The sequence below is a fragment of the Lysinibacillus sp. EB271-A1-10B genome (assembly GCF_058791335.1).
The window spans coordinates 1-56,000 of sequence record NZ_JBYTDL010000028.1; the positions used below are offsets into that span (position 1 = coordinate 1).

Annotated in this window: 53 protein-coding genes, 7 pseudogenes and 1 riboswitch; of the genes and pseudogenes, 43 read left to right on the forward strand and 17 right to left on the reverse strand. The window is 35.4% G+C overall.

The features are described from left to right. The first annotated feature begins 714 nt into the window (after positions 1-714). The gene (locus AC3WSK_RS23135; RefSeq protein ID WP_427482348.1) at positions 715-978 is read left to right on the forward strand and encodes a hypothetical protein; all 264 of its coding nucleotides are present in this window, start codon (positions 715-717) and stop codon (positions 976-978) included. 225 nt (positions 979-1,203) lie between these two features. Here the strand turns inward: AC3WSK_RS23135 and AC3WSK_RS23140 are convergent, their stop codons facing one another. Further along, entirely contained in the window at positions 1,204-1,359 is a 156-nt protein-coding gene (locus AC3WSK_RS23140) for a hypothetical protein (protein ID WP_427482350.1), read from the reverse strand. Positions 1,360-1,835: 476 nt separating this feature from the next. On the opposite strand from AC3WSK_RS23140, the gene AC3WSK_RS23145 reads away from it, so the two are divergent. The 3 genes and pseudogenes from AC3WSK_RS23145 (at position 1,836) to AC3WSK_RS23155 (ending at position 5,329) form a co-directional block, all read left to right on the forward strand. Continuing rightward, a complete protein-coding gene (locus AC3WSK_RS23145; protein WP_492414755.1) occupies positions 1,836-2,156 on the forward strand; it encodes a hypothetical protein in 321 nt (106 codons plus the stop codon). Between the two features lie 761 nt (positions 2,157-2,917). Next, positions 2,918-3,102: riboswitch (Lysine riboswitch) on the forward strand. A gap of 153 nt (positions 3,103-3,255) precedes the next feature. Then, on the forward strand, positions 3,256-3,972 hold the full coding sequence (locus AC3WSK_RS23150; protein ID WP_079561318.1) for a cysteine hydrolase family protein: 717 nt from the start codon (positions 3,256-3,258) through the stop codon (positions 3,970-3,972). 97 nt (positions 3,973-4,069) lie between these two features. Continuing rightward, positions 4,070-5,329: pseudogene (locus AC3WSK_RS23155) on the forward strand (APC family permease). Between the two features lie 360 nt (positions 5,330-5,689). On the opposite strand, the gene AC3WSK_RS23160 reads toward AC3WSK_RS23155, so the two are convergent. Further along, entirely contained in the window at positions 5,690-6,166 is a 477-nt protein-coding gene (locus tag AC3WSK_RS23160) for a GNAT family N-acetyltransferase (RefSeq protein ID WP_427482355.1), read from the reverse strand. A 149-nt stretch (positions 6,167-6,315) separates the two neighbouring features. Here AC3WSK_RS23160 and AC3WSK_RS23165 point away from each other — a divergent pair. The 7 genes and pseudogenes from AC3WSK_RS23165 (at position 6,316) to AC3WSK_RS23195 (ending at position 12,212) form a co-directional block, all read left to right on the forward strand. After that, a pseudogene (locus AC3WSK_RS23165) lies at positions 6,316-6,743 on the forward strand (GNAT family N-acetyltransferase). Between the two features lie 271 nt (positions 6,744-7,014). Further along, complete coding sequence (locus AC3WSK_RS23170) at positions 7,015-7,353, forward strand: magnetosome magnetite crystal formation protein family (protein WP_079561322.1); 339 nt, start codon at positions 7,015-7,017, stop codon at positions 7,351-7,353. A gap of 14 nt (positions 7,354-7,367) precedes the next feature. Beyond that, positions 7,368-8,132 (forward strand): MerR family transcriptional regulator, encoded by a 765-nt coding sequence (locus AC3WSK_RS23175; RefSeq protein WP_427482356.1) that lies wholly within the window; start codon positions 7,368-7,370, stop codon positions 8,130-8,132. Positions 8,133-8,562: 430 nt separating this feature from the next. Continuing rightward, positions 8,563-9,111 carry a hypothetical protein gene (locus AC3WSK_RS23180; protein ID WP_492414754.1) on the forward strand — a complete coding sequence of 183 codons (549 nt, stop codon included), beginning with the start codon at positions 8,563-8,565 and terminating at the stop codon, positions 9,109-9,111. A gap of 419 nt (positions 9,112-9,530) precedes the next feature. After that, the gene (locus AC3WSK_RS23185) at positions 9,531-10,592 is read left to right on the forward strand and encodes a suppressor of fused domain protein (protein ID WP_492414753.1); all 1,062 of its coding nucleotides are present in this window, start codon (positions 9,531-9,533) and stop codon (positions 10,590-10,592) included. A 209-nt stretch (positions 10,593-10,801) separates the two neighbouring features. Beyond that, complete coding sequence (locus tag AC3WSK_RS23190; RefSeq protein WP_492414752.1) at positions 10,802-11,650, forward strand: metallophosphoesterase family protein; 849 nt, start codon at positions 10,802-10,804, stop codon at positions 11,648-11,650. A 91-nt stretch (positions 11,651-11,741) separates the two neighbouring features. After that, a complete protein-coding gene (locus AC3WSK_RS23195; protein ID WP_492414751.1) occupies positions 11,742-12,212 on the forward strand; it encodes a DUF4259 domain-containing protein in 471 nt (156 codons plus the stop codon). Between the two features lie 246 nt (positions 12,213-12,458). On the opposite strand, the gene AC3WSK_RS23200 is transcribed toward AC3WSK_RS23195, so the two are convergent. Then, positions 12,459-13,610 (reverse strand): immunity 26/phosphotriesterase HocA family protein, encoded by a 1,152-nt coding sequence (locus tag AC3WSK_RS23200; RefSeq protein ID WP_492414750.1) that lies wholly within the window; start codon positions 13,608-13,610, stop codon positions 12,459-12,461. Between the two features lie 286 nt (positions 13,611-13,896). Here AC3WSK_RS23200 and AC3WSK_RS23205 point away from each other — a divergent pair, with 286 nt between their 5' ends. The 4 genes from AC3WSK_RS23205 to AC3WSK_RS23220 all read left to right on the forward strand — a co-directional run bounded on the left by AC3WSK_RS23205 (position 13,897) and on the right by AC3WSK_RS23220 (position 16,371). Beyond that, positions 13,897-14,331: a GNAT family N-acetyltransferase gene (locus AC3WSK_RS23205; RefSeq protein ID WP_079561328.1), complete on the forward strand. Its 435-nt coding sequence runs from the start codon at positions 13,897-13,899 to the stop codon at positions 14,329-14,331. Positions 14,332-14,341: 10 nt separating this feature from the next. Continuing rightward, entirely contained in the window at positions 14,342-14,821 is a 480-nt protein-coding gene (locus AC3WSK_RS23210; protein WP_079561329.1) for a nucleoside 2-deoxyribosyltransferase, read from the forward strand. Positions 14,822-14,833: 12 nt separating this feature from the next. After that, positions 14,834-15,151 carry a YbjQ family protein gene (locus AC3WSK_RS23215; RefSeq protein ID WP_079561330.1) on the forward strand — a complete coding sequence of 106 codons (318 nt, stop codon included), beginning with the start codon at positions 14,834-14,836 and terminating at the stop codon, positions 15,149-15,151. Positions 15,152-15,396: 245 nt separating this feature from the next. Continuing rightward, the gene (locus tag AC3WSK_RS23220) at positions 15,397-16,371 is read left to right on the forward strand and encodes a helix-turn-helix transcriptional regulator (protein WP_240518262.1); all 975 of its coding nucleotides are present in this window, start codon (positions 15,397-15,399) and stop codon (positions 16,369-16,371) included. A gap of 86 nt (positions 16,372-16,457) precedes the next feature. Here AC3WSK_RS23220 and AC3WSK_RS23225 read toward each other — a convergent pair whose 3' ends face one another. Then, the gene (locus tag AC3WSK_RS23225) at positions 16,458-16,886 is read right to left on the reverse strand and encodes a DUF5301 domain-containing protein (protein WP_079561331.1); all 429 of its coding nucleotides are present in this window, start codon (positions 16,884-16,886) and stop codon (positions 16,458-16,460) included. A gap of 93 nt (positions 16,887-16,979) precedes the next feature. On the opposite strand from AC3WSK_RS23225, the gene AC3WSK_RS23230 reads away from it, so the two are divergent. The 7 genes from AC3WSK_RS23230 to AC3WSK_RS23260 all read left to right on the forward strand — a co-directional run bounded on the left by AC3WSK_RS23230 (position 16,980) and on the right by AC3WSK_RS23260 (position 25,979). Beyond that, positions 16,980-18,668, forward strand: a complete 1,689-nt coding sequence (locus AC3WSK_RS23230) for an AAA family ATPase (protein WP_492414749.1) — start codon at positions 16,980-16,982, stop codon at positions 18,666-18,668. 301 nt (positions 18,669-18,969) lie between these two features. Then, a complete protein-coding gene (locus AC3WSK_RS23235; protein ID WP_079561333.1) occupies positions 18,970-19,503 on the forward strand; it encodes a TetR/AcrR family transcriptional regulator in 534 nt (177 codons plus the stop codon). 178 nt (positions 19,504-19,681) lie between these two features. Then, the gene (locus AC3WSK_RS23240; RefSeq protein WP_079561334.1) at positions 19,682-20,101 is read left to right on the forward strand and encodes a DUF3995 domain-containing protein; all 420 of its coding nucleotides are present in this window, start codon (positions 19,682-19,684) and stop codon (positions 20,099-20,101) included. A 227-nt stretch (positions 20,102-20,328) separates the two neighbouring features. Then, positions 20,329-22,587 (forward strand): MFS transporter, encoded by a 2,259-nt coding sequence (locus AC3WSK_RS23245; protein ID WP_492414746.1) that lies wholly within the window; start codon positions 20,329-20,331, stop codon positions 22,585-22,587. Next, positions 22,584-23,252 (forward strand): histidine phosphatase family protein, encoded by a 669-nt coding sequence (locus tag AC3WSK_RS23250; RefSeq protein WP_240518264.1) that lies wholly within the window; start codon positions 22,584-22,586, stop codon positions 23,250-23,252. Before AC3WSK_RS23245 ends, AC3WSK_RS23250 begins: the two co-directional genes overlap by 4 nt. Before the next feature lie 194 nt (positions 23,253-23,446). Beyond that, positions 23,447-24,283 carry a D-alanyl-D-alanine carboxypeptidase family protein gene (locus tag AC3WSK_RS23255; RefSeq protein ID WP_079561335.1) on the forward strand — a complete coding sequence of 279 codons (837 nt, stop codon included), beginning with the start codon at positions 23,447-23,449 and terminating at the stop codon, positions 24,281-24,283. Between the two features lie 430 nt (positions 24,284-24,713). Continuing rightward, positions 24,714-25,979, forward strand: a complete 1,266-nt coding sequence (locus AC3WSK_RS23260; protein WP_079561336.1) for a polysaccharide deacetylase family protein — start codon at positions 24,714-24,716, stop codon at positions 25,977-25,979. Between the two features lie 63 nt (positions 25,980-26,042). Here the strand turns inward: AC3WSK_RS23260 and gltS are convergent, their stop codons facing one another. Both gltS and hutG read right to left on the reverse strand, forming a co-directional pair. Continuing rightward, the gene (gltS, locus tag AC3WSK_RS23265) at positions 26,043-27,227 is read right to left on the reverse strand and encodes a sodium/glutamate symporter (RefSeq protein WP_079561337.1); all 1,185 of its coding nucleotides are present in this window, start codon (positions 27,225-27,227) and stop codon (positions 26,043-26,045) included. Then, complete coding sequence (gene hutG, locus AC3WSK_RS23270; RefSeq protein WP_079561338.1) at positions 27,227-28,189, reverse strand: formimidoylglutamase; 963 nt, start codon at positions 28,187-28,189, stop codon at positions 27,227-27,229. The genes gltS and hutG overlap by 1 nt, the downstream gene beginning before the upstream one ends. 140 nt (positions 28,190-28,329) lie before the next feature. Here hutG and AC3WSK_RS23275 point away from each other — a divergent pair, with 140 nt between their 5' ends. The 7 genes and pseudogenes from AC3WSK_RS23275 (at position 28,330) to AC3WSK_RS23305 (ending at position 33,785) form a co-directional block, all read left to right on the forward strand. After that, a complete protein-coding gene (locus AC3WSK_RS23275) occupies positions 28,330-29,217 on the forward strand; it encodes a LysR family transcriptional regulator (protein ID WP_079561339.1) in 888 nt (295 codons plus the stop codon). 326 nt (positions 29,218-29,543) lie between these two features. After that, the gene (locus tag AC3WSK_RS23280; RefSeq protein WP_492414743.1) at positions 29,544-30,779 is read left to right on the forward strand and encodes an acyl-CoA dehydrogenase family protein; all 1,236 of its coding nucleotides are present in this window, start codon (positions 29,544-29,546) and stop codon (positions 30,777-30,779) included. Then, on the forward strand, positions 30,776-31,552 hold the full coding sequence (locus AC3WSK_RS23285) for an SDR family oxidoreductase (RefSeq protein WP_079561341.1): 777 nt from the start codon (positions 30,776-30,778) through the stop codon (positions 31,550-31,552). Before AC3WSK_RS23280 ends, AC3WSK_RS23285 begins: the two co-directional genes overlap by 4 nt. Before the next feature lie 12 nt (positions 31,553-31,564). Beyond that, positions 31,565-32,608 carry a phosphotransferase family protein gene (locus tag AC3WSK_RS23290; protein WP_079561342.1) on the forward strand — a complete coding sequence of 348 codons (1,044 nt, stop codon included), beginning with the start codon at positions 31,565-31,567 and terminating at the stop codon, positions 32,606-32,608. A 364-nt stretch (positions 32,609-32,972) separates the two neighbouring features. Further along, positions 32,973-33,346, forward strand: a pseudogene (locus tag AC3WSK_RS23295) (DUF2975 domain-containing protein). Continuing rightward, positions 33,334-33,508 (forward strand): annotated as a pseudogene (locus AC3WSK_RS23300) (helix-turn-helix domain-containing protein). Before AC3WSK_RS23295 ends, AC3WSK_RS23300 begins: the two co-directional pseudogenes overlap by 13 nt. A gap of 55 nt (positions 33,509-33,563) precedes the next feature. After that, the gene (locus AC3WSK_RS23305; protein ID WP_079561343.1) at positions 33,564-33,785 is read left to right on the forward strand and encodes a DUF3955 domain-containing protein; all 222 of its coding nucleotides are present in this window, start codon (positions 33,564-33,566) and stop codon (positions 33,783-33,785) included. Positions 33,786-33,839: 54 nt separating this feature from the next. Here AC3WSK_RS23305 and AC3WSK_RS23310 read toward each other — a convergent pair whose 3' ends face one another. After that, positions 33,840-34,325, reverse strand: coding sequence for a tetratricopeptide repeat protein (locus tag AC3WSK_RS23310; protein ID WP_492414740.1), 486 nt, complete (start codon positions 34,323-34,325; stop codon positions 33,840-33,842). Between the two features lie 317 nt (positions 34,326-34,642). Here AC3WSK_RS23310 and AC3WSK_RS23315 point away from each other — a divergent pair, with 317 nt between their 5' ends. Next, positions 34,643-35,488 carry an alpha/beta hydrolase gene (locus AC3WSK_RS23315; RefSeq protein WP_427482377.1) on the forward strand — a complete coding sequence of 282 codons (846 nt, stop codon included), beginning with the start codon at positions 34,643-34,645 and terminating at the stop codon, positions 35,486-35,488. A gap of 106 nt (positions 35,489-35,594) precedes the next feature. On the opposite strand, the gene AC3WSK_RS23320 is transcribed toward AC3WSK_RS23315, so the two are convergent. Next, positions 35,595-36,044: a ribosomal maturation YjgA family protein gene (locus AC3WSK_RS23320; protein ID WP_492414738.1), complete on the reverse strand. Its 450-nt coding sequence runs from the start codon at positions 36,042-36,044 to the stop codon at positions 35,595-35,597. A 93-nt stretch (positions 36,045-36,137) separates the two neighbouring features. Further along, a pseudogene (locus AC3WSK_RS23325) lies at positions 36,138-36,709 on the reverse strand (GNAT family N-acetyltransferase). A gap of 248 nt (positions 36,710-36,957) precedes the next feature. Between AC3WSK_RS23325 and AC3WSK_RS23330 the strand changes: the two are divergent. Next, a complete protein-coding gene (locus tag AC3WSK_RS23330; protein ID WP_492414736.1) occupies positions 36,958-37,716 on the forward strand; it encodes a class I SAM-dependent methyltransferase in 759 nt (252 codons plus the stop codon). Between the two features lie 123 nt (positions 37,717-37,839). On the opposite strand, the gene AC3WSK_RS23335 is transcribed toward AC3WSK_RS23330, so the two are convergent. Further along, entirely contained in the window at positions 37,840-38,595 is a 756-nt protein-coding gene (locus tag AC3WSK_RS23335; protein ID WP_427482382.1) for a DUF1266 domain-containing protein, read from the reverse strand. Between the two features lie 403 nt (positions 38,596-38,998). On the opposite strand from AC3WSK_RS23335, the gene AC3WSK_RS23340 reads away from it, so the two are divergent. Beyond that, positions 38,999-39,844, forward strand: coding sequence for an MBL fold metallo-hydrolase (locus AC3WSK_RS23340; protein ID WP_492414733.1), 846 nt, complete (start codon positions 38,999-39,001; stop codon positions 39,842-39,844). Positions 39,845-40,027: 183 nt separating this feature from the next. Here the strand turns inward: AC3WSK_RS23340 and AC3WSK_RS23345 are convergent, their stop codons facing one another. Together AC3WSK_RS23345 and AC3WSK_RS23350 are read right to left on the reverse strand one after the other, a co-directional pair. Next, complete coding sequence (locus AC3WSK_RS23345) at positions 40,028-41,437, reverse strand: sodium:solute symporter family transporter (protein WP_427482386.1); 1,410 nt, start codon at positions 41,435-41,437, stop codon at positions 40,028-40,030. Continuing rightward, positions 41,437-42,753, reverse strand: coding sequence for an aspartate aminotransferase family protein (locus tag AC3WSK_RS23350; protein WP_427482388.1), 1,317 nt, complete (start codon positions 42,751-42,753; stop codon positions 41,437-41,439). The genes AC3WSK_RS23345 and AC3WSK_RS23350 overlap by 1 nt, the downstream gene beginning before the upstream one ends. Before the next feature lie 280 nt (positions 42,754-43,033). Between AC3WSK_RS23350 and AC3WSK_RS23355 the strand changes: the two genes are divergently transcribed. The 4 genes from AC3WSK_RS23355 (at position 43,034) to AC3WSK_RS23370 (ending at position 46,219) form a co-directional block, all read left to right on the forward strand. Then, a complete protein-coding gene (locus AC3WSK_RS23355; protein ID WP_492414731.1) occupies positions 43,034-43,933 on the forward strand; it encodes a LysR family transcriptional regulator in 900 nt (299 codons plus the stop codon). 255 nt (positions 43,934-44,188) lie between these two features. Continuing rightward, complete coding sequence (locus AC3WSK_RS23360; RefSeq protein WP_079561352.1) at positions 44,189-44,737, forward strand: PadR family transcriptional regulator; 549 nt, start codon at positions 44,189-44,191, stop codon at positions 44,735-44,737. A gap of 64 nt (positions 44,738-44,801) precedes the next feature. Beyond that, entirely contained in the window at positions 44,802-45,497 is a 696-nt protein-coding gene (locus AC3WSK_RS23365) for an ABC transporter ATP-binding protein (RefSeq protein WP_240518266.1), read from the forward strand. 11 nt (positions 45,498-45,508) lie between these two features. Further along, complete coding sequence (locus tag AC3WSK_RS23370; protein WP_492414728.1) at positions 45,509-46,219, forward strand: ABC transporter permease; 711 nt, start codon at positions 45,509-45,511, stop codon at positions 46,217-46,219. A gap of 206 nt (positions 46,220-46,425) precedes the next feature. On the opposite strand, the gene AC3WSK_RS23375 is transcribed toward AC3WSK_RS23370, so the two are convergent. Next, a complete protein-coding gene (locus tag AC3WSK_RS23375) occupies positions 46,426-47,625 on the reverse strand; it encodes an alpha/beta hydrolase fold domain-containing protein (RefSeq protein ID WP_492414726.1) in 1,200 nt (399 codons plus the stop codon). Positions 47,626-48,037: 412 nt separating this feature from the next. Between AC3WSK_RS23375 and AC3WSK_RS23380 the strand changes: the two are divergent. Together AC3WSK_RS23380 and AC3WSK_RS23385 are read left to right on the forward strand one after the other, a co-directional pair. Next, positions 48,038-48,551: pseudogene (locus tag AC3WSK_RS23380) on the forward strand (VOC family protein). Continuing rightward, complete coding sequence (locus AC3WSK_RS23385; protein WP_079561356.1) at positions 48,544-48,921, forward strand: VOC family protein; 378 nt, start codon at positions 48,544-48,546, stop codon at positions 48,919-48,921. Before AC3WSK_RS23380 ends, AC3WSK_RS23385 begins: the two are co-directional and overlap by 8 nt. Before the next feature lie 161 nt (positions 48,922-49,082). Here AC3WSK_RS23385 and AC3WSK_RS23390 read toward each other — a convergent pair whose 3' ends face one another. The 4 genes from AC3WSK_RS23390 to AC3WSK_RS23405 all read right to left on the reverse strand — a co-directional run bounded on the left by AC3WSK_RS23390 (position 49,083) and on the right by AC3WSK_RS23405 (position 51,224). Beyond that, on the reverse strand, positions 49,083-49,343 hold the full coding sequence (locus AC3WSK_RS23390) for an AraC family ligand binding domain-containing protein (RefSeq protein WP_492414724.1): 261 nt from the start codon (positions 49,341-49,343) through the stop codon (positions 49,083-49,085). Then, complete coding sequence (locus AC3WSK_RS23395) at positions 49,298-49,450, reverse strand: hypothetical protein (protein ID WP_492414722.1); 153 nt, start codon at positions 49,448-49,450, stop codon at positions 49,298-49,300. The genes AC3WSK_RS23390 and AC3WSK_RS23395 overlap by 46 nt, the downstream gene beginning before the upstream one ends. Positions 49,451-49,474: 24 nt before the next feature. Further along, complete coding sequence (locus tag AC3WSK_RS23400) at positions 49,475-50,389, reverse strand: class I SAM-dependent methyltransferase (protein WP_492414720.1); 915 nt, start codon at positions 50,387-50,389, stop codon at positions 49,475-49,477. A 148-nt stretch (positions 50,390-50,537) separates the two neighbouring features. Further along, complete coding sequence (locus AC3WSK_RS23405) at positions 50,538-51,224, reverse strand: DUF421 domain-containing protein (protein ID WP_492414718.1); 687 nt, start codon at positions 51,222-51,224, stop codon at positions 50,538-50,540. Between the two features lie 265 nt (positions 51,225-51,489). Here AC3WSK_RS23405 and AC3WSK_RS23410 point away from each other — a divergent pair, with 265 nt between their 5' ends. The 5 genes and pseudogenes from AC3WSK_RS23410 to AC3WSK_RS23430 all read left to right on the forward strand — a co-directional run bounded on the left by AC3WSK_RS23410 (position 51,490) and on the right by AC3WSK_RS23430 (position 55,879). After that, positions 51,490-52,317 (forward strand): aminoglycoside adenylyltransferase domain-containing protein, encoded by an 828-nt coding sequence (locus tag AC3WSK_RS23410; RefSeq protein ID WP_427482400.1) that lies wholly within the window; start codon positions 51,490-51,492, stop codon positions 52,315-52,317. 263 nt (positions 52,318-52,580) lie between these two features. Continuing rightward, positions 52,581-53,139 (forward strand): annotated as a pseudogene (locus tag AC3WSK_RS23415) (cysteine hydrolase family protein). A 172-nt stretch (positions 53,140-53,311) separates the two neighbouring features. Beyond that, the gene (locus tag AC3WSK_RS23420) at positions 53,312-54,130 is read left to right on the forward strand and encodes an alpha/beta fold hydrolase (protein ID WP_079561362.1); all 819 of its coding nucleotides are present in this window, start codon (positions 53,312-53,314) and stop codon (positions 54,128-54,130) included. A 24-nt stretch (positions 54,131-54,154) separates the two neighbouring features. Beyond that, a complete protein-coding gene (locus AC3WSK_RS23425) occupies positions 54,155-54,727 on the forward strand; it encodes a DUF1697 domain-containing protein (protein WP_079561363.1) in 573 nt (190 codons plus the stop codon). A gap of 408 nt (positions 54,728-55,135) precedes the next feature. After that, positions 55,136-55,879, forward strand: coding sequence for an amidohydrolase family protein (locus AC3WSK_RS23430; protein WP_427482403.1), 744 nt, complete (start codon positions 55,136-55,138; stop codon positions 55,877-55,879). The last annotated feature ends 121 nt before the right edge of the window (positions 55,880-56,000 follow it).

A 56,000-nucleotide genomic window follows, 5' to 3' on the forward strand; every position in this document is an offset into this window, starting at 1 on the left:
AATTGAACCGCCGTATACGGATCCGTACGTACGGTGGTGTGAGAGGTCGGGAGCTAATCACTCCCTCCTACTCGATTGCTTGGTTAGTTCGTCTTAGGTAAATTGAAATCAGTCCTGTTATTTTGATTAACAAAGTTAATAAGCAACTCTTCACCTGTAAGCTCTGTTAATATACATTTAATCAAGTGCATATAGTGATTCCCGGTCTCTAGCAACGAATTTGGCACCGTGATCGATACAGTTGAGATTGTTTTACTTCCTATAAGTAATTAAATAACCTCATGAGATTTCTCTTTTTAAAAATAAGTATGTAAATGTTTAAAAAGATTAAAAATTCGCAATAAATATAGGATTTAATAATGTAACAATATTACGATCATGTATATTTCCGCTTACTTTAACCTTTAATGATTCTGCTTTATTTAAATTAATTTCGACAGGTATAACAGAATCAGATGGTGATAAGGAGAATGCTTTTACAATACTACCATCTGAATTCATCATAGGTGAGGATCACGACATGAAGTTATCCTAACAGATACATAGGGACTCTTTAAAATTTTACGTCAATAATCGACAATTGATTGGTCTCGTTGCAAAACTTTGTAAATTAATAGTGAATATTGTTACTACCTTGTGAATATAATAGCCACATGCAGTTTAAGCTTTTAATTAATTTATTAAGGAATTAGGATGAAACAAAGGAGTGTAAAATTGTCGATTTCAAATCCTCAATACGCATTTTTAGAGGTTGATTTTCATAATCCTAATTTAACTAAAGTAGAACTAAAGGTTGAGAATATTTCCGAAGGAGTACGGGAAAATAATGAACTCGTAGGAAATACAAAAATAGCATCGAAAATAATACCACCTAATGTATATATAAAATTAAACTGGATAATAGGATTGCTCTTATTGATACCAATAGATATTTATTGTATTACGGCTTTAGTGGTATCTGAATTCTTATCAAAATAAAAAGTTAAAACTACCATTGTCTTAGGTTATTCTTAAGATCGAATGCGAAAGCGAAACAGTGTGTCATGAAGGAAAAAAGTAAGTGGTAATCAGCCCGGAATTATTTCCGTTTTTTTTGTACTTTAAGAAATCGAAAGAGATGGATCTAGGTGATGTTTACACAATAAGAAAAGCCCCAATACACACCTATTTCTAAGGTGAATATTGGGATTTTGTTTATCACTATTAACGTTTATTTTCATTTTGAATATTACTGAAATCTACTTCTTCAGCGAACTCTTCTCTGTTTTCATTTTTACGTTCTCTGTTAGCATTTTGATTTTGATTCTGCTGTTTTTTGTTGTCTTGAGTTTTATTATTTTTATGTTTATTATTACCCATGTCATCTCACCTCCACCATTAGTGTGAGAGAAAGATGATTTTTTATCCGCATAACTTACAATTAATTAGTGAAATATTTGTGATGAAACAAAAGGTATGGATATAGTAACATTTTCACCTCCACTTTCTGAGAACGCAGCCGGTAATGTTAAATCACTTGTTAGTGGTTACTTGTCTCATCTTAGAAAGTTTAATTCTTAGATTCTGATGGAACTGCAGATCCATCTGCTCAAGCAGAAAAAGACTACTAATCGTGTATATACTCGTAAGAAGAAAATGGAAGTTGATGTTCCTTATCCATCGATCGAGCGGGTTGAGTTTTATCTTGTAAAGTGGGACGGCCTTAAGATCTACCAAAGAAAATGATAAAAGAACTAATTTCCAGTAATGGATTCTTTTGTTGTGCAAAGGATTGAAGATATTTTCGAAGAGATTATATAATGAAGCATGTGTTAAAATTTTTATGGAGGTGGACTATGAAGACGGAAATGATTATGACCGTAGTTTTAATTTTAGGAATGGTAATCTTAATAGACAAAATATACGGAAAAATTAATATAGAAAATTATTCTCCTATTTGGGAGTATTTTTCTAAAGCAATTCTCTATGGGTTTATTGCTAGCGTTACACTATTCTATGGAAAGGAATCGCTAAGAGATGTTAATCCACTAGAATGGGCCATCATTGCAGTTTCAGCAATAGAAGGAACAGGAAACTATATTAATTATGTAAAAGAATCAAAAAGAAGAAAAGAAGAAAAGAAGAAAAGAAGAAAAGAAGAAAAAAGAAAGACTTGAGTTAATCAAACTTAGATACATAATGGAAAATAATTCTTCAACTTAATAGAGTTGCTTATCAAAAAGGGATTGCCTATTAGCGAAGGTGGTTGTGCTGCTGCTGCGACCTTTTATTACTGTTTTATATCATGATATTTTTAGTAGCGTAGAAGTAAATGTATATGCTCAATAAAACGGAATATAATTTTAGAGGTGCCTTACTTATAGCTGGTAATATAAGTAGGGCATTTTTGTGTATTAATAGACTACTTAATTAGAAGCTTGTTTTTCTGAGAAGTTTTTTACTATGTGTTAGATGATTTTTTTCTATAGGACAAAAATTTTTAAAAAAAATTGCGTGGGGGGTAAACCTCCCTCTTCGAACAATTGTTTACGGCGTTAGTCGGAATCCACTATGATTTGGGTAATGCTAAATATGGTAGCCCAAAATATTCCTAAAGGGGTGGATGCCGTGCAAACTCGGCAAAATAATCAAAATTATCGCTGGGGTAATTTATGAATTATATTGTGAATCGTGAGCGTTAATAAGGGAACGGTTTATAGGTAATGAAAAATCAAGAGGTGAATAATTAAATGCTTATACAATTGTTGATGTATTGTGGTATTTATTGTAAATAGTTATTATTTAAACTGTTTTGATTGTCATTTTTTTGTGGTTGTGCGCGATAAATCTTATAAAATATAGTAGATTTTAAAGTTGACATATAAAAAACGCAATAATATAATTATTTAAAATAATCAAATAATTCACACTTTTCTGATAGTTAGGTAGAGGCGCGGCAGTTAACAGTACCTAATGGAGTCCGAGAAGATGAAGAAGTTAGATAGAAGGAAGTGTCGCCGAAGTATGTGATGAGTTCTCGCCATCATATACTGGGGCTGTAGCGAATAGTTGCAGGACTGTCTTCGTAAACATACGTGTTTATGAAGTTGTGCTATCTCTGTTTAGACAAACAGTGGGAATTTTAAATGGTCGATTCATTTTAAGTTTCTAGAAATGAGTAGGTCATTTTTGTGTTAGACAGATTCTTTTACACAAAGAGTCTATATTTTATTTGTCTATACATTTTGGAATCAGAGGTATTTTGGAGGGGATTTTATGGATAATACATCAACATTATATTATGAATTTTTACCGACTGACGGTCAAAAAATAAACGTGAACCCTTATAAAACAGCATTACTAATAGTAGACATGCAACATCAGTTTATTAGCCGAGACGGATTAGACGCGCAGGTTGCAAGAGAAAAGGGCATGTTTGATCAGTGGGAATACTTTTTTGATCGTATCGACAATTTAACGATCCCGAACAATAAAAAGCTTTTAGATTTTTTCCGTACTAATAAATTAGAAGTAACATTTGGTCGCATTGCTTGCCATCATAAAGATGGACGAGATCGTTCTCCTGTACAACGCCGGACAGGGTGGAACAATATTTTATTGCCAATCGGTGACCCAGGAGCGGAGATGGTGGATGAATTAAAGCCTCTTGATGACGAAATTGTTGTAAATAAAACGACAGATAGCGTATTAAGTGGTACGAATTATGAATTTTTACTGCGTAATATGGGCATTGAAACAGTAGTTTGTACAGGTGTTGTAACAGATCAATGTGTTGCTTCAACAGTTCGAAGTTTAGCTGACGCAGGATTTGAAGTTATTTTAGTGGAAGATGCATGTGCAGCTGCAACGCAACAGCTTCATGATGCTGAAATTATGATTATGAATCAAATTTATTGCCAAGTGATGAGTACAGATGAAGTAATTGATTTAGTAACGGAAGAACTATCAAAACGCGAACCAATGAATCTGTGAGAGGAAATGGACTATGAGTCAAACACCAAATGATCATACACCACAGTTAAAGCGTGTTTTAACATTAAAAGATTTAGTCATTTATGGTATTGCTTTTATGACACCGATTGCGCCAGCTTATATTTATGGCTTTGCAGCAGAGTCTACAAGTGGAATGTTGCCATTAGCCTACTTGATTGCGATGGTTGCAATGATGTTTTCTGCATATAGTTACGGTCGAATGGCTGCTGTTTTTCCAAATGGAGGGTCGACTTATACATATACCCAACGTGCTATCAATCCGCATTTAGGTTTTTTTGCAGGTTGGGCAATGTTTATGGATTATGTCTTAGTGCCACTCATTGTATTCATGGTAGGTGCTTCATATGCGAATGCATTAATACCATCTGTTCCGTATTGGGTATGGGTGTTATTAATTGCAGGTATTATAACTACTGTCAATATTCTAGGTATTGGCATCGCAGCAAAAACAAATCAAACCCTCGTTATGTTTATGGGAATTGTAGTCGTTATTTTTGTGATTTTTTGAGTAAAGACAATTGTCGGTGCGGAAAGTGATACGTCGCTCTTTACTGTTGCACCGTTTTTCAACGATGAAAAATTCGTTATGTCTGCAATTATTTCTGGTGCAACAATGGCCTGCTTCTCGTTTTTAGGGTTCGATTCGATTACAACACTTTCAGAAGAGGCAGTCAATCCAAAAGAGGATATTTGGAAGGCAGCTATTTTAGCTTGTTTAATCGGAGGACTTATTTTTATTGTGCAAGCATATGTAGCTCAGCTTGTATGGCCTGATGTTACAAACTTTAGTTCAGCTGATACGGCTTTATTTGATGTAGCGGAAAAAGCAGGTGGTGCAGTTCTTGCAACTCTTTATACGGTTGCGATTATTGTATCAACAGTGACAGCTGGTTTAACAGGACAAGCAAGTGCATCTCGTTTAATGTTTAGTATGGGGCGTGATGAGGTACTTTCGAAAAAGTTTTTCACACATTTACATCCAAAATATCAAACACCGGTATACAATATTTTATTGATGTGTGTGATTAGTGTTTTAGGAGCGCTGTTTTTATCAGCAAATTTTATAGCAGAATTAATGAACTTTGGAGGTCTGACAGGATTTATGTTTGTCAATTTGTCAGTGATCGTGTATTACTTCTTCCGTAAAAAAGAAATGAAAATAATTCGATACTTATTAATTCCAGGGCTAGGATTTGGTATTTGTTTCTACTTATTTATTAATTTATCACCGATGACATTGAAGGTAGGCTTTATCTGGCTTGCAATCGGTTTTATCTATGCTTTCATTACGACGAAAGGCTTCAAAAAGAAACCACCAACATTTACGGATTTATAAAATACCGAAAGAGCTTAGAGTAAATTTCTAAGATAAGTCAGTTATCTAGTATTGGTAATTTTTATCGATGTTAGGTACCTGATTTATTTTTATACAGGAATATCTTATACGAAAGTAAAATACTCGCAGTATAAAATATCTTTACTTACGGGTATACCCTTAACAATCCCCCACATCCTTCCTCGATGAGCTGTGTTTAGAGGAGCAACTCCACAATTCATAAGCCAGTTTGCTGCATTATCTCTCTGAGCTTTTGTTAGGTACTCCACAGCATTCAGATAGACGATCAACAAGGCCGTATGTTGTAAGGGGAGAACAAAAAAATCACCCATGTCATGAAGAGTGATTTTTGAAAATCTATTAAAGGTATAGGTTCATAACAAACTGCTCGCCAATACGTCCCATTCTTCTTTCACCGTTATCGACAAAGCCAGCTTTTAAATACAAATTTTGAGCCGGAGTATTTTTATGATTAACGACTAAAACGACTTCATTACAATCTTTAAATTTTCTTTTAATAAATTCAGGCAGTGCAAGCATCCCTTTTTTTGCATACCCATTTCCTTGCTGTTTATGGTCAATAGATAATGCAGTAAGCAGCATAGCTTTTGGATTAGTAGAGTACTCTTTCACTCTATCAGTTGCGTGCAGGACAAAAAATCCTACAGGAACATGGTCACTCAAAATAACAATCGGATATTGACCAACCATTTCTATAGAAATCTCTTTTGGAAGGGCAGTAAATTGACTTTGTTCTTCCGTAAGGTCAAAGTCATTCAAACTATCCACATACTCTTCAGAGAAATGTACTAATTCGAGGGTGTTCGTTTTTTGCATAAAATTGCCTCCTTTTTTTATTATTCTAATACCAGAACGAATGTTCGTCAAGAGACTTGGTTTATAAACGCTTTAATTTGATGGTGAAATATAGGAAGCAATACACATATATATTTAAGGGAATGACAAACAAATTGGGGGAATGAACAATGGTTTTACTTACATATAAAGTAGAGAAAAACGAGCTAATAATGTTAAAAGAAGTTTATCAATCGGTAGGATGGAGGAACATGACGAAAACATAATAAGGAAAGTTTTTAATGCAAGTACACATCAAGTTTTCGCAGTAAAAGATCATCAAATTATAGGGTTTGCGAGAGCTCTTTCAGACGGTGTCTTTAATGCTGCTATTTATGATGTTGTAGTACATAAAGATTATCAGGAAAGAGGGATTGCCAGAACTCTTTTAGAGGACATTATTCAGCAATTAGAGGATGTTTCTTGTATTCAGTTAATTGCAACAACAGGAAATGAACCTTTTTACGAAAAGGTTGGCTTTAAAAAGTTGAAAACTGGTATGGCCATTTACAAAAATCCGCAACTAGCCGAGGAGTACTTGGAAAGTAATAATCCTTGATGAGGAAAATGTTTTTAGTAAGTCTATATTCATTACAAAAAAAGCTGTAGCGTACGGCACCGCTACAGCTTAATATTGTCTTGCTTAGGTTAGTCAGTAAATGAATTATATCATACAATACGAAAAACTAAAAATAACAACAGCTATTTATTACATATGAATTATTTAATGAAATTGTCCTTGAATCTCTAGTAGCGTCACCTTTTATGATGAATTTAGTTACTCAATTCAAAAGGTAACAATCAAATAAGCTATTGGAGGAATCTGCACAATGAAAAAAGAGCGTTTATTAAATAGAGGATTGGCAAGTTTAATGCATCTGCTCTCACTAATATTAACCTTTATTTTACCAATATTGGTATACTTAGTATCGAGGAATAATAATAAATATTTTGCTGACCATGCAAAAGAAGGGATGAACCTTCATTTTACTTTCTTCCCGGTTTTTTTATTATTAACATTTATTTCTAAAAAATGGAGCGCAGTTTCAATGATTTCTTTTGCACTTATTATTCTTGAAACAATACTAATTTTAGTTGCTGCAATTTATACTTTATATGGAAAAAAGTTTTCTTATCCCGTTATACGTTACTTTAAAGTCAATCATTAAGGAGAGAATAATTTGTGGGGAAAGGTATATTTACGATAGGTGAGCTTGTGAAAAAGTCAGGTGTTAGTATTAGAACACTACGCTATTATGACAGTATAGACCTACTGAAACCAAGTGATTATACAGAAGGTGGACATAGACTATATTCTACAGAGGACCTATCTACTTTACAAAACATTAAGTCATTACAGTTTCTAGGCTTATCGCTAAAGGAAATTAAAGATATGCTGCAAAAAAACAAGATTAAAGGTGAAATTATCTTAAAATCTTTAAACAATCAAAAACAGTTATTTGAAGCTAAAAAACTTGAAATCATAAATATATTATCCGATTTAAACCATCTTATTGAAACAGTGAAAGATGAAGAAATTATCAATATCGAGATATTTTGTGCTATGCTACAAAAATTAATGTTTGCTGAAAACACCGAAACATGGTTTAAAGAACACTTTTCAAAAGATATAACTGATGAATTATTTAGTATAAATAAATCTGAGGAAATCGATTTAGATAGAAAATGGACTAAAATTTTATCAGAAATTAAACATTTAACGTTTACAGACGCTATACCTTCTTCAAAAGAAGCTCAAGAAACTGTTAGAACACTTATACAGCTTATGAATGAAACCTTGAAAGGGAATTTAGATTTAGTTGAAGAAAAGCTACCATTTACAGAAACATTCAAATTTCCAAATCCTTTTACAGAACAGGAGCAACTATTTTTAAAAGAAGCAATAAGTATATATCAAAATAATTGTCAGGAAACGGTGGAGAATTAAAGGATAATCAAGCATGAAAACGCAGATTAAAAAAATGGATAGCATGGGAATTGCACCCTACTTGTGACTAACAAATGGGGTGCAGACCATTATTAGTTATCTGCTTTACTCTTTCTTCAGTTATCTAATAAACAATTAGCTCCCAAACTTTCATCACACTCTTCTACAATCACATTTAACATCATATCCTCTCGTACATACATATACCCAAGTACTCAGTGACACACATAAAAATACGATTCAAAACATATAAATAAAGGTGGTTTAAAAAACTCTAAAAGCATTTGTGGAAAATTAAGAAAATATTCAGTTTTTACTAAGAAAAAATATAGTATCATATTATATACTTATAAAAAAAGGAAATTAATGAAACCGATTGAATATTTAAAACGTATTGGAAGTAGGAAAGAATATTGAAGTAGGTGAGGAAATGGTACACACCATTTACATAGTATTAACAAAAACAGGTACATTATTATCAAAAGCTATAGGTATGTATACTGGAAAAGAGATGAATCATGCGTCCATTGCTTTTGATGAGGAGCTCTTTGAAATGTATAGCTTTGGACGTCGACAATTAAACAATCCTTTAAGTGGGGGATTTTTACGAGAAGATGCAGTCAGAGGGCTATTTGAAACAGCTGATTGTGTCATTTATCGTTGTAGAATATCCCATGACCAATACTTAGCCATGATGAAGATCGTACATTATATGTATTGGCATCGCGATCGTTATAAATATAATTTTATTGGGCTCTTTGGCGTTATGATGCAAAGGGAGGTTCGAAGAGAGCGCGCCTATTTTTGTTCGCAATTTGTGGCGATGCTTTTAAAGGTAGGTGGGCTGAGTGTTTATCAAAACCCAGCATTAATGACACCCCATTGCATCTCACAATTACCTTATTTAGAACAAGTATATGCAGGGAAGCTTGCAGATTATTTACAAAGTGTGCGTTCACCAGCAATGTTATACGGTTAAGGACAAACCTCGAATCACTCTAATTATTTTTTACCTTCGCTATTGATAACGCCTCGGCATATTTAGATATCGTCGAGGCTTCATTTGATGGCCACTCTAGGCCAAGGTCGATATAGATTGTCATTGGATATGATTCTTTAGTCCCGATAATTTACTCGGCATTCTTCGTCAATCAATGAACATAAAACTATTCTGTTATAAAATTAAAGGTCTTCAAGTTGGGTATTATTCTCATTGTAGTATATTATATACTTTAAAGTAGAAGCTGAAGGTTATATTTTAGTAATAAAAGTAAAATGTCAGTTATAGAAATCTACCGTCTCAATAGTTGGGAGATGAATAGAGTTTAAGCTACTTTTCAGCGGGTGTCCTAACATCCACTAAAAGGAAGTTGAAAAATACATAAGGGGGCGTTATGGATGAGTGAAGAATTAAATACATCTGGCTGGGATGCGATTGATGAGGAGTTATTAAAAATTTATGGGGAGCAAGAGCCGAAGCATTATGGAACCGTTATTCCCTATTTATTAGGGGGCGAAGATCCGCTTGAAGGAATTAGTGCATATAAGAGTGAGACACCGGTTCCGCACTGGCATTTTGTCACTTATGGATTTTCCGAGTTATATGAGAAAGAATCTGAAAATGCTGAATACAGCGGATATGGGTTTGAGTTAACATTTCGTCTTGCCCGAAAGGAAGATGAGGAGGAACCACCTGCGTGGGCGTTAAATTTGCTACAAAACATGGGAAGATATGTGTTTAATAGTGGCAATGTTTTCAGATCAGGTGATTACTTGGATGCTAATGGTCCAATCTGCGAAGGCGAGGACACGCTTTTAACGGCACTTGCCTTTACGATAGATCCCGAGTTGCCTGCTATTGAGACACCAAATGGACAAGTGGAGTTTATTCAAATGGTCGGTATTGCAGGTGATGAGCTTGAGGCGATGCAAACGTGGAATACAATGGGCGTGCTAAATGCAGGACTTGAGTATATTCCGAGCTATGTTACTGATTTATCTCGTGCATCTCTTTTACAGATTCCATCCATTGCAGAAGCGGTAGCAAAAGGAATGGAGGAAGGGGGTTCTAGTACCGGCTTTTTATTCGTAGACCAATTAGCTTGGGAGCAGGGCAAAAAGGGATTGTTCAGCAAACAATCTAATAAGTTAACACTGGGGGCAAAGCAAGCGGGAATAATCGGCAAGCTATTACGCGGACGGATTTTAAAAGAGAGAAGTCTGACCTTAGTTAGTCAAGAATTCCGTGTTGTATTTGAGCCGGGTGAAAAATGTGGGTATAACGTGGAGGAAACGGATGTTACCATTACTTTAAATGACAAGGCAGTTAAAGAACTCACTCAAAGCTTGATGCCGCAAGAACAAGAGTTTGAAGTATCCTCTATACCGGGGCTTTCCATCCAAATTGCAAAAACATATATTAAAGATCAGCAAGGAAACGTTGTGGAAACAATCGGATGATAAAATATAGTCTCCCGCTAAAACGAACTGAAATCCAAATGATGTGCTTTGGGTTCGTAGTGGGAGATTTTTTTATTAATAGTAACGTGGAACAATCGAATCTAATGCTCCAAAAGATAAGTTTGAATGAACTAGAAAAAGAGAATTTATTATTCGCATGAAAAGACGAAGTACTACTTTAACTCCTATCTGTAAGGGGAATATCTTAAATGAAGAAACAGACAAAAAGAGCATTGAAAATCGTTGATATTGCCGAAGAGCCTTTAGAGAAATTACCATACATTACAGCTGTATCAAAGGGAGTGGGTATTTCTTATGAATGGCTTCCTGTTTATTGGGGAGAGATGCTTGAACTGCCAGAAGAGCTGGATGCGATAATTATTGCTTCTGATTTACAAGGAATCGCAGGTCATAATCGAGAAACGATAGAAGAAGCTCCAAAGCTACTGGGTGAGGAACTTGCGGAGGTGCTCTCCCTTTTGTTTCAAATCCATTTACCAGATTTGGACCCAGCCAAGGTGATGGTTTGCTTATGTGGAGATTTATACACTGATCTAACGAAAAGAGGTGCTAGCGGTAATCCTCTGCCTGTATGGAGAGCTTTTCAGAGTCAATTTGGATTTGTCACAGGCATTGCAGGAAATCACGACCTATTGACGAATAAGGAAAAAGTTGAATTGGATTCTACCTCAGGTATACATTACTTCTCGGATGGGGGCACGATCACGTATGCAAATCTTGCAGTTGCAGGGCTTGGAGGAATCATAGGTAGGTCAGATAAACCGAATCGTATGGGAGAAGCTGATTATTTAGCGATACTCAGAGACATTTTAAGACATGTTCCCGACATCCTGCTACTTCATGAAAGTCCGAAGATTAGCTCACAATGTCTACCTGGGAATCCACATATTTGGAATGAACTACAGAATGCTGCTGAGCTTCTGGTATGCTGTGGCCATGTTCATTGGGGTACACCACTAGTTGAAACGAATGATAGGTTACAGATTTTAAATGCGGATGGACGTGCTTTTATTTTCACTGCTGCGACATTAAATTAGAAAAGATTTACTTAATGGGAGAAGCTTCTCAAGCAAAAGGGTAAGACATTTGTAAGAAGTATAATATTTAAAATATGAAAGGAGTCTTAATATGGGGGCATGGGGATATAAGCCATTAGCAAGCGATGAAGGCTTGGATGTAGTAGATTTTTTAGAGGACTATATCCATAGTAATTTAGAATCAAATCATTTAGAGCTATCTGAGGTTATCAATGCGATGAAACGAAAGGGGTTTTTCGGAGAGAGCTTCGATGATATTGATTTCCTTTTCGATATAAGTGCGATGGCGCTTGCAGAGCTTTATATAATGTATCTTGATACAGGGAAATTAAATGATGCAGAAGACAAATTTGAAAAAATACACTCAATAAATGCGGATGAGGAATCATTGAAGTTTATATTAAGATATTTAACTGATATTAGAGCTGAAGTTCCAGATGCTGATGGTATTAGGGAAATCGTTGAATTATGGCGTGAATCAGAATGCTGGATTGAATGGAAATCTAATTTAGAGTTTCTATTCAGTAGAGTTGAAAAAGAAATTGTCCATTCTTTAAAGTGATATTGGAATGGGCATTTCATCTTTATGTAAAGAGCTTTTTTCTCTTTTGAAATCTGGTAGTTATCAAGAGAGTACAAGCTCTTTACTTTTACTACAAGGGAACAGAGCTACGCGATAGCTTATTTCTTCAGAAATGATTTTATTTCCCTCGTATACGATGTCATAATGAAATCCCCATTCAACGCAATAAGATGGTGGCGTTCATTTTTCTTTTTGATGAGAGCCCATGTTCCTATACCTATTTCTTTATTTACGCGAAGATAAGTAATCCAAATACTCTAACCTAGTAAGCCCACCTGTTTGACGGTTGAATTCATCATATGTAATATCCTCTGGTAAGCCAAATTCCGCAAATGCCTGCTTGCGGTCTTTAGCATATAACGGATGCTCCAGTGAATGTAACATTGCTTGTTCTCTGGTAGTATCAAACCATTCGACGTTGATGCCTGCATATACGCCATAATTAGAAAAACGACTTGCTGCTTTAAAAGAAGTTTCTTTTTCTGACTTACTAATTGTTCCTGTTCCCCAGGAAAGGCGGTAGCGTTTTTCTTTTCCATAATCAATGGTTATACCGTAACCAAGTGGCAACAGAATATCTGTTTCGGTTAGCGTTTTGTGTCCAATTTTTTCGTAGCCACCTCGCATAAAATGATCGTCCATGACAATCAATGTTTGTTCAGCTAATGGAGCAGATGTAATATGCTCTATATTTGGTAAGCGATTTCTTGTTTTGAATAGATAAGGTCGAATGAAAAGCGGCATCGTCATTACATTATTCCATAGGCTTTCTTCCGAAAACAAACCATCTTTTTGCATTTTGCGTAAATCCCCGACGACAAGCACATAGCCATCTGTGAATAAATCAATTTCAACTCGGAAAATATCTCCTGGAACAGCTTTATAGCGCAAGCTTTTTTTTCTTGAGAGTTTTTCCAATTTCTCATTATAATCTGGTGGTAAATTGGATGGATACTGTTGTAGCCACTCGATCAATTCCTCTTTAGTTGTTAAATTTTCCATGTTTGTTAGTGGCAATTCGAAAAGGGTTTTCGCATTGCGAGCGACGATGTAACTAGATGGCTCATTCCCTGTCCCCACGCCAGCAGAGAAAACAACCCCATTCGCTTTAACACTGGAAATATGGGTGTAATTCATTTTCTTCTCTTTACCGCGTGCAGTTTTAGGGAGAATGACTTCACGATTTCGTGTCGATATCTCCACATCCGATTCCTGATAAACCTGCTCACTAACCGAGATACGTTTTCGAATGATATCACCATCCATGCAGATGAAATAGCCACTTCGTATTTCAATCGTATCCCAATGCTCTTCTATTTGATGTAGTCCAAAAGAAGGACGGAGCGTATTTGTTAGCCAACTGTTGATATGTGCCATGAGCTTGCCTCCCATTCATGTGATAAAATTGATTAATGGATTATGTCAAGTATACTGAATGCTTTTAGCTACGAAAATATTTTATATAAAAATATCCATGAAATAGTTAATATTAATTATTTAAATTGATTGCACTGGGGAAGAAGGTAACCCTTGTATAAAGGTCGCCATGAGTTTTCTTCAACTTTGAATCTTGTCCTGAAAACTAACGATAATGCAATGTTCAACATTATCGTAAAACCTTTTTCTGCTATAATTAATGACAGTTGAGATAAGGATGATAAAGATGCAGATTGTTACAATTGAAGGCGTTCCCTATGATTGGTTGAAGCGATTGCAGGAAATTCATGCACATGTATTTGATGGAGCCAATTTACCATTAGAAAAACTTGAAAGTAAAGAGGGGCTCATTTGTTTATTAGCAGTAAAAAATGAGAATATCATAGGTTTTAAACTAGGTTACACATATCCAGATGGTGTTTTTTATAGCTGGTTAGGTGGTGTCCATGAAAAGAAACTTGGTCAAGGGATTGCCAGTCAATTAATGAAACAGCAACATGAACATCTGCAGGCACTGGACTTTAAAAAAGTTCGTACATATGGTAGGAATGAGCGAAAGGCGATGCTCATCACAAATCTTAAACACGGATTTGATATTGTCTCAACTTTTGTGGATAAAAAAGATCGACATAAAATAGTGTTTGAAAAAATATTGGAATAGGAGTTTTAACATGAAGGCATACTTAGCAAATGGATTATTTTCTTTAGGAGATCGTTTAGTTAACGAACAGCTCGCTGCGGCAATTAGAGAGGCAGTACCCGGTATCGAATTATATGTACCACAGGAGAATGATGCGATAAACGATAAAACGGCCTATGCGGATAGTTTGGCGATTGCACAAGCAGATTTAGAAATGTTGCAAAATAGCGATGTATTAGTAGCTGTTTTAGATGGTGTTGAGATTGATTCAGGTGTAGCAGCAGAAATAGGTGCATTTGCGATGCTGGATCGTCCAATCGTAGGTGTCTTTACAGATGTTCGTCAACAAGGTCGGGACAATATGATGAAAATAGAGGCACTTGTACGGGACGGAATTGAAAATCAGTTTGTTTATCGTAATTTATTTGTTATTGGTTTGATTAAGCGCACAGGAGTAATTACTACTTCCATCGTTGAAGCTGTTCAAGCTGTTCAAAAATATAAAAAATAGAAGGAGACCTGTATGCTATTATCAACAACAGATATTGTGGCAGGAAAAGAGATTGTAGAAACGATAGGTTTAGTAAAAGGTAATTCAGTACAATCAAGAAATGTTGGTCGTGATATGATAGCTGGACTTCGCAATATTGTCGGAGGAGAAATGAAGGAGTATGCAGAAATGCTCGTTCGATCCCGAGAAATTGCCACGCACGCTATGGAGGAAGAAGCAAGACGACTAGGGGCAAATGCCATTGTTGGCGTAAGATTTTCCACATCATCTGTGATGGATGGTACATCAGAGGTATTAGCATACGGAACAGCAGTAAAAGTAAAGGAATAACTGCTAAGGGCTTCAATCAACAAGGTTGGAGCTCTTTTTTATTTGCTGCTTCGGAATTCATTGGTAAAAATAAAGTTAATTCTAACAAAAGCATAGTATGTTTAGTCTGTTTAATGGTTTTTGTTGTTAATTAGTATATATCAATTATACCAATATTGTAGAAAATTTATAGTTAAAAGGACTAATAGTGTCCATCTAATTTTGTATAATAGAGTTGTAACTATGAAGAAAGAGTGGGATATACGGTGGATTCACAACAAAACAAAGGCTATCGTGTCATTTCGATGTTTGACAGACTAATAGATGGTCAAGGAATTAACAAAAAACAAGAAGCATTTACACATAATGTTGGTGAAAAAACAATACAACGGGATTTGAATGAAATTCGAGCGTATTTGGAAAAAGCTAAATTGGATAGCCATTTACAATATGTTCGGACAGAAAATGTGTACAGGCTGACAAATACAGGGGAAAGTAACTTATCGAAGGAGCAAGTTTTAGCGATTGTTAAAATTCTGATCGAATCAAGAGCGCTGCTAAAATCAGAAATGAGCGATATTATAGATAAGCTTATTTCGATTGTTGCAGCTGATAAGCAGGAGTTTATTCGCAATATTATTTTAAATGAAAAGCATTTGTATGTAGATTTACATCATAAAAAGTCTCTATTGCGTTTAATTTGGGATCTGTCAGAGGCGATTCAAAAAAAGAAAATCATTAAAATTGATTATTTACGTGAAGGTGAAGCAATTCCGACAGAAAAGATTTTAAAACCACTCGCCGTTATTTTCTCAGAATACTACTTTTATTTAATTGCTTACGATAATAAGTACGAAAAGGATTTGCCCATTGTCTATAGAGTCGACCGTATACAACATTTACAAGAACTCGAACAAAAATTTCAAATACCCTATACCGAACGCTTTCAAGAAGGAGAGTTCCGTAAGCGTATTCAGTTTATGCATGCTGGCGAGCTGTTGCGTATGAAATTTATCTTTAAAGGAACATCCCCGCAAGCGGTTTTAGATCGCTTACCAACAGCAAACATAGTATCTAAAAAAGATGAGCAATATTTATTTGAAGCAGAAGTTTTTGGACATGGTATTAAAATGTGGCTACTGAGCCAAGGGGCAAACATTGAAGTGCTAGAGCCAATTGAGCTTAGAGAAGAGATCATTGAAACGATTCAATCGATGCAGGAAAACTATCGCTATATATAATAAATAAAAGCTATCCACAAATAAACGATAAAAATCCGCGTAGAATCTAATCGAAGCGGATTTTTATCGTTTAAGAGTCAATATATTTAAAAAAGATCCTCAAAAAAGGCCATATTAAAATGATCTAAAAGCTTGTAATCTTTCATATAGTTTTCCTCATACAAATAAACGAATAAATGCTTTGAGTCATCTAATCGAAGGCCTATTTCTCTTTTATCATTAATACGTAATGTTAGCCAATAAGCCTCGTCATAATCTGAATTGGAAAAATAGACTTTTCGAAGCGGCTGATTTTCAAATTGCTGCATTATTTGATTGATTGTAGCTACATCTGTAATAGTGATTGTTTTATTATCAGAGGAACGGATCAATTCAATTTCATTAATTTGTTCGATATCAAATAGTTCAATAACCTCCTTATCAAATGTTGAATCGCGAGTTAAAAATATGGTTGAAGCATATAAGATGAGAAGAGGTAATAGGATGCCGAATAATATTTTGTATCGTTTTTTCATGTTAAACTCCTTAAATTCTGAAAATTTGTACATATGTATTCTTTCCCACGCTATAATTGAGCATATACTGAATGGATAAAGGATGGCAACCAAATGACGCATAATCATGAAGAAAAAGAGATATTGTATCCAGATGGTACATTAATGTATCGTGGCGGTGTGAAGAAAAATGACTTTGGTCATGACATTTATGATGGGAAGGGTACGCTATTTGACCAAAAAGGCGAGCTTTTATTCGAGGGAGAATTCGTCAATCATATGAAGCAAGGTAACGGCATCATGTATTTAAAAGGCCAAATAATATACCAGGGCGAATTTATTCAAAATAAAAAGCAAGGTAATGGTATTTTATATAAGGGCGGTCACGTATATTACGAGGGGCATTTTCGTAATGATTTGATGGAAGGTTACGGGGTTTTATATTATGAGGAAGATGGTATTGCCCCATTTAAAGACCTTCGTGAACAGAATCCACATTTAAATCAGCCACAATATGAGGGTGATTTTGTTCATGGCATGAAGAAAGGCAAGGGAAAGCAATATTATCCAAGTGGTTTTTTACAATATGAAGGTGATTTCATATGGAATCATATGCAAGGGGCAGGAAAGCTGTATTATGGACCAGAATCGCCAAGTGCTGAGGAGCTTGCAAAGGGCATAACATCCCTTCTGTACGATGGCTATTTCTTTGAGAATATGAAGCATGGAAAAGGTAAGAACTATTCCAGACAAGGTGTACTTGAATCGGAGGGGCAATTTAAAGAGGATGCGATGACAGGACAGGGTATTCTTTATTATGCTAATGGGCAGGCTTCTTATATTGGGGAACTTGTAAATGGAGCAAAGCATGGCCGAGGAGATTATTTTAATAAAGAAGGAAAAAATATTTATAGTGGTGAATTCATTAACGATGAACGTTTACGAATAACACCAGAAATAGAACGAGAGATTGAAAAATTACAGAAGCAGCTTGATGGACTTGTAGGACTTCCTAATGCCAAGAAGGAGTTACATAATTTAATCAATTTCATAAAAATTCAAAGCTTACGTGTCGACCATGGTTTAACAAGCGTCCCAATCACCTATCATCTAGTGTTCTCCGGAAATCCAGGTACAGGAAAAACAACAGTGGCGCGTATTATAGGCCAAATATATAAGCATCTTGGTGTACTCTCTAGCGGTCATTTTGTGGAAACGGATCGTGCAGGCTTAGTAGCAGGGTATGTTGGTCAGACAGCTTTGAAGGTACAGGAAGTTGTGAATAAAGCAAAGGGTGGCGTACTCTTTATAGATGAAGCCTATTCACTAATCAATGATAGACAGGACGCATTTGGGAAAGAAGCGATAGATAGCCTTTTAAAGGCGATGGAGGATTTACGCGATGATTTAGTTATTATCGTTGCTGGTTATACAGAGCTCATGGAAGAATTTTTGCTTGCTAATCCTGGGTTTAAATCGCGTTTCAATCATTTTGTGCAGTTTGATAATTTTAGCACAGATGAGCTTTATGATATTTTTGCCATGCTATGTAAAAATAATGATTACCAGTATGAGGACGTATTTGCACACCATATGAAGGAGCAATTGCATCAAATTCCAGTCGAATTCATTCCAAACTTTTCGAACGGTCGTTATATACGAAACTTATTTGAAAAGCTCGTGACTATTCAGTCAAACCGTCTTATTCAACAGAAAGACATTACAAGAGAAGCATTAATGGAATTTACAGAGAAAGATATTTTGCTTGGTATAGCAGAAAATTTATTTGATAATACATTTTAACTCTTTCAGCGGATTCCGGACGCAATTATACAGAAGCATGATGAAAAGATGTCATTGAGGCCAAAGATTAATAAAATTTGGCCTCAGCTAAGTATAAATTTGAAAAAAGGAGAGTAAGATGAAAAAACTTTTTGCTTTTATATTAATATGCGCTTGTATTTTACCAAGGGTGATGAATATAAATATTACGATCAACAATAATATTAAAGTACATAAAAAGAATGAATAATTGACAAAAAATGAAAGTAATAGTAATCTAACTAAAAAAACATACGCAACCGTATCTTATTGGAGAGATAACATGCAATTAACGAGGGAAGATTGGATAAAAGCAGGGTTACAACAATTAGCTGATGAAGGAATACATAAAGTTCGCATCGAAGCACTTGCTCGATTGCTAAAAATAAGTAAAGGGAGCTTTTATCACTATTTTCGTGACCATCAAGAGCTGTTGGATTCTATGCTTGACTATTGGGAAGTACATGCAACAAAGCTTATTGTTCAAAGTATGGAGCACCCGGATGCCTCATTAGAACAGCTGTTACAAATTAGTTTTAATCGAGATAAAAAGATGGAGATTGGCATTTATACTTGGGCAAAATATGATCCTGTTGTTGCAGAACGCTTAGTGAATATTGAAGAACAAAGAATTTCGTGTGTTGCGAAATTGTATCAAAAAATAGGCTTAAAAGAAACTGAATCAATGAATCGAGCGAGGCTTGCTTATTTGACGTATGTAGGATGGATGACAAGGTTTGAAGAAAATCCTAATTTTGAAATTGAAAAAATGGTTGAGCTTTTAACTTCTTTCAGCGGGTATCCAAACAACCGATGAAATAGAGGGATTCAGTCTAAAAACGCCCCGTCCTGTGGGCAAAAAACATCATGCCGAGGCATAACTGATTATTCGATAATAAATGTCCCTAATAGGATTATGAAACCTGAAGGGACAAAATTTTTACTATAAACATACGCTTGTGTATGTTTTGAATTGAAACATTGGAGGCGAAAAAATGAAATTACTTTTAATAGTAGCTATAGGTCTTCTGTGGTTTATTAGTTTGTTGCATATTTATTGGGCTTTTGGAGGTCGTTGGGGTTCTACCGCTGCTATCCCTGTAAAAGAGGGTGAGCAAAAGCCTGCTTTTACTCCTAAAAAATGGGGAACATTATTCGTAGCTATTCTAATTATACTGGCTAGTGTCATTATTGTTGTTCAAGGAGGTTATTTGCAGCGGTTCCAATCAAATGTTTTATCTAAACTCGGAAGTATTGTTTGTACTTTCGTTTTCATTATTAGGGCACTTGGTGATTTTAAGTATGTTGGATTTTTTAAAAAAATAAAACACTCTCAGTTTGCTAGATACGATACTTGGTTTTACAGTCCATTATGTTTATTCTTTGGAATAGTCTATATTATTCTGTTGTTTTAAAATATAAGTTTTATATGGCAGAGAGCTTGTTTTTCGATAAAAGCCCAAAAAGTTTCGGTAAAATGAGGTTTTGTTTCGATAAAAGCTCAAATAGTTTCGATAAAGAGCGATTTTGTTTCGATAAATTTTCAAAGTGTTCAATTTGAGATTCCTAAATGTGAAAGAGTCATCCTTTAACCTGCAATAGAATATTTATGGAATAAATTGTAGGTAGGAGGATTAAAAAATTGGACGTAATAAAAAGGAAACTCAAATATTTTGTTAGAAAGCTATACACAAATCAAAAGCGTATTGAGCCATTGTCATTAGGTTGGAAAGGTGCCGCTACCGCTTTAAGTACGATGGCATTTCTAATGATTTTGATTCAAGGTAAGTTTTTATTAGATCAGCGTAGTTTTTTAGATTTCACTATTGGAATGCTCATATTTATTTTATCCGTAGTGCTAATAAGTGGTTTTATCACTCTTCTATTTAATGGAGTGAAAAAAATTCCTAGTCGATTTATATGGATACTCTTTAGTTCGCTAATATTTCTGTTGTTCTGCTTTTTCTCTTCTTCTTTGGAAGTAACTATCCTATTTATTCTATTAGTAGCGGTTGTTGTTTCTTTGTGGGGTGCATTATTATACAAATGGTTAAAGGGTAGCTATAAAAATGCAAAAAAATATCAAAAAGTTAGCGTCCTCACATGTTTATTTATATTGACTATTGGGATTGGAGCATGGAGTTATTGGTTGATTCATCCCGGGGATGCGAACACCCCAGTAGTTGTATTAAAGCAGCTGAAAACATCGAAACGGTATGACAATACTTTGCTTAAAAATCCAGCGAAACCGGGCAACTATCCAATTAGAAAGCTCACATACGGCAATCCGAATACTTATCGGGAAGTCTTTAACCAAAAAAATTCTTTGGCAACTAAAACAATAGACGCTTCCGATTTTATAGAAAAGTGGTCTTCCGTTCGCACGAAAACACTTGGTTTTGGACCTGATGAAATGCCGTTAAATGGTCCTGTGTGGTATCCAGAAGGAAAAGGAGACTTTCCGTTAGTAATGATTGTTCATGGAAACCATGTGATGACTGACTATTCTGATACAGGTTACGAATATTTAGGTAACCTTCTTGCGAGTAGGGGCTATATAGTTGTATCCGTAGATGAAAACTTTCTTAATGTATCTCCCTATGATGATATGTTTTTGGTCAGTCCGCTAAAGAATGAGAATCCAGCGAGAGGATTAATATTGCTAGAGCATTTAAAGGTGTGGGAAGAATGGAACAATACTGAAAGTAATCCATTTTATAAAAAAGTGGATATGGAACACATTGCACTGATTGGGCATTCCAGAGGCGGAGAAGCTATCGCGATTGCAGCTGCTTTTAACGAAATGCAACACCCACCTAGTAACGGAAATATTCAATTTGATTATAATTTCTCAATCCGCTCGCTTATTTCTATTGCTGGGGTAGACGGTCAATATATGCCTGCAGGGAAACCACTTCCGTTAAAAAACGTAAACTATTTGGCACTACAAGGGGCGCATGATATGGACGTAAATAGCTTTGATAGCTCTAATCAGCAATATCGGATTTCTTATACGAATAAAGATGATAATATGAATGCGTCGGTCTATATTTATGGAGCCAATCATGGGCAATTTAATGAAGGGTGGGGACGAGGCGATGTAGCCGGCACGGCTAACCAACTCTTTAACCTAAAACAAATTATGCCTCGCGAACAGCAAGAAACCGTCACGAAAGTATTGATTTCTGCTTTTTTAGATAGTACGTTGAAAGAAAAGAAACGATACAAGGAGATTTTTAAAGATTTAGGTTATGCTAAAGAATGGCTTCCTGACACGCTGTATATCAATAATTACTACGATTCGCAAACTTCTTTAATTGCTACGTTCAATGAAGATATTGATCTAAACACGACCACTGTCCCAGGCGGCAAACTGTTCGGCAAGAACTTGAAGGAATGGAAAGAGGAAAAAGTCAAAATGAAAAATGACGGAGCAGATTATAGTGCCGTTCGTTTAGGTTGGGATTCAAAAGACAAATTTTCTTCAGCTTTTTATACATTAAGCCTTCCTGAGAATGGATTAGAGATAGGGCCGAACAGTTCTATCGTATTTTCACTTGCAGATAATAGAGAAGAAGAAAGAGAGAACAATCAGGAGGAACTAATTGATTTTACAGTCACTGTAGAAGACAGCAATGGTAAACGGGCGAGCCTGCCTCTTAGCTATATAGCCAAATTGACACCTGCCATAAAAGGAAAGTTACTGAAAAAACCTTTTTCCAATGTAGGTAATACGACGGAACCAGTGTTTCAATATTATGGATTTTCATTGAACGATTTTAAAGAAGTAAATCCACAGTTTGATCCATTGAAGCTAAATAAGATCCATTTCCAATTTAATTTAACCGAACAAGGGACAATACTAATGAATAATATTGGGATTAGAAATGAAAATATATGAAAATATTAGTAATAACTAGGGAGAAAGTATGGGGGGACAATATTGAAGAACCAAACGATTTACTTACTTCGTCATGGGGAAACGGAATTAATACACAAGGACGATACCAAGGAGAGCTCGATTCTCCATTAACAGAAGTGGGTGTACAACAAGTACAACAAAACGCACAAATACTGAAAAGTTTAATTGGAAATCCTAATGAATGGAAAATTGTGTCGAGTCCATTAGGAAGAGCCATGCAAAGTACTGAAATCATTTGTGAAACAATAGGATATGATGTGAAAAATGTTGAAAAAGATGAACGATTAACTGAGGTTGCTGTGGGACAATGGGCTGGGTTAACGACGAAAGAAATTGAAAGTTCTTGGCCAAATCTTTTTCAAAATACAGATGTGTATAACTGGTATTTTAATGCGCCTAATGGAGAAGCGTATGACTCGGTAGTGTGCAGACTAAGTGCTTGGTTAAAAGGCATGCAACATGTACCAAATGTGATTGCTATTTCACATGGTCTAACAGGTCGTATTTTACGAGGGATTTATGCTGATTTAAAAAAGGAAGATGCACTGAAGCTAGAAGTGTCTCAAAATATATTTTTTAAATTAACGAATAAAACAATCACAAGAATATGTTCGGATTTTGATGATGTTTATCTTCATTTATAATGTTTTTTCACGAAAGTGTAGCGACAGGTACAGAAGACTCCTACCTTTGAAGGTGAAGATGAATGACGGTAAAGTCTCCTGACGCAATTACGCCAAGACGAAATTAATTAAAGAACCTTAAGAATTTCTTCATAAATTTCCTACAGGAATATTCATAAAAGCCTCCTATTATAATGAGTGGGGGGCGTTTTTTTATGAAGAAATTTGTCGTGTTTTGTTTTATATGTGCGGTTGCATTCTTTTTTTATTATACAAATAACTTAACGGAACAAACCGAAATTGAGCTACCTTCGTTGCATAGTAAAAATGCGTTGTTGCTGAATGAAAAAGGAGATATATTATTCGAAAAAAGTGCAGATGCCATTATCTATCCTGCATCATTAACGAAAATTATGACAGCGATTGTTGCCATTGAAATGACTACTGATCTGCAGAAGCAAACAATCGTTGAACCACAAACAATTTCTAAATTTACTGCTCAAAATGCGTCCATGGCTGGCTTTAAGGCAGGAGATTTTGTGACGATAGAGGATTTATTATATGGTACATTGCTTGCTTCTGGGGCGGATGCTACAGGAACACTTGCGGATGCGATTGCAGGAAGTGAAGAATCATTTGTGACATTAATGAATAATAAAGCACATGAATTAGGGCTGAATGATACTCACTTTGTGAATGCCAGCGGATTACATGATCCTGCTCATGTCTCCAGTGTACGAGATATTAGCAAGCTGTTTCGTTATGCTATTGAAAATCCTATCTTTTATCAAATTTTGACTTCAAAAAGCTATAGTACTCATGTGCCTAATGAATTAACGATAACAAGCTCACTTTTGACGAAAATACCAGGCGGAGAAGGTGCGATATTGGGAGGGAAAACGGGATATACACCTGAAGCGGGTCTTTGCTTAGCGTCAATAATCGAAAAAGATGGAAAACGATATATATTCGTGACGACGAATGCAGATGGGCAGGCCTGGACACCACCATTCCATATTGAAGATGCTCTGACAGCGTACGATTCGCTGTAGGGAAAAATATGAAAAAATAACAACTTTTTAATTGTTTCAACCGTCTTCTTTTATAGGGAGCACGCATAAACACTTGAAAAAAGGCGTCTTGGGAGCCTTTTTTCGGGAATACATTCGATCAGTTTGATTTATAAGGGGAGGTGTATTGTAATCATTGAAAGTTTTTTAGAAAAGAATAAGCAAACAATTCAACAATATGCCGTATTTATTACTTGATTAGAGTGGAGGTTGGGCGACTCTAGGAAAAAGCCCAGCCGAAACAGAAATCAATCCTACGTTATGGCGTGTTCCATTTTTATTCACAAAAAGTAGTTGATTCCTACTATTTCCTGGCACAATCTATTAATCTATAATTAGAGTCGAATTCTATACTTTAATAGAAAAAGCACATGAGAAAAGACATCTGTGATGAAAAGGGCGGTGTAGAACAATGAAAAAAATTTTACCCTTTGCAATTATTTTGACATTTTTAATTAGTTTTGTGTTTGTAGATAATGAAGCTGCAAATGCTGGGGGTACATCTGTTATTCAATCAGTAGCTAAAGACACAGCAATTTATGAAGATCCTTCCGTAGAAAGTACCGAAATTGGTCAAATAACGAAAGGTAGTTATGTAACAGCTACACCTGTAAGTAAGAAATGGACTCAAATTAAAGTGCAACAGCTAGAGGGATATGTTGAGACGGCAGCATTAGTAAGCACGACACCTGAAATTTATTTAGTGACGCAAAAAGGCGGAACATCTTTATTTACATATCCAAGTCCAAATGCACAAAAAACGGGACTGCTTAATGAAAACAGTATTATCTTTGTATATGGATCAGCACCTGGAGGTTGGTCATTTGTTCAATATGGTCATCAAACAGGCTATGTTGCAACAAATTCTTTAAAGAAACCAGTTGCGACAACAAAACGAGTAAATGCTGCTAATGGTGCTATGCTTCGTTTAACTGCTAGCCCAAATGGCGAGATTCTTGGCACGATTGCTAATAAAACAGTCGTTCAACAGTACACAACGCTAGTTGGCTGGGCCTATGTAGAAGCTGGTGAACAAAAGGGCTATGTGAAAGCTTCTGAGCTGGCGAATATCCAAATACCTGGTAATAAAATATATAATAAAGGTGTACCAGTAGCGAAAGGGGAAAAGAAGCGTGTGGCTTTAACATTCGATGATGGGCCAGATGCAAAAGTTACCCCACAAATTTTAGCGACTTTAAAGAAATATAATGCAAAAGCAACATTTTTTATGGTTGGGCCAAACGCCTCTAAAAACTCAGCAATCGTAAAGAACGTTTATGAGGCTGGTCATGAATTAGGCAATCATACATGGAACCATCCAAAGTTAACAGGCTTATCGCCAGCAAATGTTAAACAAGAGGTTGATCGAACTAGCAATGCTATTTATGCATCCATCGGTCAATATCCAACGGTTTTCCGTCCACCATATGGCGCAGTGAATGATAAAGTTCGTTCTGTCATTACAATGCCTTCTATTCTATGGTCAATCGATACATTAGATTGGAAGCATCACAATGCTGATAAAATATTAGCGTCTGTGAAAGCATCAGTGAAAGATGGCAGCATTGTTTTAATGCATGATATTCATCAAACGACAGCAAATGGTTTGGAAAGTGTAATTCTTTACTTGCAAAAGCAAGGCTATGAATTTGTAACTGTTAGTGAAATATTACAATAAACTATAGGCAATAAAATAAGGCCGTGCAACTGTCTAATAAAGACAATTGCACGGCCTTATTGATTATTTAAATAGATTAATAGTCGTGATAATAATTGGAATACCGAATACGTCGATTAAAAACGCTCCTACAATTGGTACGACAAGAAATGCTTTTTTCGATGGACCGAAGCGTTGGACAACTGCTGACATATTAGCCATCGCATTTGGCGTTGCCCCTAAGCCGTGTCCTGCAAAACCGGCAACCATAACTGCAGCATCGTAGTTTTTACCAAGAATCTTAAATAATACAAAGATACTAAATACGACAATGAAGAATACTTGCGCGAAAACAATAATGAATAATGGAAGTGCTAAATCAGCGATTTCCCATAATTTAATACTCATTAGTGCCATAGAAAGGAAGATCCCTAATGTTACATCGCCAATTAAAGAAATGCTTTTCATGTTAATCGCTTCAGGGTTTATTTTATCCATAATATTGCGCACTAATACAGCTACAAACATTGCACCAACATAGCCAGGTAGTACGAAGCCAGTAGCTTCTGAGAATAATGTTCCAACATATGTACCTACTGCCATACAGAACGTGATGAATAATACTTGTGTAAAGAATGAATCAGATGTAATTTGTTCATTTTTATTTTCAAAATCAACTTCTTCAGTTTCTTGTTCATCTGGCGTTAAATTGTATTTACCAACTAAGTACTTTACAATAGGACCACCGATTAAGCCACCAGCAACTAAACCACATGTAGCTGCTGCCGCACCGATTGTCATGGCTGAAGAAATACCTAAGTCTTCTAATGTTTGTCCAAATGCTGCAGCGGCACCATGACCGCCTTCCATAGAAACAGCGCCAGCCATCATCCCGATTAATGGATGAATCCCCATTAGTGATGCAAGTGACACACCAATAACATTTTGCATTAAAGCTAAGAAACCACAAGCTAACCAATAAATAACTAATAATTTTCCACCAAGCTTCACAAGTTTAAAGCTTGCCCCTAAACCAATTGTTGTGAAGAAAGTAATCATAAATAAGCTTTGTAACGACGTATCAAGCGAAATTTCTATGACGTCAGTTGTCTTTAGAATAGTTGCTAATGCGGCGAACAGTAAGCCACCAACAACTGGCGCCGGTATACAAAACCTTTTTAAAAACCCGATTTTATTGATAAGCCAGCTGCCCAATGCGAATAGGGCAACTGCTAGAAATACTGTTGTAATTTGATTGAATTCGATCATTAACCATGTCTCCTAAGTAAGTGATTTAGTGCTTCATAAACAAAATAAGCACCTAATTTAACTGTGTGTCCGTTCTCATCCAGTGAAGGGTTTACCTCACAAATATCAAAAGAATGTGTATTTGGGTGCGAAGTTACTGTTTGAAGTATTGTGCGAACAGTTTTTGGATCTAGTCCAAACGGTGATGGAGCACTAACTCCTGGTGCAAATGCAGCGTTTAGCACATCCATACATAACGTTAAAAGAATATAATCATGACTATCCATAAATTGCTGAAGATCATTTAAGGTTTGCGCCATATTTTCTGGCGTCAGGTTATCTTCTAACACATAATTTACATTCAACTCATTGGCTTTATCAAATAGCTCTTTTGTATTACCGTAACGTTGTATGCCTAGAACAAAGTAATCGGCATGTGGATCCTGCTCTAAAATCTGACGGAACATTGTGCCGGACGATGGCTGTTCATCATATGGTCGTAAATCGAAATGAGCGTCGATATTGACGATCCCTATTTCTGCATCTTTAGGTAAAGCTGAGCGAACGCCTAAGTAATGTCCGTATAGTGTTTCGTGTCCTCCGCCAAGCACGACACATTGTAATTTTTTGTTTAGCAATGTTTTGACAATTTCACCGAGCTCACGCTGTGCTTCTTCTAATGCATGATTTAGACAAATAACGTTACCGACATCTATAATTTGCTGTTCATCATCAAATGTCCAAGGTAGGCTAGATAATGCCTCACGCAGAGCATTAGGTGCACTTGCTGCGCCTATACGTCCTTGATTACGACGTACACCTTCCTCACAAATAAAGCCAACAATTCCGGCATGGTGATTATCTGAAGCATTGACATCATTAATAGGAATTCTTTTTACTTTTTGATGTAAACGAAAACTACTCGTATTAGTAGTTGAATCTATACGACCTTTCCATTGTTTTTGATCTGTCATTGTATACATATCAGTATCAACTCCGTTTCCAATATTATTGTAGTGAAAATATTGTTATGAATAAATTATATATTCGCATAATTATAATATCTAATATATAATTATTATTAATCTATAGCTTTAAACTATAAATGGGAAGGGATGTTGTTGTGGATATTAAACAATTGCAATATTTTATAGCAGTTGCGGGGCAAATGAATTTCTCGAAGGCTGCTGAAAAACTGCATATTTCTCAGCCTTCTCTAAGTAATGCTATTAAAAAATTAGAGCAAGAAATTGGTTCACCGTTGCTTGAAAGGAATACGAGAAATCTTCAATTAACAGAGGCAGGTGAGCTTTTATATGAACGAGCAAAAGTTATATTGAAAAACATGGAAGTTTTAAAAATTGAAATGGATGAGGTCATTGTACGTGGTACGAGCGAAATAACGATTGGCATAATGGAATCGATTAAGCATTGGCTCCCAAAAGTTATTACAGAGTATAAAAAAGAGTACCCAGAAATGATGATTCATCTAGTAGATATTTTAGGGAGTAAGCGTGTTGAAAAATCGCTTAAAAGCTATAAAACACATTTAATTATTACAAATCAAATCATGGATGATGAGGATCTCGAAGTTAAATGCTTATATGAAGAGCGACTTGTAGCCGTTTTACCATTAAATCACCCATTAGCAGAGAAGGAAAGGTTGACGATCGCCGATTTAAGTGAGGAGCCATTTATTATTAGTACAGAGGGCTTTCAAACGAGACAAGACATTTTAGATGCATTCGCAAGGGCTGACAAAAACATTAATATACAATTTGAGATTGAACGTTTTGAGACAGCTGTGTCTCTTGTTCGTGAAAATTTAGGGATTACCATTCTACCTGAAAATTATTTAAAAGGTCCTACCGCTAACACGATTGTACAAAAAGAAATTGATTGTCCTAATTTGCGACGAAATGTGTATGTAGTGTATTTAAAAAATCGCCATCTACCTTTAGCTATTCGTCAATTGCTTACAGATATTATGGCAGTAGGCAAAACGCTTTAAAATGTGAAAGACTAATGTAATTAAGAAGAGTAACTTCTTTGAATGAGAAGTTACTCTTTTTTATCTTCACGTACTGATATTAAAAGAAGCTATTACGATTTGAATATACATATTATGGTAAAATAGTTTTTGGCTTGTGTTTTATTATCGTAATGTGATGACTTATTCGCTTGAAATATTGTCTTAAGTATGAATTTTCTCTATAATTCAAATTTTTGATTAATAGACATTGATTTACAATAAATATAGCGGTAACATTTAATGTAAGAATAAAAATGAATATTCATTCATTTGTCATTTTGAGTTCAAACAAAGGGGGCTTTTTTATGAACTTTTCTTATAGCAAAAAAGTAGTAGAACTGCAAGAGAAGCTGACAAATTTTATGGAGCAATACATTTATCCGAACGAGGCAGTGTATGCTGCACAAGTAGAGGCAATGGAGGATCGTTGGGGAGCGATTCCACCAATTATGGAGGAGTTAAAGCAAAAGGCAAAAGAAGCGGGCTTATGGAATTTATTTTTGCCAGATAGCGAATATGGAGCAGGTTTGACGAATTTAGAATATGCACCATTATGTGAAATAATGGGACGCTCTTTACTTGCGCCAGAAGTGTTTAATTGTAATGCACCAGATACGGGAAATATTGAGGTACTTGTGCGTTACGGCTCAGAACAGCAGAAAAAGCAATGGCTAGAGCCGCTATTACGTGGAGAAATACGTTCCTGCTTTGCAATGACTGAGCCAGCAGTTGCCTCTAGTGATGCAACAAATATCGAGGCAAGCATTGAACGTGATGGCGATTATTATATTTTAAATGGACATAAGTGGTGGACAACAGGAGCTGGGGATCCACGCTGTAAAATCGCCATTTTTATGGGGAAACATAAAGATACTACAGCACCTATTCATGAGCAACAGTCGATGATCTTAGTGCCGATGGATACTCCTGGAGTGAAAATTGAGCGTATGCTTACTGCATTTGGCTATGATCACGCACCTGAAGGACACGGTGAGGTGACGTTTACGAATGTTCGAGTACCTGTTGAAAATATATTGTGGGGAGAAGGCAAAGGCTTTGCGATTGCGCAAGGTCGTTTAGGGCCAGGTCGTATCCATCACTGTATGCGCCTGATTGGAGCCGCTGAACGTGCATTAGAAGAAATGTGTGTGCGTGTAAGTGAGCGACACGCTTTCCATCGAGCGCTCGCAGACCAAGGTGTGATGCGCGAGCGTATTGCGGAGTCCCGTATTGATATTGAGCAGGCAAGGCTCTTAACGTTAAAGGCGGCGTATATGATGGACACAGTAGGGAATAAAGAAGCGAAAGCAGAAATTGCTATGATTAAAGTAGTGGCGCCAAATATGGCATTAAGAGTGATTGACCGAGCGATTCAAGCATTCGGTGCTGCTGGAGTAGGACCTGATACGACGCTTGCTGCACAATGGGCAAATTCTCGTACATTACGATTAGCAGATGGACCGGATGAAGTGCATCGTAACACAGTTGCTAAGCTGGAGCTTAAGAAGCATGCCAAAAAACAAGAGGAGCTGGTGAAATGACGGTACTAGATTTATTTAGCTTAAAAGGGAAAACGGCCATCGTAACTGGCGGAGGTCGTGGTCTTGGAGCTCAAATCGCACAAGGCTTTGCAGAAGCAGGTGCCAACGTTGTACTTTGCTCAAGAAAGGTTGAGGCATGCGAAGAGGTTGCGGCAGAATTAGCTGATTTAGGTGTACAAACATTAGCGCTTGACTGTGATGTAACAAAGCCAGAAGATATAGCGAATGTAGTGACAAAAACGCTTGAAACATTCGGCCAAATTGATATTTTAGTTAATAACAGTGGGGCGTCTTGGGGTACTCCTGCCGTTGAAATGCCATATAAAGCTTGGCAAAAAGTCTTCGATGTTAACGTCAATGGTACATTTTTAATGAGCCAAGCTGTTGGCAAAATAATGCTAGAACAAAAGAGTGGAAAAATCATCAATATCGCTTCGGTTGCAGGGCTTGGCGGTACACTACCTGAATTCATGGATACAATTGGTTATAACGCAAGTAAAGGCGCGGTCATTACGCTAACAAAAGATTTAGCCGTAAAATGGGGACCATATGGCGTTAATGTGAATGCGATTGCCCCAGGATTTTTCCCAACAAAAATGTCAAAGGTTTTAATTGAGCGCGGACAAGATTATTTAATGGGCGTGACGCCTTTAAAACGATTAGGAACTGAAAATGACCTAAAAGGCGTTGCATTATTTTTAGCCGCGGCTGCCTCAGATTATATTACGGGGGATGTCATAGTTGTGGATGGCGGTATGAGCTCAATCATTTAAGGGAGGGGTATAATGGATACGATACAAGTAAGGGCAAGTGAACGTATAGATGAAGTGAAATTACACTCATTTTTAAAGAGTCAATTTCCGGAATTACCAGAGGGGAAACTAGAAATTTCACAGTTTAGTGCAGGACATTCAAATTTGACTTATTGCCTAAAAGTAGGCGAATTTGAAGTGGTTCTGCGACGGCCTCCACATGGACCAGTCGCCAAAAAAGCGCATGATATGAAACGTGAGTTTACGATTATATCGGCATTACATCCATTTTTATCTGCAGTACCTAAACCGTATGTGTACGTGGACGACCGAGATATAATCGGCAGTGATTTCTTTCTAATGGAACGCAAAAAGGGTATCGTACTAGATACTCATTTTCCATCTGGCACTGATAATACGGAGGAATTAGGACGTCTCGTTTCGGAAAAGATGGTTGATTCACTTGTAGCTCTTCATGCAATACCATATAAGGAAACGCAATTAAAAGATATGGTGAAGCCAGAAGGATTTATGGAACGACAAGTACATGGGTGGATTGAGCGCTATGACAAAGCGAAAACGGCAGAACATGCTGAAGTAGCAGCGTTGACTAAGTGGTTAGAGGACCATGTACCTTCTAATGGTGAAGCAACTATTATTCATTATGATTACAAGCTTAATAACGCTATGTTTTCCAGCGATTATTCTGAAATGATGGGTCTTTTTGATTTGGAGATGACAACTGTAGGGGACCCATTAGCAGATTTAGGGGTAGCTATGAGCTATTGGATGCATGCAGATGATCCAAAAATGCTGCTATACGCATTTGGAGAACCACCAATAACGACTTTAACAGGGTTTTATACGCGTAAGGAATTCATAAACCGCTATGCTGAGAAAAGCGGACGTGATGTTTCGGCCATCGATTATTATATTACATTTGCCTACTTTAAATTAGCTGTAATTTGTCAGCAAATCTATTATCGATACGTCAACGGTCAAACAAAAGACGATCGTTTTGCACAAATGGATAAAATGGTAGCTGCTCTAATTCATCAGGCTTCCAAAGCACTATAACTATAAAAAATAACGGTTGCTTGTCCGAGCAGCCGTTTTATTATTGCCAAAACAACAGATTATCCGACATTAGTTTTTATATTATTAAGATATATTCTCGCACCCAATTTATTTTTATAACAAAATATTCCCGTGAAAAAATTAAGGGGGTGCGAATATATGTTCTTATTTTATCATATTTCATTAATCTAGCAAGCATTTTGGCTAAAAAGGGGAAGGTATATGCAGTTACAATAATTATTTATTGTTTTACGATAAATAATTATTGACTTGGAATGAATGACAAGATAATATGTCATTAGCAAGTTATGAACAAAGATAATTATCAAGATGGTTAAAATTGATAATTGTATTATTGTTCGGTATTTATATAGGGCCACAAACAGGCAAGGAAGATTTACTAGACAAAGAAGAACTACAAGCACTATATAATCCATTTATTGCATTTGGATAACGTGGATTCCATTTTTATTGGCTCTAATCAAGATATTACGGACTCGAACGCAGATTAATTAAAAATACTAAGTGTGTTAGCCATGATCTAAGGTGTCTTATATGTAGCTGCGTTACTTTATATTTTTTCGGTTGGTAGCTATCACACGAATGTCCTAGATTTTATTCTTTGCAATCGTCATCTCAGTCTTTACTTCAATGCTTTCTTATTTAGTAAGAAAAGCAAGTGAGATAAAGCAGGATAATGATCTAACGATTGAGGTGTGTAAACGATGGTTATCATAGTAAATCTCGATGTCATGCTGGCCAAAAGAAAAATGGTGTGTTACAGAATTATCAGAAAAACTAGGCAATACAATGGCGAATGTTTCTAACTTGAAAAATGGAAAGGCAAAAGCCGTTAAATTTCCTACATTAGAAAAAATATGCGAAGTTTTAGACTGCTAACCAGGTGACATTTTGGAATATAGAAAAAATGAGGATAATGAATAATAGGAGAAGAATGATGAAAAAATATATACTTGCAACTTTACCGATTTTAATAGGAATTTTATGTTTATTTACGAAGGGAATTATCGGGGATGAAATACTGCCAGATGGAACACTCATAGAAAGAAACTTCTTTTTAATTCCTTTAAGTTATTTATTTTTCTTTAGCGGTATAATTTCATTAGTATTTGTTGCAATTATTTCTACCGATAAAAAGACAAATATTGTGAAGTAATATGAAAAGATCAGGTTACCAAATAGGAGCCTGGTCTTTTCTGCGTTTATTTTGTTATTCCCACGTTTGATCAAGTTTATCACTGTAAAACTTTATGGCTTTACGATAGTCTTTTATACCTTCATCATTAGTAGTGTCAACTACTGTATTTAACAAAGTTTCCATAGCCTTTGAATGTTCCCTAAGATTATAGAGAGTCATTGCATAAAATACCTTTACATGTTCGGCTTCGGGAAACTCACTTATGGCTTGTTCAAAAATACGTTTTGCCTGTTCATATTGCCCTAATGTACGATAAGTACTTCCTAACCCTACATAAGCATCTAGTAAAATTTCTGATTCGAGCCCTAGTTGAATCGCTTTTTCATAGTGGGGAACAGCGTCATTTTCTTTTCCTAATGAATCATATGTCCATGCACATTGAAATTGGTAATATCCATTTTCAGGATCTTCTTTAACTAGTGCTACCATTAATTGATTTGCTTCTTCCAATCGACCATTCTCCCGCAAGGTTATGATGTGTTGTAACTGTTTATCCATGTTCTTGTATCCTCTAACTTTCTATATTTTTCTAATATTTAATAATTTTAAACTACTAAATTTTTATTGTATACTTGATTCACATTTTTAAAAATTTTACTTTTCTATATTATCAGGCATTTTGGTAGAGAAAAATAGAATTAGTATTGTTCGATAAAAGGCTTTTTAAATTACATATAAAATAATAATGAGAGGTGAGGTAGGATGCTGGAGCGTTCTATGGAGAAAACACGGGAACGTAAAATAGAAAGGGAGTGATAAGGAGAAGAGCATTAAAATATGGCTCTTCGATATAAAAAGAAAAGAGGACGATTATAATGAATAGTTATCAAAGCATTTTAAATGAAGGTTTTGAATTGAAATATTGTGTGAAGGGACAAGGTAAGCCAATATTGGTAGTGGGTAGCAGTGTATATTATCCACGCTTGTTCTCGGAAAATTTATATAAACAATTTCGATTTATCTTTTTGGATCATAGAGGGTTTGTGAAGCCACCACGTGCTTTAAAGAAAGAAGATTATACTTTGGATAAAATTGTCGAGGATATCGAAGCAGCAAGACAATTATTAAAGCTTGAGGATTTTATCATTTTAGGACATTCTGGACATGCATTTATGGCGATTGCGTATGCCGAAAAATATCCTCAAAATGTTCAGAAGGTCATTTTATTAAATTCAGCACCGACAAACAGTCAGGAGAGACAGCAGCAAAGTTTTTCATTTTTTAATGAGACGGCTAATGCTGAACGAACAAAACAATTTGAGCATGATATTGCTTTGTTAGAGAATGATATTCACAATGATCCAGAGAGAAGATTTGTGCATATGTGTATTCGTATGGGAGCGCATAGCTTTTATGACTACACGTTCGATGCTGCTTATATGTGGGAAGGCGTCTATACAAATATGGATGTTATTGATTATCTTTGGGGTGTAGCTTTTGCTGAACGAAATCTAATCCAATCTACGGCTCATTTAGATAAACCTATTTTGGTAGGGTTAGGAAAGTATGATTATTTAGTCGCTCCTGTTTCACTTTGGGATGTAATTAATGATTCATTTGAAAACGTGAAGAAGCTCATTTTTGAAAAAAGCGGCCATAACCCAATGTTTGAAGAACCGGATATTTTTGATAAAGAATTAATCAATTGGATTAATGAATAGATGATGACCATTCCTCATATAGGTTTGTAATAAAGATTGATCATTTAAAATATGGTTTATTAATTTAACCCTAAATATAAAATCGCTAGAGACTTAATATAATTCTCTAGCGATTTTCCATGTAACTTCGAAGCCTTAATTTAATTGCCGCTGTATCCAAAACAGTAGCGATTATGATCCCCGCTGTATATCGAACCAAATCCTCTACAAGAAAGCCTTTGCCAAGTATCAAAGCCCCGAGCGTAGTCCCACGAATCTGATTAATCCAGTCTTCCTGATATAACTGGCTAAATTCAATGCCGAAGCTAAACAAAAGACTGAGCCAAATAGCTGTGAGGACGCTTTTACCCACTAGCAACAATCGAAATCCGAAATAGACCATCATAGCCCATAGTATGTCTCCTGCGTTCTGCGCTACAAATGACGGGAGTAGGGTACTCCAATTTCTTGAAGCTAAGCCGAGTGAAATGGTGATAACAATAGCTATCAAATAAGTTACTCGTATTTTATGGTATTGCAAGTTGATAGGTTTATGCCCATTAGTCAATAGAACCACTCTTTCGGTTGTTAATATTAATCCATTATCTCATAAATGATGTCCGAAAGAATTATCTGTATAAGCACCTTTGACGAAAGAGTACCTAATTATTTAGTTCACCATGTAATCTTCTTTAAGCAAACTGTATACTTCTAAATCTACAACACCTTTACCAGACCATACTTTAGCTTGTCTCAAAAGTCCTTCTTTTAGAAAACTATTTTTTAGGAGAATCTTTTTAGATGCTTCATTTAACGGCATTACTTCGGCCTGTATTCGATTTATATTAACTTCCTCAAATAAAAATTTGACAAGTATGTTAACCGCATCAGATGCAAGGCCTTTACCCCAATAGTCCTCTGCTAAATAGTAACCAATCGTCACCATATTCACTTTTTGATTAAATTCCATTGCTTCTATAATACCTACTAATTGATCGCTATGAGATTTTTGAAAAATGCCCCATTTAACTATGCTTTCCTTCTTGTAATCTCTATCAAAATGCCCAATCATTTTATTCACTGTTTGGATATTATGTTTAGGGATTATCCCGCAGTATTCAAATACTTTTTCATTATCATAAATTGCAAATAGTTCCTGTAAATGTGCATTTTCAATTTTTTTAGTACTAGCTTTTCGGAGTTTAATAATGGGAACTCTGCAAACACTTTTTCTTTATTCATAGCATTCTCTCCTTATTTTTTAATGAGCACAAGAACAGCAGTAAGGTTCTTCTTACTATTATTCAGTTCTTTTGGGAATTAAGAAAATATTTGTAAAAAATAAAGTAATTATGTATAATTTTACTATATTCTTTAAGAAAGTGAGTGATTAATTATGAAAGTCAGCTCTATTTTTTCATCAAACATAAATAAGGTGTGGAAGAACTAAGTATAATAGATTCTTCTGCAAAAAAATCGGAGGAATTACTTTGTATAGTTATTACGGTCCATTATGTACAGAACTTTATGATTTGACAAAACCAGTAGGATATTCTATTGGTGGGGATATTGAATATTATCTTGAACGACTAAAGGGAACTAAGGGAAAAGTGCTTGAAGCGGGGGTTGGTTCTGGACGCTTCTTAATTCCTTTACTTGAAAAGGGATATAAAGTTGAGGGAATTGATTACTCACCTGAAATGTTAGATTTATGCAGAAAACGTTGTGAAGAAAGAGGATTCATGCCAAATCTATATGAAGGTAACTTGAGCAAGTTTTCAATAGACTCGAAATTTGAAGCGATTGTTATGCCTACAGGTTCTTTATGCTTAATAGAGAATTCAAAAGATGCGATGGATGCATTAAAATGTATGTATAATCATTTGATACCTGGAGGACGCTTAATTGTAGACTTGCTTTTACCTACAGACTGGCGAACAGGGGAAACTTCTTCATCTTACTATGAAATTTCGAAAAAGGAAGGAATTGCATTAGAAAGAAAAGCCGTTGAAATGAACTGGATTGATCAATATACGCTAACCGTTTTGAAATATGAAAAATGGAGAAATGGTAAATTAATAGATTCAGAATTACAAAGATTTCCGTTGCGATGGTACGGAATAGAAGAATTCCAGCACATTTTAACAAGCTTAGGTTTTTCTGATATTACTTGTTCAGCTGAATATATTTATAATAAAAAGCCTTCAAAAGAGCATTCATTAATTACATTTGAAGCTGTTCGTAAATAAGTAAACCTGCTAGATTTTAGCTAAGAAAGTAGCTAAATATCTAGCAGGTTTTTGTTTTAATCATCATTTATTTCTTTGTACTCTAAATAGAATACACTCTTGGACCTTGTCCAATGTTAAGTTTTAGACTTTTTGTACCGCTGATCGATTAATACTAAATTCATTCCAAATCGAGCCATCTTCTTTTAGCAATTCTTTTCCACTCCAAATGATGTCGTAAATGTCACCCTCGTAAGCAATGGCACGACCAAATGCAAATGAAATAAAATAGTCATTCCATGATTGGAAGAAATGGCTGCCGGCATCAGCTGCTCTCGCAATATAGCCCCATGCCTGTTCTTCGGTTAAATAACCAACTATGTAGCTCCATCTTGCAATATTTACAGCTCGGTCAAAATCCCATGCGGCAATAGTGTCCACACGGTCATAGTCTGATTTTGCAAAGGAAAGCTGCTTCATCATTACTTCTTGCGCAGATTCATAGCATTTCTGTGATTTGCCCACTTCTTCCTCTGTAAAAGTCTGGCCAGCTTTCAACGCCATAAAGAGCTCGTCATACCTTGCACGATGTCCTTCCATAAGAAGCCATTCTAAGGTTTCTACAGCCTCCTCTGGATTACTAACGTCCCAGTATGAAGAAAGACCTTCTTTCAATGTCTCGTGATCTACCTTCACTGGCAGTATCCGAGGAGACTCAGACCGGTAAAGAGCTATATTGGCACCGTAGGCAAGCAAATGCTGTTTCTCTTTCGGTAAAGGGTTAGCCGCCTCCATTTCTAACTGTGATTTTTTTGCGTTTTTCACAATTCGTTTGCTCGCAATAATTAAACCAACAATAAGTAAAACCACAACAGCTACAATAATTCCTACAATCTTCAAACTACACATTCCTTTCCGTGTTTTTATTTGGCGAAGTTTAAACAAGAATCATTTACTTCGAACAAAATACAGTAAAATTATACATTTATAGGTAGCAATATACAATGAAACTATTTTATTACTTATAGGTGAAAGTGAGGATGATATTTGTAGGTGTAAAGAATATGGCACGAGTGATTGAAAGGCACTAAAGATAGGGACATGAAGCGGAAGGTAGCTCTTAACGTTTTTTACTAGGTGAAATGGATGCGGATTTAAGCTACTTTTCAGCGAGTACTCAAACACTCGCTGAAAGAAATTAATGCTTTAGGAAAATATAAAACCCATTTTTTTCTTGCTATATCTTTACTGTATAAAGGAAAAATATGATTGTCTACAATTCAATGAGGAAGTAGGGATTTCCATGCATGAAAATATGCACTATGGTAGCGACTTTAAATATATTCCTGCGACATCAATTTGGAGTGGTGATGGTGTAGAAGTTTTGCCTGATTTATACCAACATACGATTCAAATTGTTAATATTGTACTCTTCGGTGAACCTCATAAGAGAGAGTTCGTACTAATTGATGCAGGCATGCCAAAAAGTGCAAAGGAAATTATTTCGATAGCCGAGGAGAGATTTGGATCAAATAGCCGACCTAAAGCGCTAATTTTGACGCACGGTCATTTTGATCATGTTGGGGCGATAATTGATTTAATTGAACACTGGGGTATGCCGGTTTATGCACATTCTTTAGAATTACCTTATTTAACAGATATAAAAAATTACCCTAAACCTGATCCTAGTGTAAATGGTGGCCTACTAGCAAAAGTTTCATCCATTTTTCCGAATGAAGCGATTAACTTAGGAAACAGAGTTGAGGCACTTCCTTCGGATGGTAGTATTCCATTTATGGGTGGTTTTCGTTGGATTCATACGCCGGGTCATACGCCAGGACATATATCATTATTTCGTGAAGAGGATCGAGCATTAATTGTTGGAGATGCATTTGTTACGGTTAAACAAGAGTCGCTCTACAAAGTGTTGCTACAAAAAAAGGAAATTAGCGGGCCGCCGCGATACTTTACGACGGATTGGCAAGCAGCTTGGGATTCTGTAAAAAAATTAGAGGCTCTAAAACCTTCAGTAGCTATTGCAGGACATGGATTACCAATGAAGGGGGAAGAGCTTACGAGAAATTTGCATAAGTTAGCTAGTGAATTCGAGCAGATTGCTTTACCTAATCACAGCAAATTTCTGAATTAACATAGTAAAGGTCACTTTGCATGATGGAAGAAAAACTAGGGATGTCATGATGCCGAAGAAATTCTTTATGAAAATACTTTTTGATATTCATAAAAAAACTGCATCTCCAATTGTTAGATGTGTTTAACTTTTGGAGTGCAGCTTACATTGAGTTTGTGTGAAATTGGTATTTTCTATAAATGTTCACTTGTAAATTGTTGTATTTTTTTTGTTCATCTCAATGTTATTTTCGGGAATAATAAGCGTGAAACCTACAATAACGACGAGTCCAGTAATTAAACCATAAATAATTGGTAGTGTAGAAGTAATGCCAAAAATTATAAATGAAATAAAGATAACTAGTGAACTAGCAATTATAGAGTAGAAAGCAGCTTTACTTGTTACACGTTTCCAATAAAGGCCGACGATAAGAGGTACGAAGATAGCACCTGATAAAATTGCGTAGGCCATGTCTAATGCCACTAGTATGTTTTGAATCCATACAGAGAAAATGATGGCTAAGACACCTAAGCCAAGGATGACCATTCGCGATGTATTGATGATATCTCTATCAGTCATATCTTTTTTTACGTACACCTTAATAATATCGTTGGTGATAAGTGTCGCAGAGGCAAAAATAGCTCCTGAAGCATTTGACATAAGTGCAGAACAAACACTAGCTAGAACAAGTCCCAACAAGCCTGGTGGAAGAATTTCTAATGCAAGACTAGTAAAAGCAGATTGAGTTTCCCCTAGATTTGGAAGTAGGACAAGTGCACACATACCCACTATACTTAGTACTAGACCATATAAAACACTGTATACACCAGCTGAAATAGCACTGCTTTTCGCTACCTTTTGACTTCTCGCTGTAAATACACGCTGCCAGATGTCTTGAGAAACCATTAAACCAAAGAAGTACAATAAAAAGTATTGGAAGATTCGGTCCCAGCCGATATTTGTAAGGCTTAGATGCGCTTCTGGCACACTACTAAATAGAACTGTTAATCCTCCGACACTGTTTACGCTAAACGGGAACATAATGAAAAATACACCGATAGTCATGACAATAAATTGTATAATATCGGTTAAGGTAATACTCCACATACCCCCTAAGATAGTATAAAAGAGCACGATCCCTCCGCCAATAATCATAGAAGGAATAAGGGCCCAGCCTAGTAATACGTGAATAACATTTCCCATACCAATTACTTGTGTTACGACTACCATCAGGGTATAGATTGCAGTAACAATCGCACTAATAAGCTGAGTTCCTTCACCAAAGCGCTTTCCTAGTAACTGACTAATAGTAAAAACCTCATACCCACCAATTTTATTAACGACGAAAAGACCCAAGGCAGCTATACCAAAGCCCATCATCGAAACAAACCAAAGACCAGAAACCCCATAATCATAACCTAATGTCGTTGAACCCATCGTAGCTGCACCACCAATAATAACAGCTGCTAAACAACCAACGTGGCTGTAATACCCTAGACGACTTCCTGCGAGGACAAAATCTTTTTCTGATTTCGCTTTTTTAATTCCGATTATTCCTACAATTATTAAGGCACCAAAATAAAGAACAAGAACGAAAGTATCCAATATATTCATTAATACACCCCCGAACTTAATTCTAATTCGTATTCAGTAATTGCTTCGTCTAGCAAGGAAATTCCTAAGTCTAAATGTTCTTTATCAATATTTAATGGGGGCATCATTCGAATTACTTCTCCTTTATTACCGCTTAAATAGTAAATAACCCCTTTATGCAGACATTTCTCTAGGATATTCATTAACCCCTTACCATTGGGTTCTTGGGTTTCTGGATGAATAATTTCAATTCCTAACATCAAACCAATTCCACGAACTTCACCAATCGTGTGATGTTTTTCTTTTAAGAGTATTAATTTATTTAATGCATAGTCACCTAATATTCTTGCATTTTCTACTAAACCTTCATCTTCAAGAACGTCAATTGTAGCGCATGCGGCCGCACATGCGATAGGATTTCCACCAAATGTAGTACTATGACTTCCAATTGTCCATTGTTCCATTAATTCCCTTGAAGCTACTGTTGCGCTAAGGGGTAGTCCGCTGGCAATTCCCTTTGCAATCGCCATAATATCAGGGATCACATCAAATCGATTTGCTGCAAACCAGTCACCAGTTCGACCAAAACCAGTTTGAACTTCATCAAAGATTAATAATATTCCGTAGCGGTCACAGATTGCTTTTATTTTTTGTAACCATGCTTTTGGAGGGATAACATAACCGCCTTCTCCTAGAACAGGCTCTAAAATAACAGCTGCCACTTCATCTGGAGACACTTGATGATTAAATAAACGTTCAAAATCTTTTTCAACGCGTTCTGACCAATATTCATCATGGTTTAAACCTGCTGGTGTTTCCGTTAATTGAGCATATGGTAATTGATATGTCATGTTCGCTCCGACTGGTAAACTCTTTCTGTATTTACTTTTTGATGTAGTGAGGCTTAAGGCTCCCATCGTTCTTCCATGGAATCCTCCAAGGAAAGAAACAACGTAAGGTCTCCTAGTTACATGTCTTGCTAATTTTACGGCACCTTCAATTGCCTCTGCTCCACTATTTCCGAAGAAAAAACAATCTAATGACTGTGGAAGAATCTTTCTCAATTTCTTAGCTAATAGAATAATTGAATCGTAATTTATAATACCAATAGGACCATGAACTAAATAATCAACTTGATTTTTAATCGCAGTAATGACCTTGGGATGTCTGTGCCCTGTATTTTCTGTAGCTATACCAGAAGTAAAGTCTAGATACTTTTTACCGTCGACCCCTATATAAAATAATCCCTCCGATTTAACTACCTGTAAATTTGGAAAATCCTTCGCCATTGTGGGCGCTAATAAGCCTTCTTCATTTATGTTTTTCCAATCAATCATAAACTCATCCCCATTCCGTTGGTGTTGAAAGAATTTTCTCTTAATTCAGAAAATACGTCAAATGCCTACTATAAGAAATATTAATAGTTAAAAGATTGTTGATAAATATTATTTGAAATGGGATTCCTAAAATTGTAAATAGCTAAAGAGGAAATTAATTGGAGTTAAATACATCTCATTTTCTTAAATGGAAGTAGGAGAATTATTACTTTATAATGGAAATACATCTTTGGAGAAAATTCATTTTGTGGGAATAAGGGGAAAGTAGACGGTGATATAGATGGAACTAAGGAATTTAAAAACCTTTCAAGTAGTCGCAGAAGAATTAAATATCACAAAGGCTGCCAAAAGATTAGGATATACACAGCCAACTATTACGTTACAAATACAGTCTTTAGAAAAAGAACTGAATCACACTCTATTAACAAGAGTTGGTAAAAAGACGTTGCTAACAGCTGCTGGAAAAAAGTTAAAAGACCATGTCGATAGCTTATTTATCTTTATAGATAAGTTAGAAAAAGACATGGAAGAACTACATGGACCTTCTGGCATTCTGACGATTGCTGCCTCAGAATATTATTGTACGCAACACCTTTCGCCGATTGTAAACGCTTATTTGGAAATATACCCGACTGTGAAAATAAGCCTTCTACCACTAAACAGTGTACATGCTATCAAAAGTGTACGAGACCATGTGGCAGATATCGCCATTATTGCGAATGAGTGTAATGATATCGATATCAGTAAAACTTTTTTAGAAGAGGAAAAGGCTTTTTTAGTTGCTTCGTCTGAAATTTGCAAAGAAAGAAGTTTTCATGAAATTATAAGAGAAGCTACTTTTATCTCCTATGACTATCATTGTAGTTTCAGCAATATTATAGAACAATACTTCAAAAAAGCAGATTTTCAACCTCAGTCCACTATTATGGTTGGGGGAAGTGATGAGATGATTAAGCGTGCCGTGTTGAACGGAACAGGCTATGCGATTTTAGGTCAAAATGCTATTGAAAATGAAATACAGGACGGTTCGATAACGATCCTCCAACATGTTTCAGAATCAATAATTACATCAGCTATAAATTTAAAAGTTCGCTCAGATGAACCGAATATACTAACGTTTCATGAATTTTTACAAAACGCCTGGCCAGTTAGCGATAACCTTAAAGAATCATTAGGTTAATTTGCAAAAAAAGGGAATTAGAAAATAGGAAATAAATTTTTTTAAAAAAAGAGCTGTAGCAAATAAATTTGCTACAGCTTGAATTGGTACATGCCCCTTTGATGGCGCAATATGATATATTCTATCATAAAATAATTTATTATAGCGAATTTAGATTTTTCCGACATTAAAAAAGAATTATAAAGATAATTGACAAAAAAATCAAAAAACGGTATATTCAACTTATTCAACGTTGAATATAAAAAGGTGATTATTATGACAAGGCTATTAGTTCTTGCAATGTTGGGGCTAAAACCAATGACTGGCTATGATATTAAAGTAATGCTTGAATTAAATGACGCTGAACGATGGGGTGGTGTGCTAATCGGCTCTATCTATAATGCTTTAAAGAAGCTTGAAAAAGATGGCTACATAGAGGTGGCTAGCATTGAATCCACAGGTCATAGACAAAAAGCAATTTACCAAATTACCGAAAAGGGCAGGGAGCATGAGCAAGAATTAATTATCGAGGCTCTTGAAAAATCCTCTGTAGTTTACCCTACAACTTTGTATTCTGGTGTATCCTTTGCATTTAAACTGCCAAAAGCTAAAGCTGTGGAAGCATTAGAAAAGCAGAAAAAAATTTTAGAGCAAGAAGAGCAGGCTATCAATGCTGGCTATGAGGCGAAATTGATTGCTATGCAAGGAGAACTGCCAGCATTAACACAACTAGCATTTGATAATATGCTAGAAATTGTGAAAGTGCAGACAAAATTTGTACATCAAGCTATTGATATTATGAAAAAAAATAACTCCCTCGAATGAGGGAGTTAAAAAATACCTACATGATCAACGTTGAATATACAACAATAAGTAAAGGAGAGAAAAAGTGAAAAAATTAATTAGCGCTAGTCAATTAATGAAAAGTTATAAAACTAGATGTGTCGTTGATCATATAGATGTTGATATTAATGAGGGGGAGATAGTAGCTTTAGTGGGCACAAATGGTGCTGGTAAAACAACAACTATCGGTATGCTTCTTGGCATTATTCCTCAGGACAGTGGAGCAATTAAATACTGGACATCTGAATACAAAAAGGAAATAGGTACGCAGCTTCAAACAACACCTTTTTTCGAAGGCTATTCTGTAGAGGATAATCTGAAATTATTTGCTGCATTTTATGGAGTTTCGCTAACAAAAATGCTGATAGATGAAAAACTTGCAGCTTTTGATTTATTGCAAGTGAAAAAAATGCCTGCTATTAAACTGTCATTAGGACAGCAAAAGCGCCTGGCAATTATCGTGACAACTTTGCATAATCCTAAACTTGTGATTTTGGATGAACCTTCTGCAGGATTAGATCCAAGAGGACAACGAGAAATTCAACATATCATTAAACGTTTAAAAGATAGCGGGGTTTCCGTCTTATTTTCTTCCCACGATATGTTGGAGGTAATGAATGTGGCTGACAGAGTGTTGATGATGCATCATGGAAAAATAATTGCAAATGGTTCACCTGATAGTTTAATGGAGCACTACCAAACTCAAAATTTAGAAGAATTATTTTTTGAATTGACAATGTGAGGAGTGAGAAAATGAAGGCTGTTTTCGTATTAAATTTGAAATCGAGTATTAAAGATATGTATTTACTATTTTGGTCAATATTAATGCCATTTGCTGCGATTATTGCGCTAAGGTTATTTGTACCGAGCTATGCAGGAAATTATGTAGAAGGAATCATTGCTGTGAGTGTATTTTTTTATTCGTTTATGACCACTGCTTTTATAGCGTTATCGCAAAGAAAAAGAGGTGTCTATAATTTACTTCACGCTACACCTATGCCTTTATGGAAATATATCATTAGTATTTCGAGTTCGTGGGCAATAGTTGCCATTATTTTATCTTATATCGTGCTTTTATTTTCTATCGTTATCAATCCTCTAGATATATCTTTTAATACATTCTTATATATGACACCGATTATTTTAATAGCCTCATTAAGTTTTGTTTTTTTAAGCTTTTTTTTATCAAGTCTCGTGAAGAACGAGGGACATTTAAGTATGACTGCCAATGTACTGATGATACCAATGTTACTTTGTAGCAATGCATTTTTTACAATGGAAAAGGCGCCAAACTTTATACAATATATTAGTCTGATAAATCCATTCGAATGGTTTTTAAATGGGATTAAAGCTGCATTTATAAATAACTTTAGTACATGGGGAGAATCTTTATTCCTTTTAATAGGATGCTTAGCATTGACACTTATTATTTCATTAAAAACATTCAAGTATAGTGACCAATAATTGTTCAAAGCAAATTATAGTTAAAAAACGTAAAAAAAGTAATGACCAGAACTCGAGATGGAGTCTGGTCATTTTGTTATTTGCTCCAGCATGCACAACAACTCGGTGGTGGAGTCCACTACAGGCAGGTTACTTCATTACGTTTTTTGCTTAACAGGGGTGCTCTTTTAGATGTCAACTTTATCTACAATTTTTTCTGTAGCATGTTATTTGTTATATTTCTGAAGGAATGTCTTGAGCTTCTCGAACGTAATTTGGGTATTCAAACTACCTAGTACTCCATCATAAACATGTTCAGCTTTCGGAAGATAATAGATCTCATGAGGAACATGATTCATTGAAAGTTCCTTGCCCAATATTTTAGCTTGTTCTGTTGGGACAAGACTGTCGCTCGTGCCTAAAAACATAATGGTAGGTGGTGTGTGTTCTCCAATATAATTGATAGGAGAAAGCTTTTGATAACGATCAGGAAATTGTGAAGGTGTGCCCCTTATATACTCTTTCATAACATTTTGCACATAGCCCGGACTCGGGTTATTCTCATAAAATTTTGTCATATCTGACGGTCCATAAAAATTTATCACAGTATTAATAGGTACTGATGGTACATTGGTGGACGGTAGTAAAGTTGTGTCTCCTATACTATAAGCAGCGAGCATAGCTAGATTTCCACCTGCTGAATCACCCATTAAGTTTATTTTTTTAGGATCAATTTTGTAAGTATCCGCATATTCTACTACCCATCCTATTGCTGATTTCACATCAGCTACCTCATCTTTCCATCCTGCTTGGGGTGGCATGCGATAGTCTATATCAAAAACAGTAAATCCTAATTCACTTAACCATTGATTCAAATAAGGGGCACTCGCTTTACTACCCTCAACCCATCCGCCTCCATGTACCTTTATAACAGCTGGAGTACGTGTGTTTTTCAATTTTTCATTAGCTGGCCACATATCAAGCTTTAACTCAACGCCATCTGTAGTTTTTCCGTATACGATATCTTTTGTAAACTTTGATGATATTTCTGTTTTGTAAAAAAAGTGAGAGTAAAGTGAAACTTGAACATTTTCTTTTTTAGCATAGTTCTTCATTTCCATAATTGGCTCCACATTTAGAAATACATTTATTATCAATAGCGGAATCAACATGAATTGAGCGATTTTAGCTTTCTTCCATAAAGCAAGTATTAATAGCACTATGATAAAAAAGGTTAAGATTAATAAAAACCATGGAGAGTACAATGCAAGCGTTCCAAGGAAACCAATTACACTAAGAATATTAGTTGTATGAAAAATGGCATACGTAATCATGGCAGTAAGAAGTGTTAGTACTACTGAAATGCCTGTTAATAGCCACTGCAAAAAACCTTTAGGGCGCCATAAGGTTAATTGTTTTTGTTTCATATTTCAAAATTCCTCCATACTAAAGAATAAATTTTATCTTCGACAGCACACATCTTTCTATGAATCAAATACACTTGGATATTAAAGTGCCTTATACAATTCTCTTTCTATATAATATATAGAGAGAATCAATTTTATATTTGTAAAGAGTTAATCTACAGAAGAGGGAATACTCATTCGAGTTAATGTATGGGGAGAATCTTTACTGTTTTTATTGGGTTGCCTAACTTTGACACTTAGCATTTCATAATGACCAGAACTCGAAATTGGGTCTGGTCGTTTTAGACTGTAGACAAACACAACTTCAAATCAAACTTAGCATTTTGTCAGGATGAAATTGTAGCACAGGCGTAAAAGGATATAAAGGTAGAATGTGGGATAATTTACCAGAAAGATTCAAGAGGGCGAGTAGATGGGTGAAAAGTTAATTAGAATAGGAACTTCATATATTCCAGTAGCAATGTAGAACGGTCATGTGAATGGTATGTAAGTAACTGGGGGCAGAACGCTGTTACCAGAATAGTGATAAGGCAATTGATAATTTTGCCAATCAACGTTTTTTTCTTGTGAAATCCATGAACAATCAAAGCTCAAATTTTATTGACGATTAAGTGCATTAGAGACTATTCGTAAACGTTTTAACTTCTTTCAGCAGGTGTTCAAACACCTGCTGAAAGAAGTTAAAACCTCCGGCGGATATCACGGTATTGGAAAGGAGTTTTTTGTGCAAGCACAAAGCCGATTCCGGACGCAATTATGCCGAGACAGAATTGATCGATAAAGGAATTAAAGTTGAAGGAATTGAAAATAGGGGCCATGCGGGAAGAAATTTTGTTTTTTATGATGTAGACGGAAATAAGTTTGATGTGTGGAGTGAGCTGAGCCGTATTTTTAAAGAAAATTATAAGGGGGGAAAGTATGAGTAAACCTATATTAAAAGGAGTAGAAGCAATATTTATTCCAATTAAGAACCCCGAACTATCTGCAAAATGGTACGAGGAGAAACTAGGATTTTCTCTTTTATACTTAGAGGAAGGTGCTGCAGTAATGAAAATTGATGCAGAATCTCAAACTGTTGTTTGTTTAGTAAAAGTAAAAAATCATTTACCACTAAATTTCCCAGAAAATTATTTTGGGGTAGGGAAGTTCTTTAATTTTATTACACAAGACATTGAAGAAACATACCAATCATTAATTGAAAAGAATGTTAAAGTTAATGAAATAGATGGAGAAGGTGAGACGAAATTTTTTACCTTTTATGATCCAGACGGAAATCCACTGGGAGTTTGTCAATAAACTATAGAGAAACACTATTAATTGAATAGTAAATTTAAAGAGGGTCACCTATAATAAGTGACCCTTAGTAACAAAGCTTGGGAGGTGTAAGACTAAACCATCTTACATTACTAAAATATGATAAGATGTTATTCTTGCATAGTTAATTGCCTGAGAAATATTCAGAAAATATCGACAACCAACTTTAGAGGCATGAAAGCTGCGGGATTTAAGTGTTCAGATTCTATCACGATGCCAGTTAATCCTTTATCCGATTTTGTTTCATGCCATTCGTCCTTCTCCCAAAAAATTGCGTCACCAGGCTGGACTTGAAAATATTGCTCTTGTTCATTTTTTACAAATCCTTCTCCCTCTATAATTAAAAGAAGCTGGGGAACTACTGATGATAGCCAATTAAACCGTTTTCTTCTAAATACATACATCCGATACTAGCTGATGCTTCAGTGTTGATAATTCGAGACATAATAAAATTTGACTTAAATTGAGTTATATTTTTGCCGTTTTCTTTAGACAATTGATAAATTTTCATTTGATGACTCCTCCAAACTTCAATTTACTTTTTCACAGCATGAATGTAGTGAATTGTTTCAAAGGCTGTTAAATAATCTTCTCGATTGTCAAAATAAAGTTCATTAATTGTATTTGGAGATAAATGCTCATAAATTAGCAAGCCTAAGTTTTCTAACATTTTTTCCATTTCTTTATAAGTAAAACATGATTTCATTGGTTCACCACTAGCTGCAGCCATTTTCACCATATTATCTACTCGATTTGAAATTCCTTTTTCAGTAAATAATTTTTCATCTGCATAATCTAATACGATGGAACTTCCAGACGGTACATTGGCAAACAAATGTTTAAGTAAGCTTGACGTTTCCTCTTTCGTTAAATAATAGGAAACACCTAGTAGACTAAAGAACGTTTTTTTATTGTCGAAGCCGTTATCCGTTAGATGTTGATAGGAAAACTTTTTGGTGAAATCCATGGAAATGTAATGTACATTACTTGGCAGCGTTATTTCAACTTCAGTCAATCTTTTCTTTTTAAACTCCTGTGTTGCAGGATGATCAATTTCAAAGATTTCTAAAATGTTTTCAAATTCAGGGTGTCTTAAGCTAAATGTGTCTAATCCTGCTCCGAGTATGACATATTGCTGTAAACCTAACATGACTTCATTGTGCACAACTTTTTCGCAATATGCTGCACGTGCCAAGGGCGTAGGGGAGAGGTGAGTTTGCACTATCCATTTTAATAACTCTTCAGTTTGTCCATTTAGTTTTTCTGCGATTTCTTTGTTAAAAAACTGGATGCCTTGAATCATATTTGTTTGAATGTCAAGGAACTCTTTTTGTGTGATTAACTCTTTTGCTAGATAGTCATCAAAAATTTTAGGGGTATCGAATTGACTATGATAAGCTCTACTAAAAGCTGAGATTAATGAAGTTAAACTGGATTCACCTTTGTTCATGCAAATACACTCCTTCAAAAAAAAATAGGATTCCCCTGGCCAGGAGAATCCTATTGTACAAATAAATATAATAAAAGTAAATTATTGCATAAAAAAAATTTTTTGTCAAGTTTTAGGTGCTTGGAAGCAACTGAATAAGAAAATCATCTTATTCAATTTTTTGGATAAATATGTTGCCGTCTGGTTGAATTTCTGCATATAAAACTTCTTGGATTGTTTTAACATTTGCCTTTTTTAATTCGTTATCTAGCCATTCTCTACTTTTTCCAACTTCCAGTAAATTTCGTGGCAATAGCTTCCCATCTGTGATGATTTCAATTGGGATAAAAGACGGAGCTGAAGGATAGATACTTAAATCAGTCTTTTGAGTGCTTTGAAATTCAGGCTTTCTCAGAATACTAAGCATGCCATTTGGTTCTAAAATAGCATAGTCAATTTCTGTAATCGAGAAAACTTGATATTGTCTAATCATCATCGTAAGGTCATCAAGATTAATTTTAGTGTTAGCTAAAGCTTTTCTATCTATTTTTCCTTTTTTAATAACAATTGTCGGTTGACCGTCAAATAATGTTCTTACTTTACCTGATTTTAGAGCGATGTAACTAATTAAAGTTGTAAGCGCACACCAAACAATTAAGCTAATTAAAAATTTTATGAATACAATTGTTTTTAATATTACCATATTGGCTGCAATGGAACCGATTGTAATACCAGTTACGTAGTTAAAGAAGGTTAAGTGACTTAATTGTTTTTTACCTAAAAACCTCGTAAGTGTCAGAAGAACAAAAAAGGTAATAACCGTTTGAACAACTACTTGTAAATACCCTGTGTACAAATTCCCCCACTCCTTATCTAATTCCTAGAATACCCAATGAATTTTTATAAGATACACTATATTAGCTCTTCATCATAATGTAGGGTTGATTTCCGGTCCGGCAGCATGCTTTTCTAAGGCGTCCAGTCTTATCGAAAATCAAACGGAAATTGGTTTGAAAAAATTGCATCTCTGATTTAAGGTTTAATCACATTATTATCAATAATTGTAAATTAGTCAGACGTTTTGGTAATATAAGTATTATTTGATGAAAAGGAGAGTTTATATGGATTCTAGAATTCCTATTCCGGTTCAAACAGTTTTAAATGAATATTTAAGCCTATTTCAAAATAAAATACCGAATATACTTGAAGGGTTTTATTTACATGGTTCAATTGCTCTGAACGCTTACATAAACGGCTCTAGTGATATCGATTTTGTAACAGTTGTAAACAGAACATTAACAGAAGAAGATGCGAAAGTAATATCCGACCTTCACAAAGAATTAAATCGAAAATATAAGGAAATAGGGATGGATGGAAGTTATATACAAGTTGGAGATGTCGGAAAGAAACAGAGTGAGGTAAAGGGCTGTCTAAAGGTAAATGAAGGCAAAACAAATTGGGGTAATGATGATATTAACCCAATCACTTGGTGGGTTTTAAAAAATAAAGGGATTACCGTTTTAGGGCCGGATATAGCTACTTATAACTTCAGTGTAGATGAAAGAGTGCTGGTTAATTATGTTTTGCAAAACATGAACAGTTATTGGGCGAATAGATTGAAAACGATGGAAAAATATAAAACTATGGCATTTGTGATACCAAATAAATTAGTTGATGAAGAAGTAGAATGGTCTATTACTGGGATGTTACGACAATTTTATACATTAACAGAAAATGATATTGTTTCAAAAGTAGATGCTTGTAAATTTGCGATACATCATTTACCTGAAGAATTTCATAAAGTTATTAACGAAGCTATTGCTATTCGAGAAGGTTCAAATATACGTTATTATAATTCGAAAAAACAACGCATTGATGATACGGTTCAATGTATGGCATACATACTTAATCATAGTAATAGTATCAAGGACATGTGTCATCATGATTAAAGTTGGAGGATGACATTTGATAAAACTGATTAGAGTGGAGACCGACGCCTTCAGTTGGATCAACCACATGTTTTAGTGATAAGCATGAAAAGTTCCATTTTATCAGCTATTATCTTTTTGGAATAAATGGTAAAATTAATTAGTCTTAAATGACAATTTCATTTAGGGGGTAGATAGTATGAATAAAAAATATGTTAGCGTGATAAACAAAAAGGGGAAACCGTCTAACTACTAGTTTCCTCAAATTGGAGGGGGAAAATTATTTGAATCAGGCATTACTTATTATTGATGCTCAGCAAGAATTATTGGATGGCAATGAGAAAGAAAAAGCTGTTTTTAATAAAGAACTACTTATTAGGAATATCAATTTAGTCATTGATAAAGCAAGGAATTCCAATGTTCCAGTTGCATTTGTAAAGAGATCTTGATGTTGCGGAAGGTAAAGGGAAAGGATTCGAAATTCATAATGGTATTAATGTTCCTCATGAAGCAAAGATTTTCGATAAGAAAGCAACGAATTGTTTCCATGGGACTGAACTTCTAAATCATTTGCAATCACAAGAAATTACACATGTAGTTGTGATGGGCTGTTCGACGCAGCACTGCATTGATAGTGCAGTAAGAACGGCGACTATTAGTGGTTTTGATGTCACGTTAGTTGGTGATGGGCATTCAACTGCGGACAGTGATGTTTTAAGTGCAGAACATATTATCAAGCATCATAATCATACACTGCATGGTCATTACAATGTCGAACACTTTTCTGTTGTTAGAAATTCAGAAGAAGACTTGTTTCAACCTACTCATGATTCATATAGGTAAGAAAATTATCTAAAGGCACTCATCTGGGTGTCTTTTCTTTTTATTACCTTTTTTCATATCGTAATATTCTTATTCTGCTATTTCTAAATGAATTTGTAATCCAACAGAAAGAGCAAATTTTAGTTGAGTGAAAAGAGCGATATGTTTGTAAGACAAAGTAGGAGGATATTTTATGCCAAAAGTTAATGCGAACAATATCAATATACATTATGAAATTAGAGGACAAGGGACGCCCATATTGTTTTTGCATGGGAGCGGAGCATCATGGAAAATGTGGGAGCCTCAATTTGAAGCATTTTCTTCACACTATCAAATGATTCTGCCAGATTATAGAGGACATGGTGATACAACAAAGGAATTCCCGAATAATAAATATGATCATCATATAATTGTGGAGGATATCAAATGTTTTTTGGATGTACTAGGAATTAGCAAAATTCATGTTGTCGGTGTATCACAAGGTGGTCAATTGGCTACGCTACTTGCAATAAAATACCCGACTTACGTGGATAAGCTTGTAGTTTCTAATAGTTATAGTGAGATGCCCACAATCGCGGCTAGCTGGGTACTGTCACTATCAAACTTTATATTTAGTCTACTTCCATACCACACAATTATAAATATCATGATGAAATTTTATAAAGAGGAGCCTTATACTCAACAGATTTTAAAAAAGTCTTTTTCGATTGATAAAAAGATGTTGCTTGCAATGAAAAAAGCACCATTCCCTACTCATACAGATCAATTGTATAGGATACAGTCACCTACGCTTGTAATGGGAGGCGAAGGGAAAGTTATAACAGGCGTTGATGAAGGGAAGGGATCCCGAACTATTTTTAAACATATTCACAATGCAAAATTAGCATTATTCAAAAATGCATTTGATCCATTAAGTACGATGCGCCGAGATATTTTTAATGAGATGATTATTGATTTTCTAGAGGATAAGCCTACGAAGCAATATAAGGATGTAGCTATTAGTAGTAAATAAAATATAAATGGAAAGGCGGATAGTATGACCATATATACAGCATTACTTAGAGGAATTAATGTAGGCGGGCATAATAAAATAATTATGGCAGAATTAAGAAATTCTCTTGAGCAATTAGGATTACATAATGTGAAGACATATATCCAAAGTGGAAACATCCTTTTTGAATCAGATGAAACTGAGGAGCTTTTACAAACGAAAATTCACGATAAAATTAAAGATGATTTTGGGGTATCGAGTGTAGTTGTCATTAGGACAGCAGAGGAAATACGGCAAATTATTAGTCAATTACCTTTTTTAGATGAGGTGATTTCAGAAGCGCAACTTTTATGTAAAGGGGAATGTTTGCATGTTGCTTTGCTGCCGTCAGCTCCTTCGAAAGTCAATAGTGATAAGTTTTTATCCTATGCAAACGAAAGAGAACTCTGTGTCATAAATGGAAGGGATGTGTATCTTTTATTTTATGATAGCATTCGAAATTCCAAACTAGGCAATAATCTAAAAAAGCTTGAGATTCCAGCAACTGTCCGTAATTGGAAAACGCTCATAAAGCTCTCGAGTATGGTCGAAGAAATCAAACATATGAAGAGTGAATAAAAAAGCTCTTTAGTATGCATTCGTATATTAGGATTTACAAAAATGTATAAAATCAAAAAAAGACTAGGTATTCAATTATTTTTTGAATTGACAGCTTAATAATGAGTACCCATAAATCAAAAGATTCGACATTAATAAGAATAATATGGTAAACTAGTAATGTCATGGTTAACAAATGAACACGCATAAAGAAAGCTAGGTATTCACAATTTTTTTGTGAGCCTAGCTTTTTTGTGTTGATGAATTGTAAATATAAAAATCAATAAGCTAATCTGAACTACATCTCAAATATATCATTTAATGACTCGTACATTCTGATTGATAAGATAAAATTATGTATTTGTATAAAAGAACATAATTTTCTTTTATGTTGTATATCTGTTAATGTTAAAGAAAGGGGGCGGTAAGATGAGAATTTTTGATGCACACTTTCACATTATTGATTTTGATTTTCCGATTACTGAAAATCAAGGATATGTACCACCTAGCTATGTTGTAGAAGATTATCAAAAAGAAACTGCGACTTATCCTATTGTAGGTGGGGCAATTGTATCCGGTTCTTTTCAAGGTTTTGATCAAGCATATTTAGTGAATGCTTTAGAGAAAATGGGATCTGCATTTTGTGGTGTTACACAGCTTCCATTTTCGGTGACCGATGATGAGATTATCGATTTACATAATAAAGGTGTACGCGCACTCCGATTCAATGTGAAGCGCGGCGGCTCGGAAGATTTATCGAAGCTCGATTACTTTGCGAGACGTGTATATGATTTAGCTGGCTGGCATAGTGAATTATATATTGACGCAAAAAGTTTGCCAGAAATTGCACCAACGATTGAAAAATTACCGGCGATTTCAATTGATCATTTAGGACTCTCTGAGGAAGGCTTACCTCATTTGCTGCGACTCGTAGAAAAAGGTGTACGAGTAAAGGCGACAGGTTTTGGTCGTGTAGAGCTCAATGTAGAACATGCGTTGAAATCAATTTACGCTGTCAATTCAGAAGCGTTAATGTTCGGTACAGACTTGCCGTCCACACGAGCAAAAAGACCTTTTTCTTATGCAGATATTGAACTGATTCAAGAGTTGTTTGATCCAATTTCAGCGGAAAAAATTCTTTATCAAAACGCGATGAATTTTTATTTCAAGTGAGTTTTTTTGAAACGCTTAAGAAATCGCTAATTGCCTTTCACATCAATGAAGTGACCCCTAAAAGTTAGACACGGTTATTTCATTAGGCAGCTTGAGTAAAATGAGTTCGGTATTGAACCGG

Bases quoted from the DNA above. Each gene is read 5' to 3' on its own strand.
- AC3WSK_RS23140 (WP_427482350.1), bottom strand. From the start codon at position 1,359: ATGGGTAATAATAAACATAAAAATAATAAAACTCAAGACAACAAAAAA.
- AC3WSK_RS23145 (WP_492414755.1), top strand. From the start codon at position 1,836: ATGAAGACGGAAATGATTATGACCGTAGTTTTAATTTTAGGAATGGTA.
- AC3WSK_RS23150 (WP_079561318.1), top strand. From the start codon at position 3,256: ATGGATAATACATCAACATTATATTATGAATTTTTACCGACTGACGGT.
- AC3WSK_RS23160 (WP_427482355.1), bottom strand. From the start codon at position 6,166: ATGCAAAAAACGAACACCCTCGAATTAGTACATTTCTCTGAAGAGTAT.
- AC3WSK_RS23170 (WP_079561322.1), top strand. From the start codon at position 7,015: ATGAAAAAAGAGCGTTTATTAAATAGAGGATTGGCAAGTTTAATGCAT.
- AC3WSK_RS23180 (WP_492414754.1), top strand. From the start codon at position 8,563: ATGGTACACACCATTTACATAGTATTAACAAAAACAGGTACATTATTA.
- AC3WSK_RS23185 (WP_492414753.1), top strand. From the start codon at position 9,531: ATGAGTGAAGAATTAAATACATCTGGCTGGGATGCGATTGATGAGGAG.
- AC3WSK_RS23190 (WP_492414752.1), top strand. From the start codon at position 10,802: ATGAAGAAACAGACAAAAAGAGCATTGAAAATCGTTGATATTGCCGAA.
- AC3WSK_RS23195 (WP_492414751.1), top strand. From the start codon at position 11,742: ATGGGGGCATGGGGATATAAGCCATTAGCAAGCGATGAAGGCTTGGAT.
- AC3WSK_RS23200 (WP_492414750.1), bottom strand. From the start codon at position 13,610: ATGGCACATATCAACAGTTGGCTAACAAATACGCTCCGTCCTTCTTTT.
- AC3WSK_RS23205 (WP_079561328.1), top strand. From the start codon at position 13,897: ATGCAGATTGTTACAATTGAAGGCGTTCCCTATGATTGGTTGAAGCGA.
- AC3WSK_RS23210 (WP_079561329.1), top strand. From the start codon at position 14,342: ATGAAGGCATACTTAGCAAATGGATTATTTTCTTTAGGAGATCGTTTA.
- AC3WSK_RS23215 (WP_079561330.1), top strand. From the start codon at position 14,834: ATGCTATTATCAACAACAGATATTGTGGCAGGAAAAGAGATTGTAGAA.
- AC3WSK_RS23225 (WP_079561331.1), bottom strand. From the start codon at position 16,886: ATGAAAAAACGATACAAAATATTATTCGGCATCCTATTACCTCTTCTC.
- AC3WSK_RS23230 (WP_492414749.1), top strand. From the start codon at position 16,980: ATGACGCATAATCATGAAGAAAAAGAGATATTGTATCCAGATGGTACA.
- AC3WSK_RS23235 (WP_079561333.1), top strand. From the start codon at position 18,970: ATGCAATTAACGAGGGAAGATTGGATAAAAGCAGGGTTACAACAATTA.
- AC3WSK_RS23240 (WP_079561334.1), top strand. From the start codon at position 19,682: ATGAAATTACTTTTAATAGTAGCTATAGGTCTTCTGTGGTTTATTAGT.
- AC3WSK_RS23250 (WP_240518264.1), top strand. From the start codon at position 22,584: ATGAAAATATTAGTAATAACTAGGGAGAAAGTATGGGGGGACAATATT.
- AC3WSK_RS23255 (WP_079561335.1), top strand. From the start codon at position 23,447: ATGAAGAAATTTGTCGTGTTTTGTTTTATATGTGCGGTTGCATTCTTT.
- AC3WSK_RS23260 (WP_079561336.1), top strand. From the start codon at position 24,714: ATGAAAAAAATTTTACCCTTTGCAATTATTTTGACATTTTTAATTAGT.
- gltS (WP_079561337.1), bottom strand. From the start codon at position 27,227: ATGATCGAATTCAATCAAATTACAACAGTATTTCTAGCAGTTGCCCTA.
- hutG (WP_079561338.1), bottom strand. From the start codon at position 28,189: ATGTATACAATGACAGATCAAAAACAATGGAAAGGTCGTATAGATTCA.
- AC3WSK_RS23280 (WP_492414743.1), top strand. From the start codon at position 29,544: ATGAACTTTTCTTATAGCAAAAAAGTAGTAGAACTGCAAGAGAAGCTG.
- AC3WSK_RS23285 (WP_079561341.1), top strand. From the start codon at position 30,776: ATGACGGTACTAGATTTATTTAGCTTAAAAGGGAAAACGGCCATCGTA.
- AC3WSK_RS23290 (WP_079561342.1), top strand. From the start codon at position 31,565: ATGGATACGATACAAGTAAGGGCAAGTGAACGTATAGATGAAGTGAAA.
- AC3WSK_RS23305 (WP_079561343.1), top strand. From the start codon at position 33,564: ATGATGAAAAAATATATACTTGCAACTTTACCGATTTTAATAGGAATT.
- AC3WSK_RS23310 (WP_492414740.1), bottom strand. From the start codon at position 34,325: ATGGATAAACAGTTACAACACATCATAACCTTGCGGGAGAATGGTCGA.
- AC3WSK_RS23315 (WP_427482377.1), top strand. From the start codon at position 34,643: ATGAATAGTTATCAAAGCATTTTAAATGAAGGTTTTGAATTGAAATAT.
- AC3WSK_RS23340 (WP_492414733.1), top strand. From the start codon at position 38,999: ATGCATGAAAATATGCACTATGGTAGCGACTTTAAATATATTCCTGCG.
- AC3WSK_RS23345 (WP_427482386.1), bottom strand. From the start codon at position 41,437: ATGAATATATTGGATACTTTCGTTCTTGTTCTTTATTTTGGTGCCTTA.
- AC3WSK_RS23350 (WP_427482388.1), bottom strand. From the start codon at position 42,753: ATGATTGATTGGAAAAACATAAATGAAGAAGGCTTATTAGCGCCCACA.
- AC3WSK_RS23355 (WP_492414731.1), top strand. From the start codon at position 43,034: ATGGAACTAAGGAATTTAAAAACCTTTCAAGTAGTCGCAGAAGAATTA.
- AC3WSK_RS23360 (WP_079561352.1), top strand. From the start codon at position 44,189: ATGACAAGGCTATTAGTTCTTGCAATGTTGGGGCTAAAACCAATGACT.
- AC3WSK_RS23370 (WP_492414728.1), top strand. From the start codon at position 45,509: ATGAAGGCTGTTTTCGTATTAAATTTGAAATCGAGTATTAAAGATATG.
- AC3WSK_RS23375 (WP_492414726.1), bottom strand. From the start codon at position 47,625: ATGAAACAAAAACAATTAACCTTATGGCGCCCTAAAGGTTTTTTGCAG.
- AC3WSK_RS23385 (WP_079561356.1), top strand. From the start codon at position 48,544: ATGAGTAAACCTATATTAAAAGGAGTAGAAGCAATATTTATTCCAATT.
- AC3WSK_RS23390 (WP_492414724.1), bottom strand. From the start codon at position 49,343: ATGTATGTATTTAGAAGAAAACGGTTTAATTGGCTATCATCAGTAGTT.
- AC3WSK_RS23395 (WP_492414722.1), bottom strand. From the start codon at position 49,450: ATGAAAATTTATCAATTGTCTAAAGAAAACGGCAAAAATATAACTCAA.
- AC3WSK_RS23400 (WP_492414720.1), bottom strand. From the start codon at position 50,389: ATGAACAAAGGTGAATCCAGTTTAACTTCATTAATCTCAGCTTTTAGT.
- AC3WSK_RS23410 (WP_427482400.1), top strand. From the start codon at position 51,490: ATGGATTCTAGAATTCCTATTCCGGTTCAAACAGTTTTAAATGAATAT.
- AC3WSK_RS23420 (WP_079561362.1), top strand. From the start codon at position 53,312: ATGCCAAAAGTTAATGCGAACAATATCAATATACATTATGAAATTAGA.
- AC3WSK_RS23425 (WP_079561363.1), top strand. From the start codon at position 54,155: ATGACCATATATACAGCATTACTTAGAGGAATTAATGTAGGCGGGCAT.
- AC3WSK_RS23430 (WP_427482403.1), top strand. From the start codon at position 55,136: ATGAGAATTTTTGATGCACACTTTCACATTATTGATTTTGATTTTCCG.